Origin of the sequence: Streptomyces sp. MBT65, assembly GCF_016612545.1 — a bacterium.
GTDB lineage: Bacteria > Actinomycetota > Actinomycetes > Streptomycetales > Streptomycetaceae > Streptomyces.
Map to the genome: position 1 here is coordinate 1 of NZ_JAENRY010000016.1, position 55,928 is coordinate 55,928.

General features: G+C 70.3%; 52 protein-coding genes and 3 pseudogenes (1 of these 55 running past the window's edge). 21 read left to right on the forward strand and 34 right to left on the reverse strand.

Annotated elements, in window-relative coordinates:
- Nucleotides 1-118: 118 nt before the first annotated feature.
- Nucleotides 119-2,458: an FHA domain-containing protein gene (locus JHN63_RS06085; RefSeq protein ID WP_200677700.1), complete on the reverse strand. Its 2,340-nt coding sequence runs from the start codon at nt 2,456-2,458 to the stop codon at nt 119-121.
- A gap of 72 nt (nt 2,459-2,530) precedes the next feature.
- A complete protein-coding gene (locus tag JHN63_RS06090) occupies nt 2,531-2,941 on the reverse strand; it encodes a hypothetical protein (protein ID WP_200677701.1) in 411 nt (136 codons plus the stop codon).
- 382 nt (nt 2,942-3,323) lie between these two features.
- Here JHN63_RS06090 and JHN63_RS06095 point away from each other — a divergent pair, with 382 nt between their 5' ends.
- Entirely contained in the window at nt 3,324-3,707 is a 384-nt protein-coding gene (locus JHN63_RS06095) for a nuclear transport factor 2 family protein (protein ID WP_200677702.1), read from the forward strand.
- Nucleotides 3,708-3,724: 17 nt separating this feature from the next.
- Here the strand turns inward: JHN63_RS06095 and JHN63_RS06100 are convergent, their stop codons facing one another.
- Nucleotides 3,725-4,642 carry an AraC family transcriptional regulator gene (locus JHN63_RS06100; protein WP_200677703.1) on the reverse strand — a complete coding sequence of 306 codons (918 nt, stop codon included), beginning with the start codon at nt 4,640-4,642 and terminating at the stop codon, nt 3,725-3,727.
- 104 nt (nt 4,643-4,746) lie between these two features.
- Between JHN63_RS06100 and JHN63_RS06105 the strand changes: the two genes are divergently transcribed.
- Nucleotides 4,747-5,733: an oxidoreductase gene (locus tag JHN63_RS06105; protein WP_200677705.1), complete on the forward strand. Its 987-nt coding sequence runs from the start codon at nt 4,747-4,749 to the stop codon at nt 5,731-5,733.
- 15 nt (nt 5,734-5,748) lie between these two features.
- Here JHN63_RS06105 and mgrA read toward each other — a convergent pair whose 3' ends face one another.
- A complete protein-coding gene (gene mgrA / locus JHN63_RS06110) occupies nt 5,749-6,741 on the reverse strand; it encodes an L-glyceraldehyde 3-phosphate reductase (RefSeq protein WP_200677707.1) in 993 nt (330 codons plus the stop codon).
- 125 nt (nt 6,742-6,866) lie between these two features.
- Here mgrA and JHN63_RS06115 point away from each other — a divergent pair, with 125 nt between their 5' ends.
- Nucleotides 6,867-7,757, forward strand: a complete 891-nt coding sequence (locus JHN63_RS06115; RefSeq protein ID WP_200677709.1) for a LysR substrate-binding domain-containing protein — start codon at nt 6,867-6,869, stop codon at nt 7,755-7,757.
- A gap of 27 nt (nt 7,758-7,784) precedes the next feature.
- Nucleotides 7,785-8,300, forward strand: coding sequence for a DUF664 domain-containing protein (locus JHN63_RS06120; RefSeq protein ID WP_200677711.1), 516 nt, complete (start codon nt 7,785-7,787; stop codon nt 8,298-8,300).
- Here JHN63_RS06120 and JHN63_RS06125 read toward each other — a convergent pair.
- The 3 genes from JHN63_RS06125 to JHN63_RS06135 all read right to left on the reverse strand — a co-directional run bounded on the left by JHN63_RS06125 (nt 8,282) and on the right by JHN63_RS06135 (nt 10,328).
- A complete protein-coding gene (locus JHN63_RS06125) occupies nt 8,282-9,352 on the reverse strand; it encodes an adenosine deaminase (RefSeq protein ID WP_200677713.1) in 1,071 nt (356 codons plus the stop codon). The genes JHN63_RS06120 and JHN63_RS06125 overlap by 19 nt on opposite strands.
- 72 nt (nt 9,353-9,424) lie before the next feature.
- On the reverse strand, nt 9,425-9,820 hold the full coding sequence (locus JHN63_RS06130; RefSeq protein WP_200677715.1) for a VOC family protein: 396 nt from the start codon (nt 9,818-9,820) through the stop codon (nt 9,425-9,427).
- Nucleotides 9,821-9,956: 136 nt separating this feature from the next.
- Entirely contained in the window at nt 9,957-10,328 is a 372-nt protein-coding gene (locus JHN63_RS06135) for a BlaI/MecI/CopY family transcriptional regulator (protein ID WP_200677717.1), read from the reverse strand.
- A gap of 292 nt (nt 10,329-10,620) precedes the next feature.
- Here JHN63_RS06135 and JHN63_RS06140 point away from each other — a divergent pair.
- Both JHN63_RS06140 and JHN63_RS06145 read left to right on the forward strand, forming a co-directional pair.
- A pseudogene (locus JHN63_RS06140) lies at nt 10,621-11,330 on the forward strand (dienelactone hydrolase family protein).
- Between the two features lie 78 nt (nt 11,331-11,408).
- On the forward strand, nt 11,409-11,867 hold the full coding sequence (locus JHN63_RS06145; protein WP_200677719.1) for a pyridoxamine 5'-phosphate oxidase family protein: 459 nt from the start codon (nt 11,409-11,411) through the stop codon (nt 11,865-11,867).
- Between the two features lie 13 nt (nt 11,868-11,880).
- Here the strand turns inward: JHN63_RS06145 and JHN63_RS06150 are convergent, their stop codons facing one another.
- From JHN63_RS06150 to JHN63_RS06190, 9 genes and pseudogenes are all read right to left on the reverse strand, one after another.
- The gene (locus JHN63_RS06150) at nt 11,881-12,786 is read right to left on the reverse strand and encodes an aldo/keto reductase (RefSeq protein WP_200677721.1); all 906 of its coding nucleotides are present in this window, start codon (nt 12,784-12,786) and stop codon (nt 11,881-11,883) included.
- A gap of 42 nt (nt 12,787-12,828) precedes the next feature.
- The gene (locus tag JHN63_RS06155) at nt 12,829-14,193 is read right to left on the reverse strand and encodes an RICIN domain-containing protein (protein WP_200677723.1); all 1,365 of its coding nucleotides are present in this window, start codon (nt 14,191-14,193) and stop codon (nt 12,829-12,831) included.
- 135 nt (nt 14,194-14,328) lie between these two features.
- Nucleotides 14,329-15,384, reverse strand: coding sequence for an NAD-dependent epimerase/dehydratase family protein (locus JHN63_RS06160; RefSeq protein ID WP_200677725.1), 1,056 nt, complete (start codon nt 15,382-15,384; stop codon nt 14,329-14,331).
- Between the two features lie 84 nt (nt 15,385-15,468).
- Entirely contained in the window at nt 15,469-16,101 is a 633-nt protein-coding gene (locus tag JHN63_RS06165) for an SRPBCC family protein (RefSeq protein WP_200677727.1), read from the reverse strand.
- Complete coding sequence (locus JHN63_RS06170) at nt 16,098-16,472, reverse strand: helix-turn-helix transcriptional regulator (protein ID WP_200677729.1); 375 nt, start codon at nt 16,470-16,472, stop codon at nt 16,098-16,100. The genes JHN63_RS06165 and JHN63_RS06170 overlap by 4 nt, the downstream gene beginning before the upstream one ends.
- Nucleotides 16,473-16,531: 59 nt before the next feature.
- Nucleotides 16,532-17,863 (reverse strand): annotated as a pseudogene (locus tag JHN63_RS06175) (aldehyde dehydrogenase family protein); the annotation flags it as partial.
- Between the two features lie 103 nt (nt 17,864-17,966).
- The gene (locus JHN63_RS06180) at nt 17,967-19,163 is read right to left on the reverse strand and encodes an RNA polymerase sigma factor (protein ID WP_200677733.1); all 1,197 of its coding nucleotides are present in this window, start codon (nt 19,161-19,163) and stop codon (nt 17,967-17,969) included.
- The gene (locus JHN63_RS06185) at nt 19,163-19,519 is read right to left on the reverse strand and encodes a YciI family protein (protein WP_200677735.1); all 357 of its coding nucleotides are present in this window, start codon (nt 19,517-19,519) and stop codon (nt 19,163-19,165) included. The genes JHN63_RS06180 and JHN63_RS06185 overlap by 1 nt, the downstream gene beginning before the upstream one ends.
- 90 nt (nt 19,520-19,609) lie before the next feature.
- The gene (locus JHN63_RS06190) at nt 19,610-20,086 is read right to left on the reverse strand and encodes a MarR family winged helix-turn-helix transcriptional regulator (RefSeq protein ID WP_200677737.1); all 477 of its coding nucleotides are present in this window, start codon (nt 20,084-20,086) and stop codon (nt 19,610-19,612) included.
- Between the two features lie 111 nt (nt 20,087-20,197).
- Between JHN63_RS06190 and JHN63_RS06195 the strand changes: the two genes are divergently transcribed.
- From JHN63_RS06195 to JHN63_RS06210, 4 genes are all read left to right on the forward strand, one after another.
- Nucleotides 20,198-21,280, forward strand: a complete 1,083-nt coding sequence (locus JHN63_RS06195) for a substrate-binding domain-containing protein (RefSeq protein WP_200677739.1) — start codon at nt 20,198-20,200, stop codon at nt 21,278-21,280.
- A 212-nt stretch (nt 21,281-21,492) separates the two neighbouring features.
- Complete coding sequence (locus tag JHN63_RS06200; protein WP_200677741.1) at nt 21,493-23,190, forward strand: cytosine permease; 1,698 nt, start codon at nt 21,493-21,495, stop codon at nt 23,188-23,190.
- 91 nt (nt 23,191-23,281) lie between these two features.
- Nucleotides 23,282-24,310, forward strand: a complete 1,029-nt coding sequence (locus JHN63_RS06205) for an acyl-CoA dehydrogenase family protein (protein WP_200677743.1) — start codon at nt 23,282-23,284, stop codon at nt 24,308-24,310.
- Nucleotides 24,311-24,397: 87 nt separating this feature from the next.
- A complete protein-coding gene (locus JHN63_RS06210) occupies nt 24,398-25,630 on the forward strand; it encodes a GNAT family N-acetyltransferase (RefSeq protein ID WP_200677745.1) in 1,233 nt (410 codons plus the stop codon).
- A gap of 53 nt (nt 25,631-25,683) precedes the next feature.
- Here the strand turns inward: JHN63_RS06210 and JHN63_RS06215 are convergent, their stop codons facing one another.
- From JHN63_RS06215 to JHN63_RS54585, 5 genes are all read right to left on the reverse strand, one after another.
- Nucleotides 25,684-26,826 carry an LLM class flavin-dependent oxidoreductase gene (locus JHN63_RS06215; protein WP_200677746.1) on the reverse strand — a complete coding sequence of 381 codons (1,143 nt, stop codon included), beginning with the start codon at nt 26,824-26,826 and terminating at the stop codon, nt 25,684-25,686.
- A gap of 35 nt (nt 26,827-26,861) precedes the next feature.
- Nucleotides 26,862-28,070: an SfnB family sulfur acquisition oxidoreductase gene (locus JHN63_RS06220; protein WP_200677747.1), complete on the reverse strand. Its 1,209-nt coding sequence runs from the start codon at nt 28,068-28,070 to the stop codon at nt 26,862-26,864.
- 5 nt (nt 28,071-28,075) lie between these two features.
- Nucleotides 28,076-28,630: an NADPH-dependent FMN reductase gene (ssuE, locus tag JHN63_RS06225; protein WP_200677748.1), complete on the reverse strand. Its 555-nt coding sequence runs from the start codon at nt 28,628-28,630 to the stop codon at nt 28,076-28,078.
- Nucleotides 28,631-28,661: 31 nt separating this feature from the next.
- Nucleotides 28,662-29,777, reverse strand: a complete 1,116-nt coding sequence (gene sfnG, locus JHN63_RS06230; protein WP_200677749.1) for a dimethylsulfone monooxygenase SfnG — start codon at nt 29,775-29,777, stop codon at nt 28,662-28,664.
- Between the two features lie 128 nt (nt 29,778-29,905).
- Complete coding sequence (locus tag JHN63_RS54585; RefSeq protein ID WP_351305882.1) at nt 29,906-29,989, reverse strand: putative leader peptide; 84 nt, start codon at nt 29,987-29,989, stop codon at nt 29,906-29,908.
- 137 nt (nt 29,990-30,126) lie between these two features.
- Between JHN63_RS54585 and JHN63_RS06235 the strand changes: the two genes are divergently transcribed.
- The gene (locus JHN63_RS06235; protein ID WP_200677750.1) at nt 30,127-31,038 is read left to right on the forward strand and encodes a LysR family transcriptional regulator; all 912 of its coding nucleotides are present in this window, start codon (nt 30,127-30,129) and stop codon (nt 31,036-31,038) included.
- A 376-nt stretch (nt 31,039-31,414) separates the two neighbouring features.
- On the opposite strand, the gene JHN63_RS06240 is transcribed toward JHN63_RS06235, so the two are convergent.
- Nucleotides 31,415-31,582 (reverse strand): hypothetical protein, encoded by a 168-nt coding sequence (locus JHN63_RS06240; RefSeq protein WP_199827269.1) that lies wholly within the window; start codon nt 31,580-31,582, stop codon nt 31,415-31,417.
- A 202-nt stretch (nt 31,583-31,784) separates the two neighbouring features.
- Here JHN63_RS06240 and JHN63_RS06245 point away from each other — a divergent pair, with 202 nt between their 5' ends.
- Nucleotides 31,785-33,158, forward strand: a complete 1,374-nt coding sequence (locus JHN63_RS06245; RefSeq protein ID WP_200677751.1) for a deoxyribodipyrimidine photo-lyase — start codon at nt 31,785-31,787, stop codon at nt 33,156-33,158.
- Here JHN63_RS06245 and JHN63_RS06250 read toward each other — a convergent pair.
- Nucleotides 33,147-34,139, reverse strand: coding sequence for a MerR family transcriptional regulator (locus tag JHN63_RS06250; RefSeq protein WP_200677752.1), 993 nt, complete (start codon nt 34,137-34,139; stop codon nt 33,147-33,149). The genes JHN63_RS06245 and JHN63_RS06250 overlap by 12 nt on opposite strands.
- Nucleotides 34,140-34,295: 156 nt before the next feature.
- On the opposite strand from JHN63_RS06250, the gene JHN63_RS06255 reads away from it, so the two are divergent.
- Together JHN63_RS06255 and JHN63_RS06260 are read left to right on the forward strand one after the other, a co-directional pair.
- Nucleotides 34,296-34,934 (forward strand): RNA polymerase sigma factor, encoded by a 639-nt coding sequence (locus JHN63_RS06255; protein ID WP_200677753.1) that lies wholly within the window; start codon nt 34,296-34,298, stop codon nt 34,932-34,934.
- Between the two features lie 89 nt (nt 34,935-35,023).
- Nucleotides 35,024-35,464, forward strand: coding sequence for an SPW repeat protein (locus JHN63_RS06260; RefSeq protein ID WP_200677755.1), 441 nt, complete (start codon nt 35,024-35,026; stop codon nt 35,462-35,464).
- Nucleotides 35,465-35,507: 43 nt separating this feature from the next.
- Here the strand turns inward: JHN63_RS06260 and JHN63_RS06265 are convergent, their stop codons facing one another.
- Both JHN63_RS06265 and JHN63_RS06270 read right to left on the reverse strand, forming a co-directional pair.
- Nucleotides 35,508-36,278, reverse strand: a complete 771-nt coding sequence (locus JHN63_RS06265; protein WP_200677756.1) for a metalloregulator ArsR/SmtB family transcription factor — start codon at nt 36,276-36,278, stop codon at nt 35,508-35,510.
- A gap of 106 nt (nt 36,279-36,384) precedes the next feature.
- Nucleotides 36,385-37,113, reverse strand: coding sequence for a phosphotransferase (locus tag JHN63_RS06270; RefSeq protein WP_307781827.1), 729 nt, complete (start codon nt 37,111-37,113; stop codon nt 36,385-36,387).
- A gap of 119 nt (nt 37,114-37,232) precedes the next feature.
- Between JHN63_RS06270 and JHN63_RS06275 the strand changes: the two genes are divergently transcribed.
- Complete coding sequence (locus JHN63_RS06275) at nt 37,233-37,424, forward strand: hypothetical protein (protein ID WP_374222898.1); 192 nt, start codon at nt 37,233-37,235, stop codon at nt 37,422-37,424.
- Here the strand turns inward: JHN63_RS06275 and JHN63_RS06280 are convergent.
- Nucleotides 37,421-38,890 carry an APC family permease gene (locus JHN63_RS06280; protein ID WP_200677758.1) on the reverse strand — a complete coding sequence of 490 codons (1,470 nt, stop codon included), beginning with the start codon at nt 38,888-38,890 and terminating at the stop codon, nt 37,421-37,423. The genes JHN63_RS06275 and JHN63_RS06280 overlap by 4 nt on opposite strands.
- Before the next feature lie 141 nt (nt 38,891-39,031).
- On the opposite strand from JHN63_RS06280, the gene JHN63_RS06285 reads away from it, so the two are divergent.
- Nucleotides 39,032-40,216 (forward strand): ROK family transcriptional regulator, encoded by a 1,185-nt coding sequence (locus JHN63_RS06285; protein WP_200677759.1) that lies wholly within the window; start codon nt 39,032-39,034, stop codon nt 40,214-40,216.
- Nucleotides 40,217-40,318: 102 nt separating this feature from the next.
- A complete protein-coding gene (locus tag JHN63_RS06290; RefSeq protein WP_200677791.1) occupies nt 40,319-43,039 on the forward strand; it encodes an exo-beta-D-glucosaminidase in 2,721 nt (906 codons plus the stop codon).
- Nucleotides 43,040-43,090: 51 nt separating this feature from the next.
- On the opposite strand, the gene JHN63_RS06295 is transcribed toward JHN63_RS06290, so the two are convergent.
- Nucleotides 43,091-44,515, reverse strand: a complete 1,425-nt coding sequence (locus JHN63_RS06295; protein ID WP_200677760.1) for a hydrolase — start codon at nt 44,513-44,515, stop codon at nt 43,091-43,093.
- A 231-nt stretch (nt 44,516-44,746) separates the two neighbouring features.
- Here JHN63_RS06295 and JHN63_RS06300 point away from each other — a divergent pair, with 231 nt between their 5' ends.
- Entirely contained in the window at nt 44,747-45,010 is a 264-nt protein-coding gene (locus tag JHN63_RS06300) for a GlsB/YeaQ/YmgE family stress response membrane protein (protein ID WP_200677761.1), read from the forward strand.
- Between the two features lie 117 nt (nt 45,011-45,127).
- On the opposite strand, the gene JHN63_RS06305 is transcribed toward JHN63_RS06300, so the two are convergent.
- A complete protein-coding gene (locus tag JHN63_RS06305) occupies nt 45,128-45,907 on the reverse strand; it encodes a GNAT family N-acetyltransferase (RefSeq protein ID WP_200677762.1) in 780 nt (259 codons plus the stop codon).
- A 40-nt stretch (nt 45,908-45,947) separates the two neighbouring features.
- Entirely contained in the window at nt 45,948-46,331 is a 384-nt protein-coding gene (locus JHN63_RS06310; protein WP_200677763.1) for a MerR family transcriptional regulator, read from the reverse strand.
- Between the two features lie 114 nt (nt 46,332-46,445).
- Here JHN63_RS06310 and JHN63_RS06315 point away from each other — a divergent pair, with 114 nt between their 5' ends.
- Nucleotides 46,446-47,660, forward strand: coding sequence for an MFS transporter (locus JHN63_RS06315; RefSeq protein ID WP_200677764.1), 1,215 nt, complete (start codon nt 46,446-46,448; stop codon nt 47,658-47,660).
- Between the two features lie 12 nt (nt 47,661-47,672).
- Here JHN63_RS06315 and JHN63_RS06320 read toward each other — a convergent pair.
- Nucleotides 47,673-48,571 (reverse strand): annotated as a pseudogene (locus JHN63_RS06320) (SDR family oxidoreductase).
- A gap of 175 nt (nt 48,572-48,746) precedes the next feature.
- Here JHN63_RS06320 and JHN63_RS06325 point away from each other — a divergent pair.
- Nucleotides 48,747-49,667: a LysR family transcriptional regulator gene (locus JHN63_RS06325; protein ID WP_200677766.1), complete on the forward strand. Its 921-nt coding sequence runs from the start codon at nt 48,747-48,749 to the stop codon at nt 49,665-49,667.
- A 102-nt stretch (nt 49,668-49,769) separates the two neighbouring features.
- Here the strand turns inward: JHN63_RS06325 and JHN63_RS06330 are convergent, their stop codons facing one another.
- Nucleotides 49,770-50,441, reverse strand: a complete 672-nt coding sequence (locus tag JHN63_RS06330) for a chaplin (RefSeq protein WP_307781828.1) — start codon at nt 50,439-50,441, stop codon at nt 49,770-49,772.
- A gap of 338 nt (nt 50,442-50,779) precedes the next feature.
- On the opposite strand from JHN63_RS06330, the gene JHN63_RS06335 reads away from it, so the two are divergent.
- Nucleotides 50,780-52,366: an alpha/beta hydrolase gene (locus JHN63_RS06335; protein WP_200677770.1), complete on the forward strand. Its 1,587-nt coding sequence runs from the start codon at nt 50,780-50,782 to the stop codon at nt 52,364-52,366.
- On the opposite strand, the gene asnB is transcribed toward JHN63_RS06335, so the two are convergent.
- From asnB to JHN63_RS06350, 3 genes are all read right to left on the reverse strand, one after another.
- Nucleotides 52,355-54,196 (reverse strand): asparagine synthase (glutamine-hydrolyzing), encoded by a 1,842-nt coding sequence (asnB, locus tag JHN63_RS06340; protein ID WP_200677771.1) that lies wholly within the window; start codon nt 54,194-54,196, stop codon nt 52,355-52,357. The two genes, JHN63_RS06335 and asnB, sit on opposite strands and share 12 nt — an antisense overlap.
- Before the next feature lie 288 nt (nt 54,197-54,484).
- Nucleotides 54,485-55,747, reverse strand: a complete 1,263-nt coding sequence (arcA, locus tag JHN63_RS06345; protein WP_200677772.1) for an arginine deiminase — start codon at nt 55,745-55,747, stop codon at nt 54,485-54,487.
- A gap of 33 nt (nt 55,748-55,780) precedes the next feature.
- On the reverse strand, nt 55,781-55,928 hold the final stretch of the coding sequence (locus JHN63_RS06350; RefSeq protein WP_200677773.1) for a basic amino acid/polyamine antiporter. The gene runs 1,280 nt beyond the window's last position; the window shows 148 of its 1,428 coding nt (coding positions 1,281-1,428); the start codon falls outside the window, past its right edge — the gene reads right to left on this strand; the stop codon is at nt 55,781-55,783.

Genomic DNA, 55,928 nt, shown 5'->3' on the forward strand with positions numbered 1-55,928 from the left:
CCCTGTGCTCGAACGGCACGGTGGGGCGGGCGGGGTCCGGGGCCTCCCAGGCGGGCATCCCGTGCTCGGGGACGACGTGCGTGGGCCGGAAGCCGGGGGTGGTCGTCATCGTGGCGCCCTATTTCCGCATCACTGCGGGTTCGTGCCGCCGCAGCAGCCGGGACACCAGGAAGCCGAACAGCAGCGACAGCACGACCAGCATGCCCATGTTGACCAGCCACACCCCGGCCGAATGCCGGAACATCGGATCGCCGGTCAGCTCGCCCGGCACGATCCGGGACAGCCCGATGGTGCCGGCCATCCCGCCGAGCGCCCAGCGCGAGGGCACCAGCCAGGAGAGCTGTTCCAGGCCGGGGACGCCGTGCAGTTTCAACAGGGCGCCGCAGAAGACCACTTGGACGATGGCGAGCAGCACGAGCAGCGGCATCGTCACCTCCTCCTTGCGCACCATCGCGGAGACCAGCAGCCCGAGCATCATCGCGGTGAAGGCCAACAGGGCGACGGCCACGGTGATTTCGATCAGCGGTGGCATCAACACCCCTTTCCCCCTCGGTGCGTTGAGGTCGACGCCGAACAGTCCGACCAGGGTGAGCACCACGGCCTGCGCCACGGTGATCGCGCCCAGGACGACGACCTTGGAGAGCAGATACGCCGATCTGGAGAGGCCTACGGCTCGCTCGCGCCGGTAGATCGCGCGTTCCTTGACGAGTTCGCGCACGGCGTTGGCCGCGCCGGTGAGGACTCCGCCGACGCACAGGATGAGCAGCGCGTTCATCGCGGTCTCCCGGGTCAGTTCGCTCCCGGCGAGCGCGCGGGCCATCGCGCCCATGACGAACGGCAGCGCGATCATGATGACGAGGAAGGTCCGGTCGGCGGCGAGAGCCGCGGTGTAGCGGCGGACCAGGGTGCCGAGCTGGGCACCACGGCTGCGGGGCCGGGGCGGCGGGGCGACGGCGACCGGTCCGGCGCCGAGCTGGTGGGGCTGCGCGGTGGAGTTCCGGATGTACTGACGCTGGAAGGGCGATTCCGCGAACTCCCTTGCCCAGTCCCGCTCCTGGTCCCGCTCGAAGGCCTCGAAGGCCTCCGGCCAGTGCTCGAACCCGAAGAAGGCGAGGGCGTCGTCGGGCGGCCCGTAGTAGGCGACCTTGCCGCCGGGCGCGAGCACCAGGAGCCGGTCGCACACGTCGAGGCTGAGGACGCTGTGGGTGACGACGATGACGGTCCGTCCGTCGTCGGCGAGGCCACGCAGCATGTGCATCACCGAGCGGTCCATGCCGGGGTCGAGGCCTGAGGTCGGCTCGTCCAGGAAGAGCAGCGAGGGCTTGGTCAGCAGTTCCAGGGCGACGCTGACCCGCTTGCGCTGGCCGCCGGAGAGGCTGTGCACGGGCTGCGCCGCACGTTGTTCCAGACCGAGTTCACGGATGACCTCGTCGACCCGGGCCTGCCGTTCGGCCTTGGCGGTGTCCTGCGGGAAGCGCAGTTCGGCGGCGTAGGACAGGGCGCTGTGCACGGTCAGTTGGGCGTGCAGGATGTCGTCCTGCGGGACCAGGCCGATGCGCTGGCGCAGTTCGGCGTAGTCGCGGTAGAGGTCGCGGCCGTCGTAGAGGACGGTGCCGCGGTCGGCGGGGCGCTGGCCGGTGAGCGCGTTGAGGAGGGTGGACTTGCCGGCGCCGCTGGGTCCGACGACGGCGAGCAGGCATTTCTCGCCGACCGGGAACGACACCTGGTCGAGGAGGACCTTCCGGCCGTGGTCGACGACGACGGTGAGGTCCTGTACGTCGAGGGAGACCTCGCCGGTGTCGACGTACTCCTGCAACTGGTCGCCGACGAGACAGAACGCGGAGTGCCCGATGCCGACGATGTCACCCGGCCCGATCGGGGCGCGGGCGACCGGCTGGCCGTTGAGGTAGGTGCCGTTGTGACTGCCGAGGTCGACGATCTCGTACGTCCCGTCGGGCATCGCTCGCAGCTCGGCGTGGCGGCGGGAGACGATCAGGTCGTCGACGACGAGGTCGTTGTCGGCGGCCCGGCCGATGCGGACCGTGCGGGTGGGCAGCGGTCGTACGGTGGTCGGCTGCCGGAAGGTGCCCGTGAAGGCGGGCATGGACACCGCGGAGGGGCGTTCCGGGGCGGGGGCCGGGCGGTCGGCCAGGGTGACGCACGGGCCGTCGGCCGCGCTGCCGAAGCGGATCACGCTGCCGGGGCCCACGCCCCACGCCTGGACGCGGCGGCCGTCGGCGTAGGTGCCGTTCGTGCTGTGCTCGTCCTCCAGCGTCCAGTGGTCGGCCTCGGGGCGCAGGACCGCGTGGTGCCAGGAGACCCGGGCGTCGTCGATGACGATGTCGCTCAGCGGATCGCGTCCTACGTGGTAGTCGCGGCTCGGGGTCATGACCGTGGAGCCCGACTCCGTCTCCAGGAGGAGTTCGGGCGCGGTCGGCACCTTCGGCCGCTCTGACATGCCTCGAATTCTACCGATTCGTCTCCTCGTGCGCCCGGCCAGCGGTCAGGGGTGGGCGAGGGACGACTTGTGTCAGGCGACGGGGACGACGAGTGCGGGAACGGTCCGCTGCATCCGGAGGGCGTCGACCGACTCGGCGAGCAGCTCGTACTCGGTGGTCTCGTCGCTGATGGCGATCTGCACCAGCCGCCCGGCCGCCAACTCGTAGGCGACCTGCTCCTGTTGACCGACGTCACGGGACCAGGTGCGTAACGCCTTGGGTACGTCGGGTGCCGTGTCCGCGACCGGTACCAGCGCACCCCGGGGGAAGCGCGGGTTCTCCGGTTGCGGGTCGAGCCGGTCGGCCATCCACACCGCGCGGTCCCGTAACCACCACAGCGCGAGTGCCAGGGTGGGAGCACGGTAGGTTCCCAGGGGCACCCCGACGCGCTGTCCGCCGCAGGTACCGTACGCGGTGACATGGCACAGGAATTCGTCGTGCACGATCACTCCCCCGTCGCGTGTCTCGAATGCCGGTCGGGCCTCGCTTTCCATGCGGCTCTGGCTGGCGGCTCGGGTGGCTCAGGTGGTGCGCACGATGGCGGATTCGCATCGTGAAGTGATGCCCTAGCAGACGAGTATGTTCACTCCCGAAACACTGTCACCACGACTTTTTAGCCACTCTCTTGGCATATTCACAGCCTCTATTGGCCGAAAAGCTTCGGCACCCTTTTGGGAGCCCCTTTTGCGGTGGTTTCCCGCCGTCATTACCCGAGGGGTAATCGACGCTTCGTACGGTCCCCGGCAGGGTGGAGGCACCGGGTCGGCAGCAATCGAGATCCGGATCCCGCCCCGCACGAACGACCTCACCGGAGGCTGATTCACCATGTCCGCGAACACCGACCGATACGAGAACGCCGTCGCCCGCTACTTCGAGGCCTGGAACGCGGACGGGCCGGAGGCGCTGGCGAAGGCGGTCGCCGCCGCCTGGTCCGTCGAGGGTACGTACACCGACCCGCTGGCGGCGGTCTCCGGGCACACGGAGATCGCCGGGCTGATCGCCGGGGCGCACGAGCAGTTCCCCGGCTTCGCCTTCCGCCCGCTCGGCGCCGTCGACGGGCACCACGACACCGCTCGCTTCGCCTGGGAATTGGTGAACGAGAGCGACGGCTCGGCGCCCGTCGCCGGTTTCGACGTGATCACGCTGGACGGGGACGGTCGTATCCGATCCGTGCTCGGTTTTCTCGACCGGGTGCCCGCCGGAATCTGAAGGGCTCGGAGGACGGCTCAACTCCTGGCCAGGGCTTCCTCGCGATATCGTCGCGGCGCCACCCCGACCGCCCGTTTGAAGGCATTGCTGAAGGCGCTCTCGGAGGTGTAGCCGACGGACCGGGCGAGCGTGCCGACCGGTGCGGTGTCCTGGCGGAGGGCCCGGGCCGCCAGGTTCATGCGCCAGTTCAGCAGATACGTCAGGGGCGGCACTCCGGCCGCCTCCTTGAACCGTACGGCGAACGTGGTGCGGGACATCGCGGCGGCCCGGGCCAGCTCCGCCAACTGCCAGGGGTGGGCCGGGTCGCCGTGCATCAGGCGCAGGGCGGGGGCGAGCCGGTCGTCGGCGAGGGCGCGCAGCCAGCCGGGCGGCAGCCCGTCCGCGTCGGTCAGACAGACCCGCAGCACCTGCACGAACATGAGCTGCGCGAGCTGGGCCGTGACGAACTCGACGCCGGCCCGGCGTGTGCGCATCTCGGCCGCCAACTGCCCGATGAGCCACCGCAGTACACCGGCCTCGGCCGAGTCGGCCCGCACGTGCACGAGCTCCGGCAGCGCCCGGCGCAGCAGGTCGCCGCGGTCGCGGCTGAGGTCGATGTGCCCGGACACGCAGGCCACGTCCACCGCGTCGCCCTGCCCGAGCCGCCCCATCCGGGTCTCCGGGTCCATGACGACGTCGTCGGAGTCGGTCGGCTCGACACCGGGCCGGCTGCACAGCGTGTACGGCTGCCCGCCGTCGGAGATCACGACGTCCCCCTCGGCGAGCCGCAGCGGCTCACCGCTGTCGTCCCGGACCAGCACACAGCCGCCCTGAACCACGGCGTTGACCTTCAGCCGGTCGCGTCCGCGCAGTTGGACGGCCCAGTCGCCGCCGGCCGTGAACCCGCCGGAGAACACACTGCGGGCGAGGGCGTCGGACAGGGGATCCACGGCCATGCTCGAACTATCACGCAAGTTATGCGGATTCTCAAGTATTCATCGTACGGATCCATCGACCTACGGTGGTCTCACCAGCTCAAGCTGACGAGGAGAGAGCAGACATGACCACCACCGCACAGCAGCCCCTGAACTCCGGCTTCGGCGCCGCGTCCACCGCCGAGGAGGTGATCAAGGGCATCGACCTGACCGGCAAGGTCGCGATCGTCACCGGCGGCTACTCCGGCATCGGCCTGGAGACGGCCCGGGTGCTGCACGCGGCCGGCGCACGGATCGTCGTACCCGCGAGGGACGTGGAGCGGGCCAGGACGGCGCTCGCGGTCCTCCCCGGAACCGAGGTCGAGCACCTGGACCTGCTGGACCCGGCGTCGATCGACACCTTCGCGGAGAAGTTCCTGGCCTCCGGGCGTCCGCTGCACCTGCTGGTGAACAACGCCGGGATCATGGCGACCCCGCTGGCGCGGGACGCTCGCGGCTACGAGTCGCAGTTCGCCGCCAACCACCTCGGCCACTTCCAGCTGACCACCCGCCTGTGGCCCGCGCTGGTCGCGGCGGGCGGCGCGCGGGTCGTCGTCCTGTCGTCGCGGGGCATCCGGTTCGCCGGCGTCGACTTCGACGACCTGAACTTCCAGCACCGGACCTACGAGCCTTTCCTCGCGTACGGCCAGTCGAAGACGGCCAACGCCCTGTTCGCCGTCGAGGTGGACCGGCGCGGCCGGGCCGAGGGCATCCGGGCGTTCGCGGTGCACCCGGGCCTGATCGTCGACACCGGCCTGGTCAAGCACCTCGACCCGGCAGCGCTCCAGGCCGCGGGCGCGCTCGACGCCGAGGGCAAGCCCATCCGTGACCCCGAGCGCCAGATGAAGACCGTGCAGCAGGGCGCGGCCACCAGCGTCTGGTGCGCGACCAGCCCGCAGCTCGACGGTCTCGGCGGGGTCTACTGCGAGAACGTCGACATCAGCCCGCTGCTCGCCCCCGAGGACGAGGCCGCCTGGGCCGGCGGGGACACCACCCCTGGGGTGCTGTCCCGCGCCGTGGACCCGGAGGCGGCGGCCCGTCTCTGGGAGGTCAGCGAGCGGCTCACTGCCTGACGGCCGTGAGGTGCCCTACGGCTTGATGATCGCGTCGATACGGGCCAGCTCGTCGGCGTCGAAGTCCAGGTTGCGGGTGGCCGCGACGCTGTCCTCGATCTGCTGCGGGCTGCTCGCGCCGACCAGGGCCGAGGTGACCCGGCCGCCGCGCAGCACCCAGGCGAGGGCGAGCTGGGCGAGGGTCTGACCGCGTCCCTTGGCGATGTCGTCGAGGGCGCGCAGCTGCCCCACCAGGTCCTCGGTGACGGCGTCGGAGTTCAGGAACGGGCTGTCGCTCGCCGCCCGCGAACCCTCCGGGATGCCGTCGAGGTAGCGGGCGCTGAGCAGCCCCTGCTCCAGCGGGGAGAAGACGATGGAACCGACCTGCAACTCGTCGAGGGCGTCGAGCAGACCCTCGTCCTCGGGGCGGCGGTCGAGCATCGAGTATCGCGGCTGGTGGATGAGGAGCGGGGTGCCCAGCTCGCCCAGGATGCGGGCGGCCTCCCGGGTCTGCTCCGCCGAGTAGTTGGAGATGCCGACGTAGAGCGCCTTGCCCTGCTGGACCGCCGAGTGCAGGGCGCCCATCGTCTCCTCCAGAGGAGTCTCCGGGTCGGGGCGGTGCGAGTAGAAGATGTCGACGTAGTCCAGGCCCATGCGCGTGAGGCTCTGGTCCAGCGAGGACAGCACGTACTTGCGCGAACCCCACTCGCCGTAGGGGCCGGGCCACATCAGATAGCCGGCCTTGGTGGAGATCACCAGTTCGTCGCGGTACGACCCGAAGTCCGCCTTCAGCGCCTCGCCGAGGGCGGACTCGGCGGCGCCGGGCGGCGGGCCGTAGTTGTTCGCGAGGTCGAAGTGGGTGACGCCGAGGTCGAAGGCGCGGCGCAGGATGGCGCGCTGGGTGTCGACCGGGCGGTCGGGCCCGAAGTTGTGCCACAGGCCGAGCGAGATCGCGGGGAGTTTCAGACCGCTGCGGCCGGTGCGCCGGTAGGGCAGGTCCGCGTAGCGGTCGGGGTGTGCGGTGTACAACGCGACTCCAGAGGGGTTGGCACACGGGATACCGGTTCCAGGGAACCGTCGCCCACTCTGTCCGACCTGCGGGCAGTGGTCCAACAGAAGAATCCGATGGAATTCAGCGGTTACGCTTCTCAATCATGGAGCTGCGTCATCTTCAGCATTTCATCGCCGTCGCCGAGGACCACCACTTCACCCGGGCGGCCGAGCGGTTGATGGTCTCCCAGTCCGGTCTTTCGGCCTCGATCCGCGCCTTGGAGCGGGAGTTGCAGACCCCGCTGTTCGTGCGCACCACCCGCCGGGTCACGCTCACCGAGGCCGGCCGGGCGCTGCTCGGCGAGGCTGAGCGCATTCTGGCGCAGGTGCGGTCGGCGCACGAGGCGGTGGCCGCGGTGCAGGGCGTGCTGCGCGGCACGCTCGCGCTGGGCACCGAGCAGTGCATCGCCGGGGTGCATGTGGCGGGACTGCTCGCCACGTTCCGGCGCCGGCACCCGGATGTGGAGATCCGGCTGCGGCAGGCGGGTTCCGGGGCGCTGGCTGAGGAGGTCGCGGCCGGACGGCTCGACCTGGCCTTCGCCTACCGCACCCAGGCGGACACCGACCAGTTGCGCTCGGTGTCGATCACCAGTGAGCCGATGACCGTGCTGTGCCATCCCAGCCACCGGCTCGCGCGGACCGGTGCGGCGGTGACTCCGGACGACCTCGGCGGCGAGGTCTTCGTCGACTTCCACCCGGACTGGGCCTCGCGCCGCACCACCGACGCCGTCTTCGCCGCGGCGGGCGTACGCCGGACCGTCGCACTGGAGGTCAACGACGTGCACAGCCTCCTCGACCTGGTCGACGAGAACCTCGGTGTCGCGGTGGTCCCCCAGCACTTCCGGCACAAGCGCGAGTCCCTCACCGCGCTCCCCCTCAAGGGGACCGGTGAGGAGGTCTACGAGACGGTGGCCCTGCTGCCGCCCCCGCAGGCCACCAGTCCGGCGGCAAGGGCGCTCATGACCCTCCTGGAAACCGGGACTCCGGCCGCATGAGCGAGGGCGATGCGCGAAGGTGGTCGTATGCATGCCAACGACATCCTCATTGACGCGTTCGGCCGCGTCCAGGAAGAAGTCCATGCCGCCCTCGACGGCCTGACCCCGGACCAACTGCACGCGCGCGTGGCCGCCGACGCCAACTCCATCGCCTGGCTGGTCTGGCACCTCACCCGTATCCAGGACGACCATGTCGCCGACGCCTCCGGCCTCGACCAGGTGTGGCTCACCCAGGGCTGGGAGAAGCGCTTCGGACTCGATCTGCCGCCCCGGGACCACGGATACGGTCACACCTCCGAGCAGGTCGGCAAGGTGCGCGTCGAGTCGGCCGGGCAGCTGACCGGGTACTACGACGCCGTGCACGACCAGACGCTCGCGTATCTGCGCGGGCTGGTCCCCGAGGACTACGAGCGGATCGTGGACGAGCGCTGGGACCCGCCGGTCAGTCTGGGCGTACGGCTGGTCAGCGTCCTGTCCGACGACCTGGAGCACGTCGGACAGGCCCAGTACGTGCGGGGGCTGCTTCAGAGCGCGGAGGCGTAACCCGGCAGGACGACGTCCTCGATGAGGGCCTTGCGCTCGTCGTACGGGATGAACGCGCTCTTGAGGGCGTTCACCGTGACCGTGCGCAGGTCCTCGACCGTCCAGCCCGCCTCCTCGACCAGGAGGGACATCTCGCGCGTCATCGTCGTACCGGAGACCAGTCGGTTGTCGGTGTTGAGGGTGACGCGGAAGCCGAGGTCCTTCAGGGCGGTGATCGGGTGCTCGGCGATCGAAGTGGCCGCGCCCGTCTGGAGGTTGGAGGTCGGGCACATCTCCAGGGCGATCCGGCGGTCCCGGACCCAGCCCGCGAGGCGGCCGAGCTTGCCGTCGACGATGTCCTCGGTGATGCGGACGCCGTGCCCGATGCGCTGGGCGCCGCACACCTGGAGCGCCTGGTGGATGCTGGGCAGGCCGTGCGCCTCGCCGGCGTGGATGGTGAACGGGACGCTCTCGCGGCGCAGGTGCTCGAAGGCGGCGAGGTGGTCGGCGGGCGGGAAGCCGTCCTCGGCACCGGCGATGTCGAAGCCGACGACACCCGCGTCCCGGAAGGCCACCGCGAGGTCGGCGGCCTCGCCGACCCGGTCGAACATCCGCATCCCGCACAGCAGCGTCCGCACCTGGACCGGCGTCCCCGCCGCCGCGGCCTTGGCCATACCGGCCGCGAGCCCCTCCTGCACGGTCTCGACGACCTCGCTCATCGTGAGGTCGCCGTCGGTGTTCAGCTCGGGGGCGTAACGCACCTCTCCGTAGACGACTCCGTCGGCGGCCAGGTCGAGGACGTACTCCTCGGCGGCACGCAGCAGGCCCTCGCGGTTCTGCAGCACGGCGAGGGTGTGCTCGAAGGTGGCGATGTAGCGCACCAGGTCACCGGAGTTGGCGGCGTCGAAGTACCAGGCGGCCAGTTCGTCCGGGTCGGTGGTGGGCAGGGTGTGCCCGACCGCTTCCGCGAGTTCCACCACGGTGGCGGGGCGCAGGCCGCCGTCGAGGTGGTCGTGCAGCACGGCCTTGGGGAGCCGGCGGAGAGCGTCGATGTCTATGCGCGTAGATGACATGTGCGGTCGTTCCTCGGTCGTCGTTCGGTGAGCGGAGTGGGGCGGCCCGGGCGAGGCGGGCACTACGGGAGATCAGCCGGCGGGCTGGAGCAGGTCCCAGCAGTTGCCGTACAGGTCCTGGAAGACGGCGACGGAACCGTACGGCTCGTGGCGCGGCTCCTCCAGGAAGGTCACGCCCGCCGCGAGCATGCGGGCGTGGTCGCGGGCGAAGTCGTCGGTGTGCAGGAAGAACCCGACCCGGCCGCCGGTCTGGTCACCGACCCGGCCGCGCTGGTCCTCGCCCTTGGCGCGGGCGAGCAGCAGTCCGGCAGCGGAGCCGTCCGCACCGGGAGGCGCGACGACGACCCAGCGGGAACCGTCGGGACGGGCCGCGTCCTCGACGAGCCGGAAGCCGAGGGCTTCGGTGTAGAAGCGGATCGCCTCGTCGTAGTCGTCGACGACGAGGGTGACCAGGGCGATACGGCTCATCGGGGGCTTCTCCGTGCGGGTTCCGGTCGAGGGGATTGACGGGTGAGGTTATACGTAAAACTAGCCGTGCGCCAGTCGCATTCACGAGCCCCGCACACACGACCCGCCGGGTCCCCGGACTCCCCCGCGCGGACCGTCACCCCTCACCGGACTCGAGCAGGTCACGCAGCACCCGCTCGTCGTCAGGGCTGAGCTGGGCGACGAATCGGGCGAGTACCGTCTCCCGGTCGCCGTCCCGGTCGAGTTCCGTGTGCATACGGCGGGCCGTGAGCCCCTGCGCGTCCTGCACCGGGAAGTAGGCGTAGCCGCGGCCCTGACGCCGGCGCTGCACGACGCCCTTGTCGTGCAGCCGGGTCAGGATCGTCGTCACCGTGGTGCGGGCCAGGCCCGCACTGAGGCTCAGCTGCACCTCCCCGGGGGTCTGCGGATCGCCGGCGGCCCAGAGGGCGGCCATGACGGTGGCCTCCAGCTCACCCGCCGGCCGGCGTTCGTCCTTCGCGTCGGACATGGGAACGATCCTCACCCCGTCTTCGTCTATATTTCAGTAGACCGTCTACAGAATTGTAGTCACTCGGGTGCTGTCTCGTCACCGCGCCCGTGTGCCCGTCTCCGCCCGCCCATTATGAAAGAACCGTCGCCGATGGCTGCTGCGGAAGGTGGCCGCCGGACGGATGGTCCGTACCGGACAGCCGACGGAGGGGCCGGAGCACCCGCGGACGCGGTCGTGACAGGCAGGAGATCGCGTCGGGACCCGCCCCGGGGACGCCCCGTCCCGCACCGCCGTACAGGAGTTGAGCGCCATGTCCTCCGAGCTGTCGAAGTCGACCGGAGCCCCGGCCCGTCAGGACGTCACCTTCCCCAGTGCCGGGGCACCGCCCACGGCTATCTCGCGCTGCCGCCGTCCGGGAGCGGTCCGGGTGTGATCGTCATCCAGGAGTGGTGGGGCCTGACCGACCACATCGCCGACGTGGCCGACCGGCTCGCCCAGGAGGGCTTCGTCGCCTTCGCCCCCGACCTCTACGGCGGGAACGTGGCGCACGAGAGCGACGAGGCGCTGCGCATGATGCTGGCCCTCCCGGTCGCCCGCGGAGTCGAGCTGCTCTCCGGCGCGGTCGACCACCTCCTCTCCCTGCCCGAGGTCACCTCGGACAGGGTCGGCGCGGTCGGCTTATGCATGGGCGGCGGCTTCGCCCTGTACCTCGCCGCGGCCGACCCGCGGGTGAGCGCGGCGGTGCCGTTCTACGGCGTGATCCAGGGTGAACTGCCGGACTACTCCGGCCTGAAGGCACAGATCCTCCGCCACTACTGCGAGTTGGACGAGAGCATCCCGGGCGCGGGGCTCGACGCGCCGCGCGAGCACATCCAGGAGCAGTCCGGCATCACCGCGGACCTGCGCCTCCACCCGGCGAACCACGCCTTCTTCAACGACGGCCGCCCGGTGTACGGCGCCAACTCCGCCACCCGCGCCTGGGGGAGCACGGTGCCGTTCCTGCACGAGCAACTGGGCTGACGCTCCGCCGTCCTCGGGCCGGAGTCCTACGACCCTGGCCCGAGGTGTCGGAGGGGCGGCGCCGGTACCGTCCCGGCCATGAAGATCACCGTGCCGCCCCGCGGCCCCGAAGAGCGCCGGCGTGACGTACTGGCAAGGCTGGAGCGGGAGTCGGACATCTGGGTGGCCTCGGCGGACCCCGACGGGCTGCCCTGTCTGGTCCCGCTGTGGTTCGTCTGGGACGGGGAGTGCATCTGGCTGTCCACCCGGCCCACGAACCCCACGGGCCGCAATCTCGGCACCGGGCGGCGGACCCGGCTCGCCTTCGCCGACACCCGGGACGTCGTGCTGATCGACGGCGAGACGACCGCCTTCACCGACCGGGACGTCCCGGCTGCCGCGGCCGGGTCCTTCCGCGCGAAGTACGGCTGGGATCCCCGCGAGGACCGCGCGCCCTACTCCTTCTTCCGCGTACGGCCGCTGGCCGTCCAGGCCTGGCACGAGCAACGCGAGCTGCCCCAACGCCATCTGATGCGGGACGGCACCTGGCTGGTGTGAGCCCCGCCCTCGCTCAACCCGCCTGCCGGTGCAGCTCGTTGAGCCGGGACAGTTCGTCCTCCGTGAGCCGGATCGCGCCCGTGGCCACGTTCTCGGCGAGGTGGTCGGGGTTGCCCGTGCCGGGGATGGCGAGGACGTGCGGGCCCTGGGCGAGGGACCAGGCGAGCCGGAGCTGGGCGGGGCTGACCCCATGGGCGTCCGCGATGGCCAGCACCTCCTCGTCGTGGGCGGTGGTGGCGCCCTGCGGCCCCGCCGCTCCCGCGATGGCGAAGAACGGGACGAAGGCGATGCCCTGTTCCCCGCAGATCCGCAGCATGTCGTCGGTCTCGGGGCTGGACGAGTCGAGCCCGAAGCGATTCTGCACACTCACCACCGGCGCGATCTCCTGCGCCTCGGCCAGATGTCTCGGCTCGACGTCGGAGATCGCGAGGTGCCGGACCAGCCCCTCCTCCTGGAGTTCGGCGAGCGCGCCGAAGTGCTCGGCGATCGAGTCCTGCCGCATCCGGCGCAGATAGACCACGTCGAGATGGTCGCGCCCGAGCTGGCGCAGGTTCTCCTCGACATGGCCCCGCAGGTCGTCGGGGCGGGCCGAACTGCCCCACTCCCCCGAGTAGTTGCGGAAGGGGCCGACCTTGGTGGCGATCACGAGGTCGTCCGCGTAGGGGACGAGCGCGGAGTTGATGAGTTCGTTGGCCGACCGCAGGGACGAGAAGTAGAACGCGGCCGTGTCGATGTGGTTCACACCGAGCTCGATCGCCCTGCGCAGCACGGCGATCGACCGCTCGCGGTCGCTCGGCGTCCCGAGGTGGAAGGCTGCGCTGCCCGTCAGCCGCATCGCACCGAAGCCGATGCGGTTGACGGTCAGGTCGCCGAGTTTCCAGGTGCCCGCGGCGGCCGCGGTGATCTTCTCCGAAGTCATCAGCGGAGTTTCGCACACACTCACGGCACGGCCGCGCGCACTTTACGGATACGTGTAGCTGTTCAGGGAGTTGACGGCGGAGGCCGGGTCACCGAGGTCATAGCGGTCCACGGCAAGGAAGTTGGGCTTCTTGCGGGCGGCCGGCTGGCAGAACCGCTGGGCCCGGTCGAGGACCTTCGTGTTGTCGGTCTGCGCCGTCCCGGCGATCGTGGCGTCACGGAAGTGGTTCATGACGAACAGCGGGCGGAACCCCGCATACGTCTGGGTCAGCGGGACGTTGAGGTCGCTGCCGTACCAGCGGCTGTAGCAGGACCAGTCGGAGGTGCCGGCGCCGGAGCCCATGGACCAGTAGTTCTCGACGGTCCACTCGCGCTGGTACATCACGCCGAAGCTGTCCCGGGTCAGTCCGGCGGACTCGTCGGAGGCCCGGCTGTGGTCGGTGAAGATCAGCAGACGCTGGTTCGCGGCGATCAGGTCGGCCATCTTCGGCCAGCCGTTCTGCTTCACACCGGTCCGGTCGGGGCGGTACAGCACGTCGTACAGGCCGTTGACACGGGCGAGTTCGCTGCGCAGGACGCCCGGGTCGACGTAGTCCTCCAGGAAGACGGTGACGAACTGGTCGGGGTGCGCCTTGAGGAAGTCGACCATGCGCTGGAGGTCGACGTTCAGGGCGACGGGCTTGCCGACCAGGGTGCAGCTGTCGTGGCAGAGGATCGCGCCGTCGGAGGTCTGGTGGAGGTCCAGCATGAACCCCCGTACACCGTCGGAGAGTTGCTGGTTGATGCCCCGGGACTGGTTCGGGAAGAAGTTCACGAAGGGCGGGGCGAAACCGCCGTCGACCCCGTTGGCGTAGGCGTTGTGCGCGGTGAGGAACGTGACCTGGTCCAGGGTGCGTTGGTCCTGGGCGGGGATCGGCCTGGTGGGTGAGGTGATCGGCGTGAGGTACCACGTAGCAAGGCCGCCGGAGGAGCCGATGGCCAACTGGGCCGGGTAGTTGGCGCCGGAGGGCTTGGCACCCACGGTCAAGTAGGTGCCCGTTCCCGGGACTTGGAGCGTGTACTGGTCGCCGCCGATCGGCGTGATCTGCCAGGCCGCGTCGCCGCTCGTGCAGGCGACCGTCTTCGCTTGGCCGCCCGAGCGGCCGAGGCAGCTGCCGGCCGTGTCGGTGTTCTCCAGGACGTAGGAGGATCCGCTCGCCTTGAGGTTCCACTGCTGGTGGTCCTCGTTGCCCTTGGGGTTGTGCTGCTCCACCGCTCCCCCCTTGTCGGCCGCGTTGAGCCCGGTCGTGGCGCTCTGGACGTAGTAGGTGCCCGGAGCGGGGACCGCGTCGGCGGCTCCGGCCGGTGGAGCGACGATCGCCGCCGACAGCGCGGCGGCGACGGCGAGCAGGGCGTGGGGGGTTCGCATGGGTGCCCTTCGGTTCGAGTGTGGTCAGGCTCATGACACCGGAAAGGTGATCGGGCCACACCCAAGCGCCTCTGGTCTGAACCAGTCAAGAGGCGTGACCCGTCGGCGGGGTGAACGGCGAAGGACGGGCCCCGGTCAGCGTGATTTCCTCAACTCCCGCCAGGCCAAATGGTGATCGAGGAGGGTCTCCTCCAACGGCCGGTAGTCGATGCCCAGTTCCTTCACACCGCGCCGGTTGTCGACCGGGAAGCTGATCCCGAGGTGCTTGCGGATGTAGTCCTGGGTGAGCCCGAACGCCGGGCCCAGGACGCGCACCGGCCAGTGCGGGAGTCCGTGCCGGGGCAGCCGGTAATCGCGCGGGAGGCGCTCCCGCAGGGCACGTGACATGTCGAGGAAGGACGCCATCCGGGCGGCCGCGACGATGTAACGGCCGTGCGCGTCGGGGTTCTCCGCCGCCGCGATGTGCGCGTACGCGACGTCCCGCACATCGGCGACGGTGAAGCTGAAGTCGGGCGCCCCGTAGAAGAAGTAGCCCTTGAAGAGCTCGTCGAGGAGGAACAGGCTGCCGGAGTCGGAGGCCGGGGTCAGTGAAGGGCCCAGGATCAGGCCTGGGTTGACGGCGACCATGCGCCAGCGGTTCTGCGCCTGCGCGGCGTCCCACGCGGCGCGTTCGGCGACCGTCTTGGCGTAGTGGTAGGGGTTGTTCTCGACCGTGCTGGTGGTGTTGAAGTAGTCCTCGGAGAGGGTCCCGTCCCTCATCTCCCGTACGTCGACGTAGTCGCCGAAGATCGCGCCGACCGTCGAGGTGAACACCAACTTCTCGACGGTGGGCGTGCGTTCGACGCCGGCGAGGACGTTCCGGGTGCCGGTGAGCGCGGGCTCGACGACGTCCCGCTGGCCGTCCTTGATCCTCTCCGGCATCAGGAACGGCGAGGCCACGTGGAACACGACCCGGCAGCCGTCCATCCCCGCGTCGAAGGAGCCGGCCGCCAGCAGATCGGCCTCGAACAGCTCCAGTGCGCCCGGGAATTGGGCCTGCATGGCCCGCAGCGGCGCGACCTTCGCCGCGTTGCCGAGGGACCGCACGGTGGTGTGCACCCGGTAGCCGCGCTCCAGCAACTGCCGCACCAGATGGCTGCCGACGAACCCGCTGCCGCCCGTGACCAACACCGTCTCGCCGCCGACACTCATCCCTGGCTCCGATCACCCGTGGCATCCAGCGCGCACGCTACAACGGTGATCGGTCCCGGGTCAGCGCTTCGGCCGCCACGACCCTCAACTCGCCTCTCCTGTATAGGCGGCCGTCGTCCGGTCGGCCGCCTCGCGGGCCCGCGAATCGTCCTCGCCGCTCGCCACGTTCGCCGCGAACCATGCCTCACTGCTCGCCGTGACGAAGCGGCGGCCCTCCTCGGAGGCCAGCCAGGCCATGGCGTCCTCGGGCTTCACGGGACTCGTGCCCGACAGATTGCCGTCGAGCCCCAGGAGGATCGAGTCCCAGCCGACGCCCACCGCGCCGGGCCCGAACTCGGCCCACTTCGTGTCGTCGACGTGGGCGATGTGCTCCAACTCGAAGCGCGTCCCGTCGCCCTCGGGCGTCAACCGCAGCTCGATCCAACTGACTTCACCGCCGTACTCCCAGGTCGCGAAGAAGCCGTTGGGCGGATCGCAGCGCTCCACGGTGCCGCCCGCGTTGCCTTGCAGCTGGTACTTCCCGCCCGGTCGCAGTTCACCGGTGACCGGCAGGAACCAGCGCGGGATGCGCTCGGGGTTGGTGCAGGCGTCCCAGACGTCGGCGACGGGTGAGTCGTAGGTCTGGCCGATGGTGATCACTCGGGCCTCGCCGGCCTGGAATGCGCGGCGGCCGACCCTGCGGGTCACGGCGTTGATCTGATGGGTCACGTCGATCATGGGGTGCTCCTTGACTCGTCGGGGGTGTCGTCGTCCGCCTCACGAAGTCGGCGTTCACGCTTGCCCCGGGCCAACTCGGTTGCCAGGGCGTCCAGATGCGGAGTCCAGAAGCGACGGAACCGGTCGAGCCAGGCGTCGATGTCCCGCAGCGGCTCGGGGTCGACCGCGTACAGCCGGCGGGCACCCTCCGGCCGTACCGTCGCGAAACCGCTCTCCCGCAGCACCTTCAGATGCTGGGAGACCGCGGGCTGCGTGATCCCGAACTCCCGTCGGACGACCTCGCTGACCGTGCCGGCGGGCTGCTCGCCCTCGGCGAGCAGCTCCAGGATGCGGCGGCGCACAGGGTCTCCGAGCACATCGAAAGCGTGCATACGACCCAACATATCACCGGTCACTTATATAAGCGACCAGTGATACATGACGGCGACGGTCAGGCGAGCGGCTTCTCCAGCAGTGCCTTGCGGTGGCTGAACGTCTCGATCGAGTAGCGGCCGTGGTAGTTGCCCATGCCGCTCTCGCCGACGCCGCCGAAGGGCAGGTCGGAGACGGTGAGGTGGGCGAGCGGGAGGCCGTAGCCGACGGCGCCGGAGGAGGTCTCGGCGGCGATCCGGGCGCGGGTGTCGTCCGAGTCCGTGAAGACGTACAGGGCGAGGGGCTTGTCGCGGTCGTTGATGAAGTCGATGGCCGCGTCGAGGCCGGGGACGGTGACGATCGGCAGGATCGGGCCGAAGATCTCCTCCGCCATGACGGGCGCCTTCGGGTCCACGTCGGCGAGCACGGTCGGCGCGATGTACTTGTCCGCCCGGTCGCTGCGTCCGCCGACGACGACCCGGCCGGAGTCGAGCAGCCCGGAGAGCCGGTCGAAGTGGCGTTCGTTGACGATCCGGCCGTACTCGCCGGAGGTCTGCGGGTCGGCGCCGTAGACCTTCTCGACGGCGCTCGCCAGCAGGGGTTCGAGCGCGGCGGCGGTCTCCGGGTCGGTCAGCACATAGTCGGGGGCCACACAGGTCTGGCCGGCGTTGAGGAACTTGCCGCGCGCCAACCGGTCGGCCACGACGGCGAGATCGGCGTCGCTGTCGACGAACGCCGGTGATTTGCCGCCGAGTTCGAGGGCGACCGGGGTCAAGTGCTCGGCGGCGGCGCGCAGGACGATACGGCCGACGGCGCCGTTGCCGGTGTAGAAGATGTGGTCGAAGTGCTCGGCGAGCAGGGCCGTGGTCTCCGGGACGGCACCCTCGACGACGGCGACCGCGTCGGTGTCGAGGTACTCGGGCAGCAGCCGGGCGATGGCGGCGGAGGTGGCCGGGGCCAGCTCGCTGGGCTTGAGGACCACCGCGTTGCCCGAGGCCAGCGCGCCGACGACCGGGGTGAGCAGGAGCTGTACCGGATAGTTCCAGGGGGCGATCACGAGGACGACGCCGAGCGGGTCGTATTGCGTCCAGGCGGTCGCGTCCGTGCCGAGATGGGCCGGTACGGGGGCGGACTCGGGGCGCAGCCACGCGTCGAGGTGGTCGAGGGTGTGGTCGATCTCGCGGATCGTGAAGCCGATGTCGGTGCGCTGGGACTCGGCCGCGCTCTTGCCGAGGTCGGCGTGGAGGGCGGCGGCGAGGTCGTCGCCGTGCTCCGTGAGCAGGTCGCGCAGCCGGCGCAGCTGCGTGGTGCGCCACTCGACGGGCTTGGTGCGGCCGGTGCGGAAGGTGGCGCGCAGCCGGGCCACGATGTCGGCGGGCTGCTCGGGACTGGACTGGTTCACGGTGCCTCGCTGCTGGTGCGTGGGGGTTCTGGACGGTCAGGTGTATATAGCAACCATTCTTGCACCGGGAAAAATTCCGGTGCGCACATGGTCACCCTCCGCCTCGCGGCTGTCACATCCGTACGAGTTCCCGCCGACGGCGTTCCAGACAGCCGCGCTCCGCCGCGCTCTCGGTCCGGGCGATGGCCGCTTCGTACGCCCGCACCGCCTCGGTGTCGCGGCCCAGGCGCCGCAGCAGATCGGCGCGTACGGCGTGCAGGACGTGGTACTCGTCGAGGTCCAGCGCGTCCACGAGGTCGAGCGCCTTGCGCGGACCGTCGACCTCGGCGACGGCGACGGCCCGGTTCAGGGCGACGACCGGGCTCGGGGCGAGGGCCATGAGCTGGTCGTAGAGCTGGAGGATCTGTCCCCAGTCGGTCGCGTCCGCGCTCGGCGCGTCGCTGTGCACGGCGTTGATCGCGGCCTGGATCTGGTACGGCCCCGGGTTGTTCAGCCGCAGACACCGCCGGACGAGTGACTGGCCGTCGGCGATCAGTTCGGCGTCCCACCGGTCGCGGTCCTGTTCCGGCAGCGGCACCAGCTCGCCGTCCGGGCCCTGTCGTGCGGTCCGGCGCGACTCGCTGAGCAGCATCAGCGCGAGCAGGCCGGCCACCTCGGGTTCGTCCGGCATCAGCTCGGACAGCAGGCAGCCGAGGCGCAGGGCTTCGGCGCAGAGTTCGGGCGAGCCCGTGTAGCCCTCGTTGAAGATCAGGTAGACGACGGCCAGGACCCCCTTGAGCCGGTCGGGGAGGTCGGCGTCGCGCGGCACCCGGTACGGGATCCGCGCGTCCCTGATCTTGGCCTTGGCGCGGACGAGGCGTTGGGCCATCGTCGGCTCGGGCACCAGGAAGACGCGGGCGATCCGGGCGGTGGTGAGCCCGCCGAGCAGCCGCAGGGTGAGCGCGACCTGGGCCTGGACGGCGAGCGCGGGGTGGCAGCAGGTGAAGATCAGACGGAGCCGTTCGTCGCGCACGGGACCCTCCTCGGCGGGCGCGTCGGACGCGTACAGCAGGGCGGCCTCGCTGTGCCGGGCCGCGCGGGAGGACTCGCGGCGCAGCCGGTCGATCGCACGATTGCGGGCGGTCGTGACGATCCACCCGGCCGGGCTCGGCGGCACACCGGTCTCCGGCCACTTCTGTACGGCCGTGGTGAACGCGTCCTGGACCGCTTCCTCGGCGAGGTCGATGTCGCCGAGGAAGCGGACCAGGACCGAGACCGCCCGCCCGTACTCGGCACGGAAGACGGCCTCGATGTCGGTGTCGAACGGCATCAGTCCTCGGCCGTGTTCATGAAGGGGCGCACCTCGACGGGCAGCGTGGTGGCCCAGATCGCCCGCTTGCCCCACTCCAGTGCCGCGTCCAGGTCGGCCGCCTTGATCAGGCAGAGCCCGCCCAGATACTCCTTGCCCTCGGCGAACGGGCCGTCGGTGATCAGCACGTCACCGTCCTTGGGGCGCAGCACGGTGGCCGTCTCCGGTCCGTGCAGTCCACCGGCGAAGACCCAGGCACCGGCGGCCTGGAGCTCGTCGTGGAAGATCTCCAGTTTGCGGACGATCTCCGCCATCTCGTCGGGCCCGGGCATCTGTCCGTCGGTCGGGGTGATCACGCTGAGCAGGTAGTGCTGCATGACGTCCTCCATGGCACAAGGGGTTCTCGAACCCTCGGGGGTTCTCTCACCTCCTACACGAACGTCATGGTCCCGGATCGACACCCCGCCTCAGGAAACCGGCAGGATTTTCTCCGCGCCTTCGTCCCCGTCCTGGTGTGCGGGATCCTGGTCCAGCGCCGCCGTGAGCCTCGCGAGCAGTCGTACGAGATCGCCGTGGTCGTCGATCGCGTCGAGCAGCCGGGTCTGGTCGGCGAGCAGGCGATGCGCGGCCCGCTGGTGGAGGGTGCGGCCGCGCGCGGTGAGATGGAGCAGGACACGGCGGCGGTCGGCCCGGTCGGGGCGGCGATAAACGAGATTGTCGGCGACCATCCGGTCCACCAGCTTGGTCAGACTCGGGGCGGGCATCAGGACCTGGTCGGCTATCTCGGTCATCGGATGGCCCTTGCCGTCCGCGCTGACCGACAGGACGCGCCACTGCTCCACCGAACAGCTCACTTCGGCCAGTACGGCGGCCATGCGCAGGCCCAGCCGCCGCTCGGCGTGGCTCAGCAGGTGGGCGAGGCCCGGCGACGGTACGGACGACATTGCCGCTGTCCTTCCGGTAGGTCTACTGTGCGGTTCAGATTACGAGCCTCTGCGAGGGCGCCGGGGCCGGGACCGGTTTCCGTGCCCTCACGCCCTCACGGAGGTGGTCTGGTGCATCCCCTGCCGCCCGGGCGGATCAGCGGCCCGGTCAGGACTCTGGTCGTGGCACTGGTCGTACCCCTGCGGGGTCCGGCGGGCGTCTTCGGCCCGTCCTGCGAACTGGCCGCGCAGCTCGCCGTGGAGGAACTCAACGCCACCGGTGGGGTGTTGGGCCGCGAGGTCCGGCTGATCGTGGTGGACGGCGGCGCCCCGGCGGAGCAAGTGGCCGCCGAGGTCGAGGTGTTGGTGTCGATGCGCGCGGTCGACGCGGTGGTCGGCTGGCACACCTCGGCGGTCCGCAAGGCACTGGTGCCGCGTATCGCGGGCCGGGTGCCCTATGTCTACACCGCCCAGTACGAGGGCGGTGAGCGCACGCCCGGAGTGTTCCTGACCGGCGAGACCGACGCGGCCCAACTCCTCCCCGCCATGCGGATGTTGGCGGAGGAGACGGGCGCGCGCCGCTGGTGCACGGTGGGCAACGACTATGTGTGGCCGAGGGTCACCGCCCGGGCGGCGCGGTACTACGCCCGGGAGTGCGGCGGCCGGGTGCGCGACGAGATCTTCGTGCCGCTGGGCACCCACGCGTTCGGCCCGGTGCTGCGGCGCGTCGAGCGCTGCGAGGCGGATGCCGTACTCATGCTGCTGGTCGGCGACGACGCGGCGCGCTTCAACAGGGCGTTCGCCGCCCACGGGTTGCACCAGCGGTGTCTGCGGCTGAGTACGCACATGGACGAGAACATCCTGCTGGCCACCGGCGCGGAGGCCACCGAGGGACTGTGGGCGGCGGCCGGCTACTTCGAGACCCTCGCGACCGCGGAAAGCCTTGATTTCAGCGGGCGTTACGCGGCCCGCTTCGGTGTGGAGGCACCCGTCGTGGGCAGCCTCGGCGAGTCCTGCTTCGAAGGCGTACGACTGCTGGCGGCCCTGGCCGAGCAGGCGCGGTCGCTCGACGTGGGCACCATGTGCGCGGTGGGCGGCAGCGTCTCGTACGAGGGCCCCCGGGGCGTACTGCGTCTGCACGGCAATCACCTCCGTCAACGGCTGTACCTGGCGCGGGCGGACGCCTTCGACTTCGACATCGTCGCCCAACTCTGACCTCCCCCACCCGCTCCGATGGAGGCTACCTTCCCTCAGAAATAGTTTCCACAGGAAGCATTGATTAAATCTACGCGCGTCGCCAAAAGAATTTTGAAAGCTCTTCCATTTAAAACAGGCGAAACGGCCGGGAAACAATTCGGCGTGACTCTTCCGTCCAACTCCCCCGGGCCGTCCGGGAGATGACCACACCCGTGGAAGAAGGAAGTGTCGTGACGGAGATCGTCGACAAAGAGGCGCCGGCAACGGCAGCCGGACGGACCTACAACGACTGGGCGAAGAACGACACGCTGGAGGACTACTCGCTGCGCTACGCGCCGAAGTCCTTCCGCCGCTGGACGCCGTACGTGGTGGCCACCACCGCGCTCGGCGGCATCGCGTACCTCGCCGACTTCGCCATCGGCGGCTCGATCGCGATCTCGAACGGCTTCTCCAGCGCCATGGTGGCGATCCTGGCGGCGGCGGTGACGATCTTCCTCACCGGCATCCCGATCTCGTACTACTCGGCCAAGTACTCCATCGACATGGACCTGTTGACCCGGGGCGCCGGCTTCGGCTACCTCGGCTCGACCCTCACCTCGGTCATCTACGCCAGCTTCACCTTCATCTTCTTCGCCCTCGAAGGCTCGATCATGGCCCAGGCACTGGACCTGGGCCTGCACATCCCGCTGGCCGTCGGCTACTTGATCTGCTCGCTGATCATCCTGCCGCTGGTGATCTACGGCATGACCGCGCTCTCCAAGATGCAGGTGTGGACCCAGCCGGTGTGGCTGGTCCTGATGGTCGCGCCGTTCGTGTCCATCGCGATCCAGGAGCCGGGCAAGTTCTCGGAGTTCACGCACTTCGCGGGCAACTCCCCCACAGGTTCCGGCATCAGCATGCTCGGCGTCGGCGCGGGCGCCGGTGTGGCACTCTCCCTCATCGCGCAGATCGGTGAGCAGGTCGACTACCTGCGCTTCATGCCCGACAAGACCCCGCAGAACGCCAAGAAGTGGTGGGGCGCGGTACTTTCCGCCGGTCCCGGCTGGGTGGTCCTCGGCGCGGCGAAGCAGATGGGCGGTGCCTTCCTCGCCTTCTACATCGCCGGCAGCGTGGGCCTGGCCAAGGCCAACGAGCCCATCCAGCAGTACGTGCACGGCTTCAAGACCTTCGCCGCCCCGGTCGCCCTCGGCCTCGCCACGTTCTTCGTGATCCTCTCCCAGGTGAAGATCAACTCGACGAACGCGTACTCCGGTTCACTGTCCTGGTCGAACTTCTTCTCCCGCCTGACACACCGTCACCCGGGGCGCGTGGTCTACATCTTCCTCAACGTCGGCATCGCGCTGGCCCTGATGGAGGGCGGCGTCTTCGGCTTCCTCAACACGGTCCTCGGCTTCTACTCCAACGTGGCGATCGCCTGGATCGGCGCGGTCGTGGCCGACCTGGTCATCAACAAGCCGCTCAAACTCAGCCCGTCCTACATCGAGTTCAAGCGCGCCCACCTGTACAACTTCAACCCGGTCGGCTTCGGCTCGATGCTCATCGCGTCGGCCGTCTCCATCGCCGCGTACTTCAACGCGTTCGGCGACTACGCCAAGGCCTACTCGCCCTTCATCGCCCTGTTCCTGGCGATGGTCCTCTCGCCCCTGTTCGCGTACCTCACCAAGGGCAAGTACTACATCGCCCGCCTCGACGACCTCGCGGAGCCCCTGCTCGACGCGGACGGATACCCCTCGGCCGTCATCCTCAACTGCACCGTCTGCACAACGGACTTCGAACGCCCCGACGTGGCGAACTGCCCCTTCCACTCCGGCCCGATCTGCTCCCTGTGCTGCAGCCTGGAGAAGGACTGCCACGACTCCTGCAAGAGCGCCCCGGGTGCCACCGGCCCGGTGGACCTGGCGATGCCCGCCGTACGCGCGGCGGACTGACCACCGCGTCCCCACCGCTCCGGCCCACGTCCTGCGACCTGGGCCGGAGCGTCGCGCGTGCCCGCCCCGCCGGATCGGCAGAATCACCCGCATGACCTCGCACTCCCTCATCACCCGGGCCCGCCGCCTCGCGGACGACCTCCTCACCCCGTACGCCGAACAGGTCGACCAGGAGTTCGTCCCCACGACCCACATCGAGGCGATCAAACAGTCCGGGCTCCTGGGCGTGAGCGCCCCCGTGTCCTACGGCGGCTCGGCGGCACCCGGCGCGGTGGCGCGGGAGACGGCGGAGATCCTGGCCGGGGCCTGCTGCTCGACGTGGTTCGTCCAGACCCAGCACCACACACCGGTCATGACCTTGGCGAAGAGCGAACTCCCGGTGCGGGAGCGCCTGTTGGGCCCGCTCGCGCGAGGCGAGCTGATGTCCGGGGTGGCGTACGCACACCTGCGGGCGTACCCCCGCATCCCCGTACGGGTGACACGGGAGCGGGACGGCTGGCGGTTCGACGGCACGGTCCCCTGGTACACGGGGTGGGGTCTGAACGACGTGATGCTGCTGGCCGGGGTGACGGATGCGGACGAGGCGCTGTTCGCGTTCACGGAGGCGCGGGAGCAGCCCGGGCTGCGCCCCTCGGCCCCGATGCGGCTGGCGGCACTTACCGCCTCCCGGACCGTGTCGCTGGAGTTGAACGACTTCTGGCTGCCGGACGACGCGGTGGCCCTGCGCACGCCGTACGCGGAGTGGGCGAAGACCGACCGGCCGAAGCCCACGAACGCCTCACCGGCGGTGTTCGGAGTCGCGGAGGCAGCGCTCGCCCTGCTGGACGAGGACACCGCCGACCCGCTCCGCACCCGCCTCGACGAGGTACGCAAAGAGGCCTACGCCCTGGCCGAACACCCGGTACCGCACGAGCACTTGGCCGAGCGGCTCGCCCTGAGGACGCAGGCGTACGAGGTGTTGATGACAGCCACGACGGCGGCCGTAGTGGCCGGGGGCGGCAGATCCCTGGCAGTGACGAGCACCGCCCAACGCCTCGCGCGCGAGGCCCTGTTCCTGCTGGTTCAGGGCCAGACGGCAGAGTCGAGAGCGGCCCACTTGAAGGCACTGGCCGACTCGTAATTCGCTTGACCCGGTCGCGGAGCGACGCTGCACTGTGGCGGGCGGCACCGGACGTGGTGCCGGTATCGCGGGGAGGCAGCGACAGTGGTGGAGATCCGTCCCACGACCGACGAGGACCTCGATGTGTTCGTCGACACGGTCCATGCCGCGTTCGGGCTCTTCCGGGAGACCCCGACCGAGGGCGGCGGTCTGTGGTGGTCGGCGCTCGAAATGGACCGCTGCCTGCTCGCCACGGCGGCGGACGGACGGCCCGTCGGCACCGCCGGCGCGTACTCCTTCGAGCTCACGCTGCCCGGCGAAGGCGCCGTCCCGGTCGGCGGGGTGACCGCCGTCGGCGTCCTTCCCTCGCACCGACGCCAGGGTGTACTCAGTGCGATGATGCGCCACCAGCTCACCGACCTGCGGGCCCGCGGGGAGTCCCTCTCCGTGCTGCTGGCCTCCGAGGCCCTCATCTACCGCAGGTTCGGCTACGGACCGGCGACCTACACCCAGCGCGTGACGGTGCCGCGCCACCGGGCCGCCCTCGCCCTACCCCGGGCGCGCGACACGGCCACCGGCTTGGCGTCCAGCCCGGCTTCCGGCTCGGTCGAGTTGCTGCCCCGTGCCGAGTGCGGCGAGATCCTGGAGGAGGTCTACGACCGCTACCGCCGCGCACAGCCGGGCGCGCTGTCCCGGCCGCACCACTGGTGGACCCTGCGCGCGGGGCAGCCCCCGATCTCTCCGAAGCCTCGCTACGTCGCCGTCCACCGTGACGCCGCCGGGGTCCCGGACGGCTACGCCAGCTATGCGCTCGACGAATCCAAAACCCTGACCGTGGACGAGACCATCGCCACCGATGACGCCGTCTTCACGGCTCTGGCCCGGTTCGTGCTCGGCCACGACCTGGTCGGTCAGGTCGTGTTCAAGCATGTCCCGCCCGGCCATCCGCTGCGCTGGCAGCTCACGGACTTCCGCGCCGGAGAGGTGGGCGGCGACACCGACTGGCTCTGGGTACGGCTGCTGGACATCCCGCGTGCGTTGACCGCGCGGGGCTGGTGGACGGACGGCGAGCTCGTCCTCGACGTCGACGACCCGTTCCTCGGCGAGCACGGCCGATACCTGCTGACCGTCCGGGACGGCAAGGCCGACTGCGTCCCGACGGGCCGGGAGCCCGACCTGTCCCTGGACGTCAGCGACCTGGGCTCGGTCTACCTCGGCGGCACCGCCCCGAGCACGCTCGTGCGAGCCGGACACATCAGGGCCCACCGCCCGGGCGCGCCCGCCCTCGCCGACGCGCTCTTCCGGGCCGATCGCGCCCCGCACTGCCTGCACTGGTTCTGACCAGGCGGCGCCCGGCCCCCGGCACAGCTCTGCCCAGCACAGCTCTGTTCCGCTCAGCCCGCGAACGGCACCTGTGCCCCGGCAGGCTTTTGGTCGCCGACCGGGTGCCGCCAGACTCCCTCGGCGGCCAGCCTCGGCAGCACCCCTTCCCCGAACCAGTACGCCTCCTCCAGATGCGGATACCCGGACAGCACGAACTCCTCTATCCCCAGCGCCGCGTACTCCTTGATCCGCTCGGCGACCTCCTCGTGGCTGCCGACCAGCGCCGTCCCGGCTCCACCCCGCACGAGCCCGATCCCGGCCCACAGATTGGGATGGATCTCCAGCCCGTCCCGACTCCCGCCGTGCAACGCCAACATCCGCTGCTGCCCCTCGGATTCACTCCGCGCAAGCCCGGCCTGCACGGACTTCACGGTCTCGGAGTCGAACCCTTCGAGCAGCCGGTTCGCCTCGGCCCAGGCCTCCGCCGACGTGTCACGCGTGATCACATGCAGCCGGATGCCGAACCGAAGCGTTCGCCCCTCCTTCGCCGCCAGCCCCCTGATCCAGGCGATCTTCTCGGCGACCTGGGCGGGCGGCTCGCCCCAAGTGAGGTACACGTCCACGTACTTGGCCGCGATCTCGCCCGCGATCGGCGACGATCCCCCGAAGTACACCTCGGGCACCGGGTCGGGAAGCCGTGCCAACTTCGCGTCCTCGACCCGCAGATGCTCACCCGCCAGGTCTACGGTCTTGCCGTCCCACAACTCCCGGACGATCTCCAGGAATTCACCGGTGCGGCGATAGCGATCGTCCTTGTCGAGGAAGTCCCCGTAGGCCCGCTGCTCGTGGCTCTCGCCGCCGGTGACGACGTTGAGGAGCAGCCGTCCGCCGCTCTGCCGCTGGAACGTGGACGCCATCTGCGCGGCGAGCGTCGGCGAGACGAAGCCGGGCCGGAAGGCGACCAGGAACTTCAGGCGTTCGGTGTGCTGGCTGACCATCGCGGTGGTCAGCCACGCGTCCTCGCACCAGGCGCCGGTGGGCGTGAGGGCGCCCACGAAACCCAGGTCCTCCGCCGCGCGGGCGATCTGGCTCAGATAGGCGACCGTCGGCGGCCGGTCCCGTCCGGAGGCGGTGGCGGGAGTGCCGTGACCGCCTCCCACGACATGGCGGCTGTCGCCGTTGGTGGGGAGGAACCAGTGGAAGGTGAGGGACACGTGGGGTTCTCCGATCCGGACTGTCCTGAAGGGGGTTAGAGGAGGCCGTGGCGGGGTGGCCTGATGCCGTTCAGCACATAGCGGCCGATGTGCTGGATCTTCCAGCGGGCCGGGTCGTGCAGCGTGTGCGTGCGGGCGTCCCGCCAATGCCGGTGCAGGTTCAGCGAGTTGAGCGCCGAGCGCGTCCCCGACACCTCGAACAGCGCGCCCGCCACCTCCACGGCGGCCTGCGCCGCGTACACCTTGGCGGCCGCCACCGCGATGGACGCATCCGCCGCCGAGTCGTCGCTCAGGTCGGCGCGCGCGGCGTCCACGGCGCGGGCCGCCTGGATCAGCAGGGCCTCGGACGCCCTTACCTGGAGAGCGAGTTCACCGAACCGCTGGATCAGCAGCGGGTCCTCGGCGGCGGTCTCGACCCCGCTCTCGAACCAGGGCCGGCTCTTCGTCCGGACGAACTCGGCGGCCTCGGCCAGCGCTCCCCCGGCGATCCCGGCATCGATAGCGGCGTGCAGCAACTGGGCCACGGCGCCGTGGAGTTGGGGACCTTCGAAGGTGAGGTGGTGGGGCAGGACCCGGTCGACGGGGACGGCGACCGCCTCCAGCCTGACCGTGCCGCTGGCCGTCGTGCGCTGGCCCATGCCGTCCCAGTCGTCGACGACCGTGACGCCCTCGGCGTCGCGCGGGACGTAGGCGACATGGAGGTTGTCGTCGTCGGTGCGGGCGAGGACGGGGATCCAGTCGGCGAAGAGGGCTCCGGTGGAGTAGTGCTTGACGCCGGTCAGTTCGTACGAGCCGTCGGGCTGAAGTGTCAGCCGGGTGCGGATGTCCTGGACGTGCTTGGTGCCGGCCTCCGACTGGGCGTTGCCGAAGCGACGGCCGGCGAGCAGTTCGGTGAAGAAGAACTTCTGCTGGTCCGCGGTGCCCTGACGGCGAATCACATTGACATAGGCGAAGTGGCTCTGCGGGATCTGGGCGAGGCTGCCGTCTGCGGAGCCGAGGAGGCGGAAGATCTCGGCGAGGGTCTGCGCGCTGACGTCGGCGCCGCCGTACTCGGCTGGCACGGTGACGGCGAGCAGTCCGGAGCCGGAGAGCCGGTCCAACTCGGCGCGCGGGAGCCTGCGTTCGGTGTCGCGGGCGGAGGCACCGGCCCGGAACTCGTCGGCCAGCGCGGCGGCGAGTGCCAGGGCCTCGGCGTCGTCGGCGATCACATGGGCGGTTTTGCCGGTGGTCCCGTGGTCGGTCATGGTGGTCAGCCCGCCGCTGCCAGGAGCGGGGTCCGGCCGAGGGCCGCCGAGAACTGGTCAACCACCTGGGTGAGCGCCTCGGTGGCGGCCGGGGCGACGGTGAGCGAGCCGTCCTCGTGGGCGGTGATGTCCTTGTCGAGGGTGAACCAGCCCTGCACTATGTGGGCCGCGCCCATGGAGTTCAGCACCGGGCGGAGCGCGTAGTCGATCGCCAGCACATGTGCGGTGGACCCGCCCGTGGCGAGCGGCAGCACGGTCTTGCCGGTGAGTGCGTACTGCGGGAGCAGGTCGAGCAGCGCCTTGAGGACTCCGGAGTAGGAGGCCTTGTAGACGGGGGTGCCCACGACGACCCCGTCGGCGCGGGCGAACAGTTCGGTGGCCTCGACGATGGCCGGGTGGCGGAAGTCCGCGCCGAGCAGCGCCTCGGCGGGGACGGTGCGCACGTCGAGCGGGATCACCTCGTGCCCATGGGCGATCAGCCGCTTGTCCAGATGGCGCAGGAGCCGGTTGGTGCGGGAGGAGACGGAGGGGCTGCCGGAGACGGACAGGACGGTGGCCATGGGTCCTCTTTCTGGTCTGCTGCGGGGGCGATCAGGCGTGCGCGGAGACGGACTCGGTGTCCGGGAGTCGGGCCTCCAGTTCACGCACCAGCGGCAGCACCCGCTTGCCGAAGTACTCCACCTCCTCGTGGTAGTGCAGGAAGCCGAGCAGGAGAAGGTCGACGCCCAACTTCCGGTAGGCGACGATGTGTTCGGCGATCTGCTCCGGGGTGCCGATGAGCCCCGTACGGAAGCCGTCGTTGTACTGCACGAGGTCCTCGAACGTGGAGTCCTGCCACATGCCCTTGCCGTCGGCCGAGGACTGCCCGGCCTGCTTCACCGCGGCCCCGAATCCCTCGACGGCCTCACGGTCGGCCTTGGCGACGATCTCGCGGAGGGTGTCGCGGGCCTCGGCCTCGGTGTCGCGGGCGATGAGGAAGCCGTTGAGGCCGAACTTCGGTGCGGTGCGACCGACTTGGGCCGCCGAGCGGCGTACGTCGGCGATCTGCTCGGTGACGCCGTCGAAGTCCTTGCCGTTGGAGAAGTACCAGTCGGAGACGCGGCCGGCCATCGCGCGGGCGGCGGTGGAGTTGCCGCCCTGGAAGATCTCCGGGTGGGGTCGTTCGGGGGTGTTGAGGGGCTTGGGCTTGAGGGAGAAGTCGCGCAACCGGTAGAAGTCACCGGCGAGTTCGGTGTGGTCCTCGGTCCAGATCTGGCGCAGGGCCTGGATGAACTCCTCGGAGCGGCGGTAGCGCTCGTCGTGCTCCAGCCAGGGTTCGCCGAGCGCGGTGAACTCGCCCTTGAACCAGCCGGAGACGACGTTGACGGCGAAGCGGCCGTTCGACAAGTGGTCGGCGGTGGCGCCGAGTTTGGCGAGGACGCCGGGGTGCCAGAGGCCGGGGTGGACAGCGGCGATGACCTTCAGGCGCTGGGTGGCGAGGAGCAGGGCGAGGCTGAAGCTGGTCGACTCGTGCTGGAACTCGGCGCCGTAGCTGGCCATGTAGCGGACCTGGCTGAGCGCGTACTCGAAGCCGTTGTTCTCGGCGAGGACCGCGAGTTCGCGGTTGTACTCGTAGCTCCAGTCGGTGCGTTGCTCGATCTTGCTGGTGACGAGTCCCCCGCTGACGTTGGGGACCCAGTAGGCGAATTTCACGGGCTCGGCGGCCATGCGGAACTCCTGTTGCGGAGAGTTTTCGGGCACGCCGAATTCCGGGCACACGAAACGGCGTGCGAAAGAACGGAATTCAGGCGGGGAGGAAGAGACGGCGGCGGATCACAGGACGGACGTGACGGGGATCAGGCCGCGGTGCAACAGGAGGCGCTGGAGACGCGCGCGAGGTCGACGTGGCGTCGCCGCGTGAGGTCCAGTCGCATCATCATGCCGTCGATCGTGGCAGCCGTCGGCGTGGAGCGTCAAGGAAAACCCGACCGGTCTCGTATCGCGGACCATTGAATTTCACGAAGGTGTGACAGGGAAACCCTTGAACGGGCCGGGAAATCGGCCGCATTCTGCGGGCATGCGGACCGAACAACTGGAATACATCGCGGCCGTGACCCGGCTCGGCTCGCTGCGCCGGGCGGCCGAGGAACTGCGGCTGTCGCAGCCCGCGTTGAGCGAGACCGTGCGCAATCTCGAACGGGAACTCGGCGTCGATCTCCTGGAACGCAAACGGTCCGGCGCGACGATGAGCGCGGAGGGCCGGGAGCTGCTGCCGAAGATCGTCGATGTGATCGACGCGGTGGACCGACTGCGGGCGGCGGCGGGCGAGCAGCACCGGATCAGCCGAATGGTGCGGGTGGGCACGGTCAACGCGGCGACCGTGCCACTGCTGCTTCCCGTCGTGCACGCCTTCCGTGCCTCGCATCCGCTGACCCAGGTCGAGGTGGTCGGCGCGCAGCAGACGGACATCCACCGGGCGCTGTCGGAGGGCGGGTTCGATCTGGGGCTGGTCAATCACCTCGACGGCGACGACATGCCGGCCGACTTCGAGTCCACGGAACTGCTGTCGGGGCTGCCGGTGGTGTGTGTGCGTCCCGACAGTCCGCTGGCGTCCCGCACGACCGTGACGGTGGACGACCTCCTCACCGAGCCGCTGATCGGTATGCGTTCCGGCTATGTGATGCACCGCTATGTCCACCGGCTGCTCGATGGGCGGGGTCCCGCCTTCGCCTACTCGACCGACGGCGCCGAGATGGGCAAGCTCATGGTCGCCGAGGGCCTCGGCGTGACGGTCCTGCCCGACTTCAGCGTGGTCGGGGACCCGCTGGAGCGGCTCGGCGCGATCACCTACCGCCCGATCGCGGGCGCCACGGCCCGCGTCCTGCTGATGCTGCGCCGACGCCGCGCGGAATCCGTACCGCAGGCGGCCGGGGATCTCCACGAGGCGTTCGTACGCCGGGCACGGGAGCTGGGCGAGGCGCGCGCCTGAGGCTGCCGGGACCTACCCGACGACTCCGGTCCGGCGATTCCCGGCGGCGCCCGGAGAACGGCCGACCGGGGCAGACCTCGCGCCTGGAGAACACCGGGCGGGGTCAGAACTCAGGCCCGGGGACCAGCCGGACGGGGCCAGCCCTCACACCCGGAGAACAGCCGGACGGGGTCAGAACTCACGCCCGGAGAACAGCCGGACGGGCCCAGGCCTCACACCCGGAGGATGGACGGGACAGGTCAGACGTCCGCATCCGATGGACGGCCGCGCGGGCCATACCTCCACACCTGGTGAACGGACGGGCGAGGTAAGTCCTCCACACCCAATAGACGACCACGCGGGTCGGATCCCCCACCCGCTGGACGGCCGCGCAAGCTCAGTCCTCGTCGCCCACCGGGACCACCACGAGGAACGCGTCGGACTTCAGGTCCATGACGACCCTGGCGGGCTGACCCTCGGCGCGGCGTCGTGCCGCGAACTCCTCGGCGGGCCATGATCCGCGCGGAGCCCCCGCCGGAAACCGCTCCAACACCTTCGCGCCCATGTCCGCAGACACCTCCAGCAACGATCCTCGTCTCCCCACGGGAGCCGTCGTACCTGTTCACCTGCCCGCGATCGACTCCCGCATGCCACCTGCCTCGCCGCGCCGGGAGCACGTACGTCCGTCGGGTGACAGCCGCATCCGCCGGGCGCTTCGGACCGGAAGCACCTCACGCCCCCTTCTCCCGTCTCCCGGAGCGCACACCATGAACGTCTCGGTCGTCCTGTTCACCTCGGACCTGCGTCTGCACGACCATCCCCCGCTGCGCGCCGCCGCCGAGGCCCGCCAGGTGGTCCCCCTGTTCGTCCGCGACCGGGGTGTGACGGACACCGGGTTCGCCGTGCCGAACCGGCTGGCGTTCCTCGCCGACTGTCTGCGCGATCTCGACGCGGGCCTGCGCGAACGGGGCGGCCGGCTGGTGGTCCGGTCCGGTGACGTCGTCGCCGAGGTGTGCAAGGTGGCCGTCGAGACGGACGCCGACGAGGTGCACATGGCGGCGGACGTCAGCGGCTTCGCGCGGCGGCGCGAGCAACGGCTCAGGCGGGCGCTGGAGGCGGAGGGCCGACGCCTGCACGTCCATGACACCGTGACGACGGCCGTCGCGCCCGGCGCGGTGACCCCGGCCTCCTCGGACCACTTCGCGGTCTTCACGCCGTACTACCGGCAGTGGTCCGGACAGCAACGGCGCGCCCCGCTCGCCGCACCGCGCACCGTGCGGGTCCCGGACGGTGTCGGTTCCGAGGAACTGCCCGTGCGCGACGGGGTAGTTGGGCTGTCTCCGGGCCTGGCGACCGGCGGGGAGACCGAGGGCCGCAGGCTGCTGACCCGGTGGCTGCGCAACGGCATCGCCGACTACGAGGACCTGCACGACGCCCTGGCCGCGGACGCCACCTCCCACCTCTCGCCCCATCTCCACTTCGGCACCCTCTCCCCCGTCGAACTGGTCCATCGGGCACGGCAGTTGGCAGGTCCGGGCGCCGAGGCCTTCGTACGGCAGCTCGCGTGGCGGGACTTCCATCGCCAGGTGCTGGCGGCCCGGCCGGCGGCCGCCGGCGTCGACTACCGTACGAAACACGACCGTTGGCGGTCGGAGCACGCGGCCCGCGAGGACATCGCGGCCTGGAAGGAGGGCCGTACCGGCTATCCGCTGATCGACGCGGCGATGCGCCAACTGCGCCACGAGGGCTGGATGCACAACCGGGGACGCCTGCTCACGGCGAGCTTCCTCACCAAGACGCTCTACGTCGACTGGCGGGTGGGCGCCCGGTACTTCCTCGACCTCCTGGTCGACGGCGATGTGGCCAACAACCAGCTCAACTGGCAGTGGATGGCGGGCACCGGCACCGACTCGCGCCCCAACCGCGTGCTCAACCCCCTCACCCAGGCCAAGCGGTACGACCAGGACGGCGCGTACGTCCGCCGTTGGGTGCCCGAACTCGCCGAGATCGAGGGGCCGTTGGTGCACGAGCCGTGGAAACTCAGGGGACTTGACCGTGCGGCGCTCGGCGACTACCCGGATCCGATCGTCGAACTCGCCGACGGGCTCGCGCGTTTCCGGCTCGGACGGTCAGGCGAGTGAGGCCCCGTACGCCCCCGACAGAAGGTCCAAAGCATCGGTGAGTGTCGCCGGCCGGACCGCACCCCGCGCCGAGGTACCGGACCAGCCGGGGCCGGCCAGCACCACCTTGGGCTGTCGTCGGGCGCCCCGCACTCCCCAACTGAGGTCGGCGAGGCGCTGGGCCAGCGGTGGGCTCGCCGTGGAGCGCGCCTGCGCCCACAGGACGACGGCCGCCGGCCCCAGTCGCCGCACCGCGGCGGTGAGCGCCTCGGCGGGTACGGCGGCACCGAACATCCGTGTGGGCAGGCCGAGTTCACCCAGCGCGGCGTTGAGTGCCTCGATCGGCAGGGTGTGCTGTTCGCCGGGTACGCAGGCCAGGACGACGGGCGAGGCGTCCGGCTGTCGCTCGGGAGGTTCGGGAAGCGGGGTGCGGCGACGCAGCGCGGTGGAGACGTGCCAGGACAGCAGGTGCTCCACCTCGACGTAACGGTCCCCGGACGACGCCCACTTGCGCCCCACGGCGTGCAGGGTCGGCACCATCACCTCCTGCCAGGCGGTGACGACGCCGTACCGGCCGACGGCATCGGCCAGTTGACGCTCGACGGCCGGTGCGTCGAGGCGGACGGCGGCGCGCGCCAGTCCTCGGCACTCCTGGCGCACATCCCCGAGGGGCAGCGCGCCGGGAGCCCGTGAGGCTCCGGGCGGCCGGCGCGTCGGCTCCGTGTGCGAACCGGCGGTCGCCTTCGCCTTCCGCGCCGCCTCCGCGGGCGGCACGCCCGACGAGGTCAGCCGGCACATCGCCTCCAGCAGTGCCACGTCCCGCGAGGTCCAGCGCCGGTGCCGCCCCTCGGCGCGGACCGCGGGCCCGATGCCGTAGCGACGCTCCCAGGACCGCAGCGTGGTCGGCGCCACGCCCAGCCGGCGGGCCAACGCGCCGGTCGTCAGGGGCACTTCGGCCGCCGGCCCGTCAGCCGCGTCCCGGTCGGCGGGCAATTCGCTCATCCGGCGACTATACGACGCAGAAACGATGCGAGTTGATGACCTTGATCCCCGGCTCTCACGATGACCGCACCGGGATGTTCCCGGCACACCCGCGAACCGCCGCGGCTCGACGCCCTCGGCCCGGGCGGTCACCGTCCGACGTAAGGAGCCGTCGCCATGAGCCCCCAGCCCGGCGCCGTCCGCCTGATCCCGGCGGCGGAGTCGCTGACCGACGAGGAGCTGGCCGAGGGGCTGGTGGCGGGCGACGAGGACTGTCTGGCCGTCGCGTATCACCGCTGGTCGCCGCTGGTGCACACGCTGGCGCGGCGCTCGCTGGGGGACGCCGCGGAGGCCGAGGACGTGACCCAGCAGGTGTTCCTCGGGGTGTGGCGCGGGCGGCGGGGTTTCCGCCCCGAGCGCGGCGCGATCGGCGGCTGGATCGTCGGCATCGCCCGACGCAGGATCGCCGACGCGCTGTCCGCCCGCACCCGCCGCCTGTACCTCGTGGCCGCCGCCGGGTCCTCGCTCGCGCTCGACGATCACGCCGCCCGGAGGCCCGAGTCGGCGCTCGACCGCGTCCTGGTCCTGCGTGAACTGGCCAGGCTGCCCGCGCCGCAGCAGCGGGTTCTGCGGCTGACGTACTACGAGGACCTCACCCAGACCCAGATCGCACGGCGCACCGGCTGGCCGCTCGGCACGGTCAAGAGCCACGCACGACGCGGGCTGCGCCAGCTGCGCCGCCGCCTCCAGGACGGCGAACAGCCCGATCTCCGCCCACAGGCCAGATCACCGCATACACCCGATCACTACACATAAAGGAGAAATAAGCGCAGAATGGAGTGAAGCGGCTCTTACCGCACACCGCACCAGACGCGGTCAGGCCAGTAAGTCAAAGGAGACGCATCATGGCCAACGTCTCGCACACCAGAGGTGACATGGCGAGCCACCCTGATGTCTCCGAAATGCAGGCGCGCTACGCCCGCATGCTCGGTGGACGCGATGTGGCGCTCGTGGACGGACCGGTGTTCCTGCTCGGTCTGTACTGCGCCGTATCCCCGTGGATACTCCACTACACGACGAGCCAGCCCGCGCTCGTGCCGCACAACCTGATCGTCGGCATCGCGATCGGCCTGCTGGCCCTCGGGTTCACCAGGGCGCCGGAGCGCATGTACGGCCTCAGTTGGGCGATGAGCGCGCTGGGCGTCTGGATGATCGTCTCGCCGTGGATCGTCGGCGACAGTCCCGACAAGGGCGTCATCCTGAACAACGTCATCATCGGCGGACTGGCCGTGCTCCTGGGCCTGGTGTGTGCCGGTACGGCGGCGCGGAGCACTCCCAAGTCGTAGCGACCCGGAACGATCGCGAACCCGAAAGGCGGGCACGCCCCCTTCAGTGGTCGCCCGGCACCAGCCACGGCGACTGCGGGAGGGGGCTGCCGGTTTCGAGGACGGACTTGAGGTTGGACAGCACGGCAGGCCAGCCGCCGGACACGTCGGACAGCTCGCCCTCGTCGGCGAGGTCCTCGTGGGTGACGGTGAGGCGCACGATGTCCTCGTGCCGCCGGATGTCGTAGGTGACACGGGAGTACGTGTCCTCCCGGCCCTCGTTCTCCGGCGAGGTCCAGGTCGTCACGAGCCGGTTCGGGCGGTCGCTCTCGACGACGGTCCCGACGACGTCGGCGATGCCGGAACCGTCGGTGCGCACATGCTCCCAGCGGGAACCCTGCCGCCAGTCGGACACATTGCTGTGGCCCCAGTAGGCGGCGGTCAGATCGGCGTCGGTGAGCGCGTCCCAGACCTTCTCGGGGGTGCTCGCGATGTAGGTGACGTAGACGAATGTCGGTTTGTCGGTCATGGCTTCCTCGGCTCGTCGTTTCAGGGCGCCGAGCGCGCGCAGGCGCGGGCGCTCGAACTTGTCGATCCAGCGCTCCTGCATCTCGTGCAGCGGCACCGGATTGAGGTAGTGCAGCTTCTCCCGCCCGCGCCGCACCGTGCTGACCAGGTTGGCGGCCTCCAGGACGGCCAGATGCTGGGTCACCGACTGACGGGTCATGTCGATTCGCCCGCACAACTCCCCGAGCGTCTGCCCGTTGTGCTCGTGCAGCCGGTCCAGCAGCCGTCGGCGGGTCTCGTCGGCCAGGGCTTTGAAGACCGCGTCCATCCCTGAGTGGTGTTCGGATCGCACACTCACAGTTATGCAGCCAATTGCCTGCATGTCAAGGCGAGCGGCTACCCCGCCCGCCCGATACGGGATGTTCTACGGCGCCTCAGCCCAGGAACGCGCCCAGCTCGCGGCGATGGGCGGCCACCCAGTCGTGCGCGCCCCGGATGTCGTCGACGACACCGCTCGCCCGCAGCCCGGCCATGCCCCGTTCGCCGCGCTCGGCGCCGGCCTCGATGCCAAGCGCGCACCGGTCCTGCCACCACAGGACCGTGTCGAGGAGCGGTTCGGTGTCGTCGAGGCCGTACGCCTCGCAGAGCAGCGCGATCCGGCGGGCCGTCGCCGGTACGTCGGTGATGCCCGGGCCGAGGTCCAGGTACTGCCAGCAGACATGGGCGAGGTCGTGGACACGCTCGCCGGGAGCGGCGAGATCCCAGTCGACGAAGGCCAGGGGGCGCCACGCGCTGTCGTAGACGGTGTTCTTGGGGGCCAGGTCGTTGTGACAGACGACGTCCTGGTCACCGGCCTGTGGTGTGCCGTGGGTCAAGTCGTGGAAAGCGCGGACGAGTTGCGCGACACGGACCAGGCTGTCGTCGGTGCGGGCGGCGGAACGTTCGTCGGAGTCAACGGCCGCCCGGCCCTCGATGTACCGGAACACCTCGCGCCCCCGCTCGTCCGTGCCGAGAAAGCGCAGCGCTCCCGCCCACCCCCGCCGCTCGAACAGCGCGAGCAGCCCGGTGACGTACGGCGACCGTTCCGAGGGCGTACGGCGCACGGTCTCCCCGATCCGTACGACCTCGTTGATCGCGCCTCCGCCGAGCACCGATTCCGCCACGCGGCCCGCCTCCCTGAATTCGCTCGACCGCACGAGTATCGCTTGGGACGCTCCTCGTACGGATCACGCTGCTCATCGGCGGACGCACCGGGGTCGGGAAGGCAACCGTCGATTGGGAGGTGTCGGCGCGGCTGAACGGCCGCGGGATCGGCGGCGAGCTGGCGCGCGAGCTGGCCAACAGTGCTCGTAAAGCAGGGGTGTTGGACGAGCGGGCGCCCGTGGACACCGTCCGGGTGGTGACCGACGGGCGCTCCGACGTCGACATCGCGGGCGAGGTGCTCGCCGCGACAGGCTGGGTCAACTACCTCTAGGTACCGGCGGGTTCGGGGTCCGGGGCGGTCTCCGTGAGGAATTCCTCGGTGATCTCCTTGGGACCGAACGGCCAGACCTTCTCCAGGCGGGCCCAGATCACGAACGCGACGCAGCCCAGGGCGAGCCAGGCCAGGGACCACTCGATGGGGTGGCGGCCCGGGGAGTTCTTGTCCGCGTAGCCGTAGATCACGCACCAGCCGACGAAGGCGATGATGCTCGGCACGGGGTAGAGCCACATCCGGTACGGACGGCGCAGGGTCGGCTGGCGTTTGCGCAGGACCGTCAGGGCGATGATCTGGGCCAGTGCCTGGACGATGACCATGACCGTGGTGAGCAACTGGATCAGGGTCGCCAGGTCCGTGTGGCGGCCGATGAGGAAGCCGATCGCCGTGATGACGCCCATGGTGGCCAGGCCCAGCATCGGGAAGCGGTGCTTGGGGTGGAGCTTGGCGTAGGGGCGGAAGAAGACGCGTTCGCGGGCGGCGTCGTAGGGCACCCGGGAGCCGCCGAGGAGCCCGGTGAAGACCGAGGCGAAGGCCGTGATCAGGATCAGGACGGTGACCGTGTCGGCGGCGCCCTTGCCCCAGGTCTTCTCCAGGACAGCCGAGGCGACCGACGTGGAGGCGATGTCGTTCACGTTCGTCATCCGGTGCCAGTCGATGACGCCCAGCGTGCCGATCTGGAGCATCAGGTAGATCGCCATGATGCCGACGATGGAGAAGAGGATCGAGCGCGGCAGGGTGCGGCCGGGGTCCTTGATCTCGGCGCCCATGTAGGCGGTGGTGTTGTAGCCGAGGTAGTCGTAGATGCCGATGGTCAGGCCGCCGGCGAAGCCGAGCCAGAAGTGGTCGCTGCCCAGGTCGAAGGCGTGTGCCGGGTAGGTGAAGGCGAGGTGCGCGCTGAAGTCGCTCGCGGCGGCCACGATGACCAGGAACACCGCGGCGATCATTACCGCCCACATCACGGCGGTGATGCGCGCGATGTTCTCGATGCCGCGCCACAGCAGGAGGATCACCACGGCGATGACGCCGAGGCCGATCAGGTCGCCGGACGTCCTGCCCAAGTCCGGTGCCAGATAGCCGAGATACTGCACGAAGCCGACCACACCGGTGGACATGATCAGCGGGATGAAGAGCATCGCCGTCCACACGAACAGGAACGGCATCAGCCGGCCGGTGCGGTACTGGAAGGCCTGGCGCAGATAGACGTAGCTGCCCCCGGAGCCGGGCATCGCGGCGCCCATCTCGGCCCACACGAGCCCGTCGGCCAGCGCGAGGATCGCGCCCGCCACAAAGCCGATCACCGCCTGCGGGCCGCCGAACGCGGCGACCATCAGCGGGATCGTCACGAACGGACCGATGCCGCACATCTGGCTCATGTTGATGGCGGTGGCCTGGAAGAGGCCGACGCGGCGGACGAACCCGCCGTCGGGAGACGGGCTACCGGGAGGCGGACTACCGGACATGGGGACTCCTGGGGCTGGTCACGGGGAGAGGGATACGGCGAGGGCGATGCGAGGTGGCCCGGTGCGGGTGACTGGGCGATAAAGTTAAGGAGCCTTACTAGACTCGTCAAGAGGCTGTCCCGGATGCCGGAGAATGATGCGATGCCCGTCAGTGACGCCGTGGAGCGACCGGACCAGCCCTGGAGCCGTCAGCGGCTGCGCAGCACCAACGCGCGGCTGCTGCTCGACCGGCTGCGTACCGCCGGTGCCGCCTCGCGCGCCCAACTCGCCCGCGAGACAGGCCTGTCGAAGCCGACGGTCTCCAGCGCGCTCGCCGCCCTGGAGGAGGCGGGCCTGGTCCACGACGTCGGTACGCAGGCTCCCGAACGCGGTCGGACCGCCGTGCTGTACGCCCCCGATCCGTCCGCCGGGTACGCGCTCGGGATCGACGTCGGCCGCAGCTGGCTGCGGGTCGCGGTGGCCAATCTGGACGGCGAGGTGGTGGCCAGGGCGGACGTCCGCAACCGGGCCCGCAGCTCGGGCGCCATGGCCGAGCTGGTGGTCGCCACCGCCCACCAGGTCGTCGCGAACTCCGAGGTCGGACCGGCCGCGGTGGTGCACGCCGTGGTGGGCACACCGGGCGTCTACGACGAGCAGCGGCGCCGGGTGCGCTACGCGATGCATCTCCCGGGCTGGGGCCGGGCCGGGCTGTTCGACCGGATGCGGGAGGAGCTGGGCGTCCCCCTTGAGGTGCACAACGACGCGAATCTCGCGGCGCTGGGCGAGTACACGTACGGCGTCGGCGCGGGCAGCCGGCTGTTCGCGTACATCATGATCGGCACCGGTCTCGGCATGGGCGTCGTCAGCGAGGGGCGGCTGTTCACGGGAGCGCACGGCGGCGCCGGAGAGATCGGCTTCCTGCCGTGGCCGGGGCGGCAGAAGCCGGAGACGCTGGAGGACGCGGTCTCCGGGGTGGCCGTCGTGGAGGCGGCCCGCATGTTCGGCATGAGCGGTCAGCAGCTCACCGCGAAGGCCGTGTTCGACGCGGCCCGGCAGGGAAACGCCGCTGCCGTCAAGGCGGTTGAGCTGGAGGGCGAGCGGATCGCGCACACCGTGGCGGCCGCCGCTGCCGTGCTCGATCCGGACCTCGTGGTCCTCGGCGGCGGTGTCGGACACAGCGTCGATCTGCTGCTCCGCCCGGTGCGGGAGAACCTGCGCGCGCTCACTCCGCTGCGGCCGAAGATCGTGCCCAGCGCGCTGGGCGAGGACGCGGTGCTGCTGGGTGCGGTGGCCACCGCCCTGGGCACCGCGCGGGACCTGGTCTTCGAGCGCCACTCGGCGTCCTGAGCAACTCGCTCACGGTCAGCGGTGATTGACAGGCCCCCTTGTGCGGCCTACCTTCTGGTGCGGTTAGTAAAGCTTCCTAACTTGACGAGGCTGGAGACCGCAGTGTTCCACCGCCCCGCCGTTCCCCCACTCCACAGAGGCCGTCTCGCCGCGGCCGCGATCGCCCTCGGTCTGCTGGGCACCCTCACCACCAGCGCCTGGGCGGGGGCCCGGGAGCCGTCCCCGCAGCAGCGCGCGCAGGCCCCGGTGACCGCCGTACGCCCGACCGCCGGGGCCGCCACCCCGCTGTCCGGCTACGCGATCCAGTCGTCCGCCAAGGTCACCGACTCCCCCGCGGCCGTCTCCTCCCCCGGCTATCGGGCGACCGGCTGGTATCCGGCGGGCGCGCGCTCGACGGTCCTCGCGGCCCTGATCGCCGACGGCGTGTACCCGGACCCCTTCTACTCGACCAATCAGCGGAAGATCCCGAAGGCCGACTTCCAGGTGCCGTGGTGGTACCGCAGCGACTTCACGGTCACGGACCGCACCCGGCGCACCTACCTCGACTTCAGCGGGGTGATCTCGGCGGCCGACGTCTACGTCAACGGCAAGCGGATCGCCGAGGCCGCCGACGTCAACGGTGCTTATACACAGCACGAGTTGGACGTCACCTCGCTTGTCCGCTCCGGCACGAACACGGTCGCCTTCCGCATCCGGCCGAACGACCCGAACAAGAACCTCACCATGGGCTGGATCGACTGGCTCCAGCCGCCGCCCGACCAGAACATGGGCATCGTCCGTGACGTCCTCGTACGGCGCGGCGGCCCGGTCGCGCTGCGCGACGCCCATGTGGTGACCAGCCTGGCGGTACCGTCGCTCGCCACCGCCGACCTGACGGTGAAGGCTCAGGCCCGCAACGACTCGAACACCCCCGTCACCGCCCGGGTCAGCGGCAGCATCGGCACGAAGACCTTCGCCACGAGCGTCGCCCTCGCCGCGCACCGGACGAAGACCGTCACCTTCGCCGTCCACCTGGACTCCCCGAAGGTCTGGTGGCCGGCGGGCATGGGCGGCCAGCCGCTCTACGGCCTCGACCTCACCGCCTCCGTCAACGGCACCCCCTCCGACACCGCGCACCAGACCTTCGGCATCCGCGACGTCCAGGCCCCGCTGAACTCCGCCGGCGACCGCCAGTACCGCATCAACGGCCGCAAGTTGCTGATCAAGGGCGGCGGTTGGTCACCGGACGAGTTCCTGCGCTGGGACCGTACGTACGTCGAGGACCGCCTGAAGTACGCCCTCGATCTGGGCCTGAACACCATCCGCCTGGAAGGCCACATCGAGCCGGACGAGTTCTTCGACCTGGCCGACCGCTACGGCATCCTGACCCTCCCCGGCTGGGAGTGCTGCGACAAATGGGAGGGCCAGGTCAACGGGGACGAGACCGGCGACAAGTGGACCGCCGCCGACTACCCGGTCGCCAAGGCGTCGATGGCCGCCGAGGCCGCCCGGCTGCGCGACCACCCGAGCGTGATCTCCTTCCTCATCGGCAGCGACTTCGCACCTGACGCGAGGATCGAGAAGACCTACGTCGACGCGCTGAAGGCCTCCGACTGGAAGACTCCGGTGGTCGCGGCCGCGTCGGACAACTCCTCGCCGATCACCGGCAGTTCGGGCATGAAGATGACCGGCCCCTACGACTGGATCCCGCCCAACTACTGGTACGCCAAACGCGAGGGCGGCGCCACCGGCTTCAACTCCGAGACCAGCGCGGGCCCCGACATCCCCACCCTCGACACCCTGCGCCGCATGATGACCCCGGCCGAACTCGCCACCCTCTGGAAGGATCCGACCGCCAAGCAGTACCACCGCTCCCCGTCCCCGGTCTTCAACACCCTGAAGCTCTACGACAACGCCCTGACCGGCCGCTATGGACCGCCGACGAGCCTCACCGACTACGTCCGCAAGGCGCAGTTGGCCCAGTACGAGAACGTGCGGGCCCAGTTCGAGGCGTACGAGCGCAACGCCACCGACGCCTCGAAGCCGTCCACCGGGGTCGTCTACTGGATGTTCAACAGTGGCTGGACCTCGCTGCACTGGCAGTTGATGGACCGTTACCTCGACCAGGGCGGCGCCTACTTCGGCGCGAAGAAGGCGAACGAGCCGCTGCACATCCAGTACTCCTACGACGACCGCTCGGTCGTCGTGCTGAACAACCGGAACACGTCCGCAGACCAACTCACCGTGCGGGCAACGCTGTTCAACACCGACGGCACCCAGAGGTACGACAGGAAAGTGACCGGGGTGAAGGTCTCCGGCGGCGGCGCGCACAGCACCGCGCTCACCCTGCCCGCCTCGGTCTCCGGGCTGTCGACGACGTACCTGGTGCGGCTGACCCTGACCGACGCGTCCGGCAAGGAGGTGAGCCGGAACGTGTACTGGCTCTCCGCCAAACCCGACACGCTCGACTGGGCGCACACCGACTGGTACTACACGCCGACGACTAGCTACGCGGACCTCAAGGGGCTCGACTCGATGGCACGGGTGCCGGTCTCGGCGACGGCGTCGACCTCGACGGGTGCGGACGGCACCTCGACCACGACCGTCACGGTGCGCAACTCCGGTAAGGGGAAGACACCTTCACTCCTCACCGACGTCCATCTCGTGGACTCGGCGGGCAAGCCGGTGCTGCCGGTCCAGTGGTCCGACAACGAAGTGAGCCTGTGGCCCGGGGAGTCGAAGACGCTGACGGTGACCTACCGGACGGCGGATCTGCGCGGGTCGGCGCCACGGGTACGGGTCTCCGGCTGGAACACGCCGGAGCGGACGGTCCCGGCGGCGTGAACCCTTGAGAACCGGTGGAGCCCGGCCGCCGCCGGGCCCCACCGGTCGTCGTCAGCTGACGTTGAGCGCGGTGTCGTCGACGACGAACGACGTCTGGAGGGTGGACCCCTCGACGCCGCTGAACTTGATGGTGGCGGTGGTGCCGGCCAGGGAGGACACGTCGAAGGACTTCAGGACGTATCCGGAGGCCGCGTTCAGGTTGGAGTACGTAGCCAGGGTGGTCGATCCGGCGGTGACCGTCAGCTTGTCGTAGGCGGTGCTGGTGGTGGTCTCCGCGGTGTCGATGTGCAGATAGAAGCTGAGGGTGGCGGAGCAGCCGGACGGGATGGTCACCGACTGGGACAGGGTGTCGGTGTGGGCCGATCCGTAGCCGTCGAGCCAGGCCTTGTACGAACCGGTGCGGGCGGCCTCGCTGGTCGAGCTGGTGATGACGCCGCTGCTCGCCGTCCAGGTGGTGTTGCCGGACTCGAAGCCCGGGTTGCCGAGCAGTTGGGCGGCGGTGCAGGTGCCGCCTCCGCCACCGCCACCGCCGGTGCTGCCGTCGCCGGCCAGCCACGCGGTGGCGTTGAGGGCGAGGGCGGCGTTGGTGGCGCCGGTGTCGTTCCAGCCGTCGTAGAGCGTGTTGCCGGACTGGCCGGTGCCGTCGTCGATCGGTGAGCTGTCGCCCCAGAAGGCGACACGGCCGCTGCCGAAGGTGCTGGTCGCGAAGAACGCGCCGGTGTTGCCGGAGTAACCGCTGCGGTACACCAGGCCCTTGACGTTCGCGTTGTCGGCGGGCTTGAGCGTGGCCGTCGTGCCGTCGGCGATCAGGCTCTTGGTGACCGTGCCGAAGGCGCCGTTGAGGACCGCGTTGCTGCTGTCGCTGATCGCGGCGGGGTAGCCGGAGCTGATGTCGAGGGTGTCGATGGAGAAGCCGAACGGGTCGGTCGAGTCGACGCTGTTGTTCGTCATCAGGTCGTTGAGGATCTCGACCGCGTCCTCGCCGTCGCTGTTGCGGTCGGCGCCGGTGTGATCGGAGATCATGAACAGGCCGCCGCCGTTCTGCACGAACGTCATGATCGCGGTCTTCTCGGCCGTCGTGAACAGCGTGTTGGGCTCGGGCAGGACCAGGGTGTCGAAGTTCGACAGGTCGGTCGTCGACGAACCGCCGTAAGTCAGCGCGCTGGTAGCGGTCTTGAGGCTGTAGTCACCGGTCTTCTGCAGCGCGACGCCCCAGGACGAGAGCGCCCCGGTCCAGTCGGTCTCGGACGACGGGGAGGAGTCCTGGGACAGCGGGTCGGGCTTGCTGGTGGAGATGATCCAGTCCGCGTTGCCCGCCTCTTCGGCGTGGCCGTCGTCGAACAGGACGCGGTGCGTGGTGGCCGCGTGCGCGGGCGTGGCCGTGGTGGTGACCTGAAGGGCGGCCCCCGTGACGAGAAGCCCCAGGCCGGCGAGGGCGGTGGTGAGTCTGCGGCGGGATCTTCTGGATCCAAGCATCCGGCGAACCTCCGTGAGGGGATGGGGAAGGGTGCGGTGCGGGCGCCTGATCTGCGCGCGTAGAACGGTAGTCGGGGAGTTCTACACGCGTTGAACGATTGAAAGGTACATGGCATGAAGGGGTGGTGAACAGAAAGTCCCGGCAATAACAGGCGACAAAACTCGGGCGGACTGCCCGGGCGCTCAGCGGGCACATGAAGGGAGCAGGACTATCGACAAAGAGGGGCGGAGATGGAGATCTCGGGCATCATCAGTGCCATCATCATCGGCATCATCATTGGCGTGCTGGGACGGCTGGTCGTCCCCGGCCGCCAGCACATCGGCGTACTGCTGACGATCGTCGTCGGCATCGTGGCCGCGCTGATCGGCGCGGCGATCGCATCGGGACTGGGGGTTGCCGACACCAACGGCATCGACTGGATCGAGTGGCTCATCCAGATCGGTCTGGCAGCGGTCGGCATCGCCGCGCTGGACAGGTCGAGGGCGCGCCGCTGAGCGGACACCCCCGCCGCACAGCGCTCCGCTCGTCGATCCGGACCCGCCGCGCCCGCCTCTCAGGGACGGGCGCGGTCGGCCGAACCGGAGCCCACCGAGCGCCTGTTGACCTCGGGTCTACGGCTCGTACACGAACGGCGTCGTCGTGGTCAGTGGGGCGAAGCCGAGGCGTTCGAGGATGGGACGGCTCTCGTCGGAGGCGTCGACCTGGAGGTAGCGGTAGCCGCGGTCCGCGGCGATGCGGGCGCGGTGGGCGATCAGCGCGCGGTAGATGCCGCGGCCCCGCCAGGCCTTCACCGTGCCGCCGCCCCACAGTCCGGCGAAGCCGGTGCCGGGGACGAGTTCCATCCGGGCCGCACTCACCGGCTCGTCACCGGCGAGGGCGACGACGGCCACCAACGAGTCCGGCTCGGCGGCGAGTTGGTCCATGAGGCGGGCGCGCAGCCTGCTGCCGTCCGTGCCGAAGGCCAGTTCGTGGACATCCATCAGGAGGTCGACGCCGGCCCGGTCGGTGGCGGTCAACAGGCGGAGCCCGTCCGGCAGTTCGGCGTCGAGGGCGAGTGCGGCGACCTCACCGATCATCAGCGTCTCCCGCGGCTCCGGCGTGAACCCCGCCGCCGTCAGCCGCTCTCCGAGATCCGTCGGCAGGTCATGGCCGTAGAGCTTCCACTCGAAGTCGCGGCCGAGCCCGGTGAAATACGCGACCTGCTCGGCGATCGCCGTGTCCGCGTCGGTGGCGTCCAGGTCCGACCACAGCACGCCGTTCCACCCATGTGCGTCGGCGGCGACATGGCGCACCACTCCCCCGACCCGCTCGACGCGGGCTCCGGGGCCGTCGGGCCGGGCCCCTACACGCAGTTCACGGTCGTGGAGGGCGAGTACCGCGGGAAGATCCATGCGCTCACTCCACCATCCGCGCCCGGACTCGGCAACGGAATTACGCCCCCCGCGCCGGCCTGTCCGGTCGCACCGCCGCGAGATACGCGCTGAGCCGGTCGCGGTTGCGGGCGAGGCAGTCGATGCGGGCCTGGATCCGGTCGACGTGGTCGCTGAGCAGGGCCGCCGTCTCCGGGGTCAGACAGTCGGCGGGCACATGGATCTCGTCCGGGCCGGAGAGATACGGCAGGATCGCGCGGATCATCTCGGTGGTGAGCCCCGAGTCCAGCAGGCCCCGGATCTGCTGGACGTCCCGGACCGCGGGCTCGCCGTAGAAGCGGTAGCCGTTCTCGGTGCGGTCGGGGTGCAGCAGGTCCTGTTCCTCGTAGTAGCGCAGGAGGCGGGTGGGGACGCCGGTGCGGCGGGAGAGTTCGCCGATCTTCATGGCTGCCTCCGGGGCGGGCGAGCGGGGCGCTCATTGCGGGGCTCGGAGATGGGCGGCTCGATGGTGGGGCGTTCGCTTGCCTTCACACTGATGTGAGGGTTCGAACATGGTCCCATGACCACCGCATCCCCGGCCCAGGGCACCGCCCTGCCCTGGTCCGGGCTCCTCGCCCTGTCCACGGCCGCCTTCACCGCCGTCCTGACCGAGCTCCTCCCGGCCGGTCTGCTGCCCCGGATGGCACCGGCCCTCGGTGTCTCCGAGGCGCGCGTCGGCTTCCTGGTCACCGGTTACGCGGTCGCCTCCTTCCTGGCCGCGATCCCGGTCACCGCGGCCTTGCGCGCACTGCCGCGCCGCCCGGTCCTGGTCGCCGCGCTGCTGGGCTTCGCCTGCGCCAACGCGGTTGTCGCGCTGTCCTCGTCGTACGCCCTCACCTTCGGCGCGCGGCTGCTCGCCGGGGTGATGGGCGGCACCATGTGGGCGATGCTCGCCGGGTACGCGGCCCGGATGGTGCCGGTCGAGCGACGCGGCCGGGCCATCGCGATCGTGCTGGCCGGGATCACCCTCGCCCTGTCGCTGGGCGTGCCCGCCGGCACCGCGCTGGCCGGGGCGGTCGGCTGGCGCACGGCGTTCGGGATGCTGGCCGGGCTCGCGGTCCTCGTGGTGGTCTGGCTACGGCTGCGGGTCCCCGACTTTCCCGGTGAACTCCCGGGCACACGCGTGCCGTTGAGGGGTGTCGCGGTGCTGCCGGGGATCCCGGCGGTCCTGTCGGTCACACTGTTCCTGCTGCTGGGGCATCAGGTGATGTACACGTACGTCGCCCCGTTCACGGCGCACACCGGCTACGGCCGGACGGACGTCGTCCTGCTGGTGTTCGGGGTCGCCACTGTGGTCGGGATCTGGGCCACCGGGGTGCTCGTGGACCGCTGGGCGCGGCCCACGTTGTTGGGCGCGATGACACTGTTCGTGGTCGTCATGTGTGTGCTCGGCCTCTGTGCCGACTCCCCTGCGGTGCTGCTGACTTCCGTAGCCGTGTGGGGAGTTGCCTTCGGCGGGGCGCCGACGCTGATCCAGACCGCGCTCGTGAACGCCTCCGGACCCGAACACGCCGACGTGGCAACGTCGTTGCAGACCACGGTGTACAACGCGGGCATCGCCGGGGGCTCGTTCACCGGTGGTCTCGCCCTGTCGGGGATGGGGGCCGGGGCCCTGCCCTGGACTGCGTTGCCGTTGGTCGCGGGCGCGCTCGTGACGGTCGTACTGGGCCGTCGGCACGCCTTCCCTGCGAAGCCCGTGGAGGCCGATGGGCGCGTCAACTCGCCCTGTGCGTAGGCGCGATGCCTCCTAGATCTGCGCGAAGTAGTGCACCGTCTCAAGGTCGGCGATCAAGCCGACCTCCACCGGCTCCCAGCCCGTCTGCTTGCGCGTCAGCGTGCTCGACGCCGGGCAGTCCAGCGAGGCGACGAGGCCGAGGAAGCCGAAGTGCTCGACCGCCTGCTCGGCGGGCACGCTGCCGGTCGGGACGTCGAGACGGCGGGCGATGACCTCGGCGATCTCGCGGAGCGGCAGCGCCTCGTCGCCGACCGCGTGGTACTGCGCGCCCGCCGGGGCCGACTCCAGAGCCCATCGGTACAACCGGGCCGCGTCGAGCCGGTGCACGGCGGGCCAGCGGGCGGAGCCGTCGCCGACGTATGCCGACAGGCCCTTCTCCCGTGCCACGCGATCAGTTGGGGGACGAATCCCTGGTCGCCCGTGCCGTGCACGGACCGGGGCAGCCGGACGACCGAGGACCGTACCCCGCTCCCCGCCAGCGCCACCGCCGCGATCTCGGACGGCTGCCGGATCGCCGAGAACGACGCGGGGTCGACGTGGTCCTCCTCCGTCGCCACCTTCCCGTCGGCGAGCCCGGGCGTGCCCGAGGTGACCACGAAGGGCTTGTCGGTACCGGCCAGCGCCTCGCCGATCGTCTCGATGGCCCGCAGATCGGTGGCGCAGTTGGCGGCGAACCGCGTGAAGTCGTGGATGAACGCCAGATGGCAGACCCCGTCGGCCGCCGCCGCGCCGGCCCGCAGGCTGTCGAGATCGTCGAGCGAGCCCCGCTGTACGGCGACCCCCACGGCCGTCAGCGCCTCGGCCGACGCGTCCGAGCGGGCCAGTCCGGTGACCATGTGCCCGGCGTCGAGCAGTTCACGGACCACGGCGGAGCCGATGAAGCCGGTCGCGCCGGTGACGAAAACTCGCATGGTGCGTTCCTTCGAGGAGAGGGAGGGGTGGATCCGTGTTGTGCTCCCATCGTGGGCGGGGCACGGGTTCCCGGTCCAAAGCCTGTTTCGCATCGGGCAATACGCATCAGGCATCACAGCAGCTCAGAAGGGCATACGGCCAGAGTCGCCCGGTGTCCCGCCGTACACTTCAGGCATGACGGACCTGCCTCCCGCGCCCGATCTCGAACTGCGCCTCGTGCGGTACTTCATCGCCGTGGCCGAGCAGCGTCACTTCGGCCGCGCCGCCGAGGCGCTGCACATCACCCAGCCGTCCCTGAGCCGTCAAGTCCGGCGGCTGGAGGAGCAGTTGGGGGCGCGGCTGCTGGACCGTACCCCGCAGGGCACCCGGCTCACGGAGGCCGGGGAGGTCTTTCTGCCGCGCGCCAAGGCGTTGTTGCGCTCCACGGCCCAGGCCGCGGCCGAGACCCGCGCCGCCGCCGAACCCGGTCGCCTCACCGTCGGGTACATGGCGAACCTCTTCGTCACCCCGGCGGTCCGCCAGGTGCGGCGCCGCCATCCGGACGCCGACGTGCAGGTCGTCCATCTGGCCTACGACGATGTGCGGGCGGCCCTGCTCGATCGCCGGGTGGACGCGGTGGTGGCCCGACTGCCGTTCACCACCGACCAGTTGGAGGTCACGGTCCTCTACGACGAGCCCCGCCTCCTGCTCGTACCGCTCGACCACCGGCTGGCCGGCAAGGAGTCCGTCACCGTGGACGACATCTCCGACGAACCCCTGCCGCAGGTTCCCGGCGCGGACCCGGCGTGGAGCGCGTTCTGGCGTATCGACCCCCGGCCCGACGGCCGCCCGGCACCCGGCGGTCCGGTCATCCGGGCGCTGGAGGACAAGTTCGAGTTCGTCGCGGACGGTCGGGCCGTGGCCATCGTCGCCGGTCTCCGCCCCGGCCAGACGGTCCGCCCGGACATCACGGCGATCCCTCTCCACGGCGTCGAACCGAGCCATGTCGCCCTTGCCACCCGGGCCGGTGAGCACAACCGGCTGCTGACCGCGTTCCGGAAGGCGGCCCACGCACTCCTCAGGGCTCCGGCCGAGGAACTCGCCCACGGCTCCTAGGAGTTGAGGGGGTCCCGCATCGACCGCGGGTCGCCCCGGACGACGGAGGCCCCACCGGTCACATACCCGGTGGGGCCTTCCGTTCCGGAGCGGGTGGTCTGGTCAGCGTCCCGCCCGGGGGCGGTGGCGCCGGTACAGGGCGGTGCCGCCCAGGAGGAGGGCCGCGCTCAGTGCGGCGGTCGGGACTGTGGTGTCGGCGCCCGTGTGGGCGAGCGACGCATCGGCGGCGGGCGGGGCGGGATGCCCCTCCACCTCCGTGGGCGGTGCCGGGTGCGGGTGCGGGTGCGGTTTGGGCGGCGCCTGGGTCGGCGGTGCGGGGTGGTGGGGATGGTCGTCCGAGGTGTTCCCGGAGTGGTTGCCCACGGTCGGGTTACCGATGCCGACGACATTGACGGAATTGCCGCTGACGTTCACGGGGAGATGGATCGGGAGTTCTACTCCGTTGCCGGAGAGCACACCGGGCGAATCCTTTTCGCCGCCCTGCGCGACGGCGCCGCCGCGCGGTCCGCCGTGGTTCTTCCCGCCGGACCTGTGCGCGCCGCCCGCTTTCGCGCCGCCGCTTTCGTCGGCGCACGTATTGCCCGCGGCGGGATTGAGGATCCCCACCACGTTGACGGTGTTCCCGCACACGTTCACCGGCACGTGCACCGGGAGCTGAAGGGTGTTGCCGGAGACCGCGCCCGGCGAACCGGCCGCCGAGCCGTCCGCGCCGGAGTCGGCGAACGCCGGCATCGCCGCGGCCATCGCACCGGACACGGCGGCGACGGCGATCACACCGTTTCGGGTAACCCGTTTCATAGGGTCCCTGCCTTCCAGAGATGTAGCGAGCACTCACCCGCACCGGATAGAACGCGGGCGCACCATCCGAGTTATGGCTTATCGGCCTTTCACTCCATCGAGCGTCACGGTTATCGAACTACTCGTAACGACTCCTGATCATTTTTTGGGCGGCAGGAAATCGCAGGAAATCATTAGTCGGAAAACCTCTTATGCCTATTGAAGGAGCGGAGAATACGGCACCGATCACCGCCCCGCTCGCCGGGAGGCGGGGCCCGCACGGCCCGCTTATCGTGATCGCAGGCGCTGGTCACGGCGCGTTCTTGGAGGCATTGATGCTGGCCAAGCTGTCATCGCGGCCCGCGTTCCGGAGCTGCGCGGTCACCGGGGTCCTCACGCTGGCGCTGCTCGGCGCGGGGCTGCCCGCGCTCGCCACGGCCGACGACCGGCCGGCGTCCGACCTGTCCCGGTTCTACCGGCAGAAGGTCAAGTGGGCGGCGTGCAAGGACACGGACGCGCCCAAGGACCTCCAGTGCGGGAAGGTCACCGTGCCGCTCGACTACGCGAAGCCCGGCGGCCGGACGCTCGATCTCGCGCTGGCCCGCTACCGGGCGACCGGGAAGTCGCGGGGGTCGGTGCTGCTGAACTTCGGCGGCCCCGGCGGCGCGGGCGTCAGTGAACTCGCCTCGAACGGCAAGGAGTTCATGGATCTGACGAACGGCTACGACGTCGTCACCTTCGATCCGCGGGGCGTCGGCCAGTCCTCGCCCGTCAGTTGTGGCGAGGGCTCCGACCAGGGCTCGGCCGCGATCGAGGAGGACACCGCCGACAGCAGCGATCCGAAGGTCGTCCTCAAGCAGTTGCGGAAGGCGGCCGCCACCTGCGCCAAGTACTCCGGCCCGGTCCTGCCCCACATCGGCACGGTCAACGCGTCCCGCGACCTGGACGTGATGCGCCAGGCCCTCGGCGACAAGAAGCTCAACTACCTCGGATTCTCCTACGGAACGCGGCTCGGCGCGGTGTACGCGGCCCAATTCCCCAAGAAGGTCGGCCGGTTGGTGCTCGACGGCGTCGACACCCTCACCGAGCCGATGTCCGAGCAGGGGATCGCGGGTGCCCAGGGACAGCAGACGGCGCTGGAGGATTTCCTCACCTGGTGTGTGCAGGACATCGCCTGTCCCTTCGGAACGGACGCGCGGTCGGCGTCGGACCGGGTCGTCCAACTCGTCCGCTCGCTCGACCAGGACCCGGTGCAGTCGGACTTCGGTGATCAGTTCACCGGCCAGGACCTGGTGGGTGCCATCAGTCAGGCGCTGTACAGCAAGCAGTTGTGGCCGACCCTGGAGCGGGCCATCGCCTCGCTGGTGGAGGACGGTGACACACGGGCCGTGACGGCGTTCTCGTCGCGCGGTGCGGGTCTGCCCCGGCTGAGCGGTGGCGGCATCGTCGACGCCCAGGACGTCCCGCTCGACAACCTCCCGGCCGCGCTGATGGCCATCAACTGCGCGGACGACCCCGACCGCCCCACCGCCGAGCAGATCACCAGGAACCTGGCCGGTCTGCGCGCCGCGTACGAACAGGCGTCGCCGGTCTTCGGCCGCTACCGGCTCACCGAGGTGCTGATGTGCTACGGCCGTCCCCGGGGCACCGACTACATCCGCGACGACGTCAAGAACGTGCACGCGGCGAAGATGCTGCTCGTCGGGACCCGGGGCGACCCGGCGACGCCGTACCGCTGGACCGTGGAGACGGCCCGGCGGCTCGGTTCCTCGGCCGTGGTGCTCGACAACAAGGGTGAGGGCCACACCGGTTACGCGTCGTCCAAGTGCGTGCACACCAAGGTCAATGACTTCCTGCTGTACGGCTCGCTGCCGCCCAGCGGGAGTTCCTGCGCGCCGGACGCCCCGGCCTCAGGCGACTGAGATCTCGGGCTTGTAGAGGTCCAGCCAGAGCGCCAGGTCGAGGGTGCGTTCCAGGCCTCGGCGGCCCGCCTGGGTGCTGATGGGGGTGTCGCGGTGGGCGGCCCGCCGGAGCTTCTCGCGGTCGACGAGGTCGAAGACCGGGTGCGAGTGTCGGGCGAGGAGATCCTTGGCGTGGTCCTGGAGGGCGACCGCGTACTTGGGGTCCTGGGTGGACGGGTACGGGCTCTTGACCCGGTCGTACACGGACCTGGGGAGGACGTCCGCGGTGGCCTCCCTGAGCAGGGTCTTCTCCCGGCCGTCGTAGGACTTGAGGGACCAGGGCGTGTTGTAGACGTACTCGACGAGCCGGTGGTCGCAGAACGGGACGCGGACCTCCAGGCCGACGGCCATGCTCGCGCGGTCCTTGCGGTCGAGCAGGATGCGGACGAAGCGCGTGAGGTGGAGATGGCAGATGCGCCGCATGCGGTACTCGAAGTCGCTCTCGCCGTCGAGGCGTTGGATGCCGGAGACGGCGTCGCGGTAGCCGTCCGCGAGATAGGACTCGGTGTCCAGGGCCTTGGTCAGGTCGGTGCGCAGGACGTCGGCGTCGTCCCCGAAGTCCCGGCCGAAGCGCACCAGCCAGGGGAAGGTGTCGGCGTTGCGGGCCTCCTCGTCGAAGAACTGCTGGTAGCCGCCGAAGACTTCGTCGGCCGACTCGCCGGACAGGGCGACGGTCGACTGGTCGCGGATGGCACGGAACAACAGGTACAGCGAGGAGTCCATGTCACCGAGGCCCATGGGGAGATCGCGGGCCCGGAGCATCTTCGCGCGTACGTCGAGGTCGGCGAGGGCCTGTGCGTCGAGCACGATGTCCTGGTGGTCGGTGCCCGAGGCGCGGGCCACGTCGTGGACGAACGGCGCGTCGGGGGTGCCGCGCAGTTGGTCGGCGACGAAGTTCTCGCTCTGCCCGACGAAGTCGACGGCGAAGCTGCGCACCTTCTCGCCGTGTTCGCCGAGTTGGCGGGCAGCGATCGCGGTCATCGCCGAGGAGTCGAGACCGCCGGAGAGCAGGGTGCAGCGAGGCACGTCGGCGACGAGCTGGCGGCGCACGATGTCGTCGAGGAGCGTGCGGACGGCGGCGACGGTGGTGGCTCGGTCGTCGGTGTGCGGGCGGGTCTCCAACTGCCAGTAGACGCGCCGCCGTTGGCCCGAGCGGTCGACGGTGACGACGGTGCCGGGCTCGACCTCGGACATGCCGTCCCAGATGGCGTGTCCGGGTGTCTTGATCATGGTGAAGAGTTCCCGCAGGCCGTCCAGCGTGACCCGGGCGCGGGCCAGCGGGTTGGCGAGGATCGCCTTCGGTTCGGAGCCGAACAGGACGCCGTCGGGGGTCGGGTGGTAGTAGAAGGGCTTGATGCCCATGCGGTCGCGGACCATGACGAGTTGCTCGCGGCGACCGTCCCAGATCGCGAAGGCGTACATGCCGTTGAGGCGTTCGGCGACCGCGTCGCCCCATTCGAGATAGCCGCGCAGCACGACCTCGGTGTCGGAGTCGGTGGTGAACCGGTGTCCCCGGTCGGCGAGTCGGCGGCGGAGTTCGGTGAAGTTGTAGGTCTCCCCCGAGTAGACGAGCGCGACCGTGCCGTCCGCCGTGTCGACGGTCATCGGCTGGCGCCCGCCGGGCAGGTCGATGATCGCGAGCCGGCGGTGTCCGAGGGCGGCGGGGCCCTGGATCCAGGTGCCGCGGTCGTCCGGGCCGCGACAGGCCATCGTCTCGGTCATTGCATCCAATGTCGCGGCCTCGGTGCGCAGTTCACGGTCGAAGGAGACCCAGCCGGTGATGCCGCACATGCGTTACCTCCTGCGTCCGGCCCGCCGGTGATGGGTCGTTCACCTGCGTCTTCCTCTGTGGGTGACCCAGCCCCGACGAACCAGTTGTATCGAGCATCTATATGACGAGCGTGTGGCACCGGAGAGGGCCGGTCAACACAGCCGTAACCTGAAGGGCCGCCCCACCCCGGTACTTTCAGCCGCGTTTTGCGCGCCCGGGATCCATGGATCGGTGCCCCACCGGGCCGGTCTCGTCAGGAATCGGCCACGGGCAAAGAGTTGCCCAACATCCGCCCGCCGACCGGCACTTCAGAACTCCACCGGGTCCCGCACGATCGGGCAGGTCATGCAGTGGCCGCCGCCGCGGCCGCGTCCGAGTTCGGCGCCGACGATGGTGATGACCTCGACGCCGGCCTTGCGCAGCAGGGTGTTGGTCTGGGTGTTGCGGTCGTAGGTGAAGACCACGCCCGGTTCCAGCGCGACCGCGTTGTTGCCGCTGTCCCACTGCTGGCGTTCGGAGGCGTAGACGTCGCCGCCCGTCTCCACGACCCGCAGCTCGGGCAGGCCGAGCGCCTTGGCGACGACGTCGGTGAACGGGGTCGAGCCCTCGTCGACGATGTCGATGCCCGGGCCCTTGGTGCCGGGGCGCAGGGAGAAGGTGTGGACGGCGTCCATGATGGCCGGGTAGAGGGTCACCAGGTCGCGGTCGGCGAAGGTGAAGACGGTGTCGAGGTGCATCGCGGAGCGCAGCTTCGGCATACCGGCGACGACGACGTGCTCGGCGGCGCCCAGGTCGAAGAGTGCCTTGGCGACCTGGGTGATGGCCTGGCGCGAGGTGCGCTCGCTCATGCCCATGAGGACCACGCCGTTGCCGACGGGCATGATGTCGCCGCCCTCGAACGTGGCCTGCCCCCAGTCGAGTTCGGGGTCGCCCCACCAGACGACGGAGCCCGCGAAGTCGGGGTGGAAGGTGTAGATCGCCTTCATCAGCAGGGTCTCGTCGTGCCGGGCGGGCCAGTAGAGGGGGTTGAGGGTGAGGCCGCCGTAGAGCCAGCAGGTCGTGTCGCGGGTGTAGAGGGTGTTGGGCAGCGGCGGCATCAGGTATTCGCGGACGCCGGTCGATTCGCGGACGAGGGCGACGTAGTCGGTGCGGTACTCGTCGGGGAGGTCGGTGGTGGCGAGGCCGCCGATCAAGTACTTGGCCAGTTCGGCCGGTTCGAGGCTCTCCAGGTAGGCGCGGGTCGCGTCGATGAGGCCCAGGCCGACCTCGTTGGCGACGATCTTCCGGTCCAGGAGCCAGTCCTTGGCGGCGGGGATCGTCATGGTCTGGGCGAGCAGTTCGTGCAACTCGACGACGTCCACGCCGCGTTCGCGGAGTTTGTTGACGAAGTCGGCGTGGTCGCGCTGGGCGTTCTCGACCCACATCACGTCGTCGAAGAGCAGGTCGTCGGAGTTGGTCGGGGTGAGCCTGCGGTGGGCCAGGCCCGGTGCGCAGACCAGCACCTTGCGCAGCCGGCCGACCTCGGAGTGGACGCCGTACTCATGCCGGTCCACGGTGTCTGGATGGGTCACGGTGCACACACCTTTCCGAAGGTCACAGGCGGGTCAGAGGCTGATCCAGCCCGCTGCCAGGGCGACGATCCCGACGACGGCGCCCGCGACCGAGACGGCGAGGATCACCAGTTCGCGGGCCGAGAAGGGCGAACGCCCTTGTTCCCTGCGGGCCTTGACGAACAGGAAGGTGGCGGGCGCG

Bases quoted from the DNA above. Each gene is read 5' to 3' on its own strand.
- JHN63_RS06085 (WP_200677700.1), bottom strand. From the start codon at position 2,458: ATGTCAGAGCGGCCGAAGGTGCCGACCGCGCCCGAACTCCTCCTGGAG.
- JHN63_RS06095 (WP_200677702.1), top strand. From the start codon at position 3,324: ATGTCCGCGAACACCGACCGATACGAGAACGCCGTCGCCCGCTACTTC.
- JHN63_RS06100 (WP_200677703.1), bottom strand. From the start codon at position 4,642: ATGGCCGTGGATCCCCTGTCCGACGCCCTCGCCCGCAGTGTGTTCTCC.
- JHN63_RS06105 (WP_200677705.1), top strand. From the start codon at position 4,747: ATGACCACCACCGCACAGCAGCCCCTGAACTCCGGCTTCGGCGCCGCG.
- JHN63_RS06115 (WP_200677709.1), top strand. From the start codon at position 6,867: ATGGAGCTGCGTCATCTTCAGCATTTCATCGCCGTCGCCGAGGACCAC.
- JHN63_RS06120 (WP_200677711.1), top strand. From the start codon at position 7,785: ATGCATGCCAACGACATCCTCATTGACGCGTTCGGCCGCGTCCAGGAA.
- JHN63_RS06125 (WP_200677713.1), bottom strand. From the start codon at position 9,352: ATGTCATCTACGCGCATAGACATCGACGCTCTCCGCCGGCTCCCCAAG.
- JHN63_RS06130 (WP_200677715.1), bottom strand. From the start codon at position 9,820: ATGAGCCGTATCGCCCTGGTCACCCTCGTCGTCGACGACTACGACGAG.
- JHN63_RS06135 (WP_200677717.1), bottom strand. From the start codon at position 10,328: ATGTCCGACGCGAAGGACGAACGCCGGCCGGCGGGTGAGCTGGAGGCC.
- JHN63_RS06145 (WP_200677719.1), top strand. From the start codon at position 11,409: ATGAAGATCACCGTGCCGCCCCGCGGCCCCGAAGAGCGCCGGCGTGAC.
- JHN63_RS06150 (WP_200677721.1), bottom strand. From the start codon at position 12,786: ATGACTTCGGAGAAGATCACCGCGGCCGCCGCGGGCACCTGGAAACTC.
- JHN63_RS06155 (WP_200677723.1), bottom strand. From the start codon at position 14,193: ATGCGAACCCCCCACGCCCTGCTCGCCGTCGCCGCCGCGCTGTCGGCG.
- JHN63_RS06160 (WP_200677725.1), bottom strand. From the start codon at position 15,384: ATGAGTGTCGGCGGCGAGACGGTGTTGGTCACGGGCGGCAGCGGGTTC.
- JHN63_RS06165 (WP_200677727.1), bottom strand. From the start codon at position 16,101: ATGATCGACGTGACCCATCAGATCAACGCCGTGACCCGCAGGGTCGGC.
- JHN63_RS06170 (WP_200677729.1), bottom strand. From the start codon at position 16,472: ATGCACGCTTTCGATGTGCTCGGAGACCCTGTGCGCCGCCGCATCCTG.
- JHN63_RS06180 (WP_200677733.1), bottom strand. From the start codon at position 19,163: ATGCCGTTCGACACCGACATCGAGGCCGTCTTCCGTGCCGAGTACGGG.
- JHN63_RS06185 (WP_200677735.1), bottom strand. From the start codon at position 19,519: ATGCAGCACTACCTGCTCAGCGTGATCACCCCGACCGACGGACAGATG.
- JHN63_RS06190 (WP_200677737.1), bottom strand. From the start codon at position 20,086: ATGTCGTCCGTACCGTCGCCGGGCCTCGCCCACCTGCTGAGCCACGCC.
- JHN63_RS06205 (WP_200677743.1), top strand. From the start codon at position 23,282: ATGACCTCGCACTCCCTCATCACCCGGGCCCGCCGCCTCGCGGACGAC.
- JHN63_RS06220 (WP_200677747.1), bottom strand. From the start codon at position 28,070: ATGACCGACCACGGGACCACCGGCAAAACCGCCCATGTGATCGCCGAC.
- ssuE (WP_200677748.1), bottom strand. From the start codon at position 28,630: ATGGCCACCGTCCTGTCCGTCTCCGGCAGCCCCTCCGTCTCCTCCCGC.
- sfnG (WP_200677749.1), bottom strand. From the start codon at position 29,777: ATGGCCGCCGAGCCCGTGAAATTCGCCTACTGGGTCCCCAACGTCAGC.
- JHN63_RS54585 (WP_351305882.1), bottom strand. From the start codon at position 29,989: ATGATGATGCGACTGGACCTCACGCGGCGACGCCACGTCGACCTCGCG.
- JHN63_RS06235 (WP_200677750.1), top strand. From the start codon at position 30,127: ATGCGGACCGAACAACTGGAATACATCGCGGCCGTGACCCGGCTCGGC.
- JHN63_RS06240 (WP_199827269.1), bottom strand. From the start codon at position 31,582: ATGGGCGCGAAGGTGTTGGAGCGGTTTCCGGCGGGGGCTCCGCGCGGA.
- JHN63_RS06245 (WP_200677751.1), top strand. From the start codon at position 31,785: ATGAACGTCTCGGTCGTCCTGTTCACCTCGGACCTGCGTCTGCACGAC.
- JHN63_RS06250 (WP_200677752.1), bottom strand. From the start codon at position 34,139: ATGAGCGAATTGCCCGCCGACCGGGACGCGGCTGACGGGCCGGCGGCC.
- JHN63_RS06255 (WP_200677753.1), top strand. From the start codon at position 34,296: ATGAGCCCCCAGCCCGGCGCCGTCCGCCTGATCCCGGCGGCGGAGTCG.
- JHN63_RS06260 (WP_200677755.1), top strand. From the start codon at position 35,024: ATGGCCAACGTCTCGCACACCAGAGGTGACATGGCGAGCCACCCTGAT.
- JHN63_RS06265 (WP_200677756.1), bottom strand. From the start codon at position 36,278: ATGGACGCGGTCTTCAAAGCCCTGGCCGACGAGACCCGCCGACGGCTG.
- JHN63_RS06280 (WP_200677758.1), bottom strand. From the start codon at position 38,890: ATGTCCGGTAGTCCGCCTCCCGGTAGCCCGTCTCCCGACGGCGGGTTC.
- JHN63_RS06285 (WP_200677759.1), top strand. From the start codon at position 39,032: ATGCCCGTCAGTGACGCCGTGGAGCGACCGGACCAGCCCTGGAGCCGT.
- JHN63_RS06295 (WP_200677760.1), bottom strand. From the start codon at position 44,515: ATGCTTGGATCCAGAAGATCCCGCCGCAGACTCACCACCGCCCTCGCC.
- JHN63_RS06300 (WP_200677761.1), top strand. From the start codon at position 44,747: ATGGAGATCTCGGGCATCATCAGTGCCATCATCATCGGCATCATCATT.
- JHN63_RS06305 (WP_200677762.1), bottom strand. From the start codon at position 45,907: ATGGATCTTCCCGCGGTACTCGCCCTCCACGACCGTGAACTGCGTGTA.
- JHN63_RS06310 (WP_200677763.1), bottom strand. From the start codon at position 46,331: ATGAAGATCGGCGAACTCTCCCGCCGCACCGGCGTCCCCACCCGCCTC.
- JHN63_RS06315 (WP_200677764.1), top strand. From the start codon at position 46,446: ATGACCACCGCATCCCCGGCCCAGGGCACCGCCCTGCCCTGGTCCGGG.
- JHN63_RS06325 (WP_200677766.1), top strand. From the start codon at position 48,747: ATGACGGACCTGCCTCCCGCGCCCGATCTCGAACTGCGCCTCGTGCGG.
- JHN63_RS06335 (WP_200677770.1), top strand. From the start codon at position 50,780: ATGCTGGCCAAGCTGTCATCGCGGCCCGCGTTCCGGAGCTGCGCGGTC.
- asnB (WP_200677771.1), bottom strand. From the start codon at position 54,196: ATGTGCGGCATCACCGGCTGGGTCTCCTTCGACCGTGAACTGCGCACC.